This is a genomic window from Micromonospora sp. NBC_01392 (assembly GCF_045040125.1).
GTDB lineage: Bacteria > Actinomycetota > Actinomycetes > Mycobacteriales > Micromonosporaceae > Micromonospora.
Map to the genome: position 1 here is coordinate 5,866,879 of NZ_CP109549.1, position 56,226 is coordinate 5,923,104.

General features: G+C 73.6%; 54 protein-coding genes (2 of these 54 cut by a window edge). 13 read left to right on the top strand and 41 right to left on the bottom strand.

What is annotated here, in order from left to right; translation table 11 throughout:
• Both OG767_RS25360 and OG767_RS25365 read right to left on the bottom strand, forming a co-directional pair.
• A protein-coding gene (locus OG767_RS25360; RefSeq protein ID WP_405090814.1) for a serine hydrolase domain-containing protein crosses the window boundary here: on the bottom strand, positions 1 to 176 show its 5' portion. 1,201 nt of this gene lie to the left of the window's left edge; only the first 176 of its 1,377 coding nucleotides appear in the window; the start codon lies at positions 174 to 176; its stop codon lies beyond the left edge, outside the window.
• Positions 177 to 179: 3 nt separating this feature from the next.
• A complete protein-coding gene (locus OG767_RS25365) occupies positions 180 to 524 on the bottom strand; it encodes a histidine triad nucleotide-binding protein (RefSeq protein ID WP_405090815.1) in 345 nt (114 codons plus the stop codon).
• 37 nt (positions 525 to 561) lie between these two features.
• Here OG767_RS25365 and OG767_RS25370 point away from each other — a divergent pair, with 37 nt between their 5' ends.
• Positions 562 to 1,323: an SDR family NAD(P)-dependent oxidoreductase gene (locus OG767_RS25370; RefSeq protein WP_405090816.1), complete on the top strand. Its 762-nt coding sequence runs from the start codon at positions 562 to 564 to the stop codon at positions 1,321 to 1,323.
• A 144-nt stretch (positions 1,324 to 1,467) separates the two neighbouring features.
• On the opposite strand, the gene OG767_RS25375 is transcribed toward OG767_RS25370, so the two are convergent.
• The 3 genes from OG767_RS25375 to hrcA all read right to left on the bottom strand — a co-directional run bounded on the left by OG767_RS25375 (position 1,468) and on the right by hrcA (position 4,443).
• On the bottom strand, positions 1,468 to 2,202 hold the full coding sequence (locus OG767_RS25375) for a 16S rRNA (uracil(1498)-N(3))-methyltransferase (protein ID WP_405090817.1): 735 nt from the start codon (positions 2,200 to 2,202) through the stop codon (positions 1,468 to 1,470).
• A 1-nt stretch (position 2,203) separates the two neighbouring features.
• On the bottom strand, positions 2,204 to 3,346 hold the full coding sequence (gene dnaJ, locus OG767_RS25380; protein WP_405094307.1) for a molecular chaperone DnaJ: 1,143 nt from the start codon (positions 3,344 to 3,346) through the stop codon (positions 2,204 to 2,206).
• A 71-nt stretch (positions 3,347 to 3,417) separates the two neighbouring features.
• On the bottom strand, positions 3,418 to 4,443 hold the full coding sequence (gene hrcA / locus OG767_RS25385) for a heat-inducible transcriptional repressor HrcA (protein WP_107155704.1): 1,026 nt from the start codon (positions 4,441 to 4,443) through the stop codon (positions 3,418 to 3,420).
• Between the two features lie 208 nt (positions 4,444 to 4,651).
• Between hrcA and OG767_RS25390 the strand changes: the two genes are divergently transcribed.
• On the top strand, positions 4,652 to 5,329 hold the full coding sequence (locus OG767_RS25390) for a DUF4870 domain-containing protein (protein WP_405090818.1): 678 nt from the start codon (positions 4,652 to 4,654) through the stop codon (positions 5,327 to 5,329).
• Positions 5,330 to 5,371: 42 nt separating this feature from the next.
• Here OG767_RS25390 and hemW read toward each other — a convergent pair whose 3' ends face one another.
• Positions 5,372 to 6,595 (bottom strand): radical SAM family heme chaperone HemW, encoded by a 1,224-nt coding sequence (gene hemW / locus OG767_RS25395; RefSeq protein WP_405090819.1) that lies wholly within the window; start codon positions 6,593 to 6,595, stop codon positions 5,372 to 5,374.
• 19 nt (positions 6,596 to 6,614) lie between these two features.
• On the opposite strand from hemW, the gene OG767_RS25400 reads away from it, so the two are divergent.
• Positions 6,615 to 7,400 (top strand): enoyl-CoA hydratase-related protein, encoded by a 786-nt coding sequence (locus tag OG767_RS25400; RefSeq protein ID WP_405090820.1) that lies wholly within the window; start codon positions 6,615 to 6,617, stop codon positions 7,398 to 7,400.
• Positions 7,401 to 7,553: 153 nt separating this feature from the next.
• Positions 7,554 to 8,414, top strand: a complete 861-nt coding sequence (locus OG767_RS25405; protein ID WP_405090821.1) for a hypothetical protein — start codon at positions 7,554 to 7,556, stop codon at positions 8,412 to 8,414.
• Positions 8,415 to 8,507: 93 nt separating this feature from the next.
• Here OG767_RS25405 and OG767_RS25410 read toward each other — a convergent pair whose 3' ends face one another.
• From OG767_RS25410 to OG767_RS25440, 7 genes are all read right to left on the bottom strand, one after another.
• Positions 8,508 to 9,338: a carbohydrate ABC transporter permease gene (locus OG767_RS25410; protein WP_357300924.1), complete on the bottom strand. Its 831-nt coding sequence runs from the start codon at positions 9,336 to 9,338 to the stop codon at positions 8,508 to 8,510.
• Positions 9,335 to 10,324, bottom strand: coding sequence for a carbohydrate ABC transporter permease (locus OG767_RS25415; RefSeq protein ID WP_281937219.1), 990 nt, complete (start codon positions 10,322 to 10,324; stop codon positions 9,335 to 9,337). The genes OG767_RS25410 and OG767_RS25415 overlap by 4 nt, the downstream gene beginning before the upstream one ends.
• On the bottom strand, positions 10,321 to 11,613 hold the full coding sequence (locus OG767_RS25420) for a sugar ABC transporter substrate-binding protein (RefSeq protein WP_405090822.1): 1,293 nt from the start codon (positions 11,611 to 11,613) through the stop codon (positions 10,321 to 10,323). Before OG767_RS25420 ends, OG767_RS25415 begins: the two co-directional genes overlap by 4 nt.
• A gap of 219 nt (positions 11,614 to 11,832) precedes the next feature.
• Positions 11,833 to 12,117: a GlsB/YeaQ/YmgE family stress response membrane protein gene (locus OG767_RS25425; protein ID WP_405090823.1), complete on the bottom strand. Its 285-nt coding sequence runs from the start codon at positions 12,115 to 12,117 to the stop codon at positions 11,833 to 11,835.
• A gap of 259 nt (positions 12,118 to 12,376) precedes the next feature.
• The gene (locus tag OG767_RS25430) at positions 12,377 to 12,661 is read right to left on the bottom strand and encodes a GlsB/YeaQ/YmgE family stress response membrane protein (RefSeq protein ID WP_405090824.1); all 285 of its coding nucleotides are present in this window, start codon (positions 12,659 to 12,661) and stop codon (positions 12,377 to 12,379) included.
• 237 nt (positions 12,662 to 12,898) lie between these two features.
• Complete coding sequence (gene lepA / locus OG767_RS25435) at positions 12,899 to 14,776, bottom strand: translation elongation factor 4 (protein ID WP_405090825.1); 1,878 nt, start codon at positions 14,774 to 14,776, stop codon at positions 12,899 to 12,901.
• A 128-nt stretch (positions 14,777 to 14,904) separates the two neighbouring features.
• Positions 14,905 to 15,441: a DUF4240 domain-containing protein gene (locus tag OG767_RS25440; protein WP_405090826.1), complete on the bottom strand. Its 537-nt coding sequence runs from the start codon at positions 15,439 to 15,441 to the stop codon at positions 14,905 to 14,907.
• A 74-nt stretch (positions 15,442 to 15,515) separates the two neighbouring features.
• Here OG767_RS25440 and OG767_RS25445 point away from each other — a divergent pair, with 74 nt between their 5' ends.
• Positions 15,516 to 16,559, top strand: a complete 1,044-nt coding sequence (locus OG767_RS25445) for a phosphotransferase family protein (protein ID WP_405090827.1) — start codon at positions 15,516 to 15,518, stop codon at positions 16,557 to 16,559.
• A 129-nt stretch (positions 16,560 to 16,688) separates the two neighbouring features.
• On the top strand, positions 16,689 to 16,955 hold the full coding sequence (gene rpsT, locus OG767_RS25450) for a 30S ribosomal protein S20 (RefSeq protein WP_405090828.1): 267 nt from the start codon (positions 16,689 to 16,691) through the stop codon (positions 16,953 to 16,955).
• Between the two features lie 298 nt (positions 16,956 to 17,253).
• Here rpsT and OG767_RS25455 read toward each other — a convergent pair whose 3' ends face one another.
• The 11 genes from OG767_RS25455 to pepN all read right to left on the bottom strand — a co-directional run bounded on the left by OG767_RS25455 (position 17,254) and on the right by pepN (position 29,439).
• Entirely contained in the window at positions 17,254 to 17,754 is a 501-nt protein-coding gene (locus OG767_RS25455) for a hypothetical protein (protein ID WP_405090829.1), read from the bottom strand.
• A complete protein-coding gene (gene holA, locus OG767_RS25460) occupies positions 17,751 to 18,731 on the bottom strand; it encodes a DNA polymerase III subunit delta (RefSeq protein ID WP_405090830.1) in 981 nt (326 codons plus the stop codon). Before holA ends, OG767_RS25455 begins: the two co-directional genes overlap by 4 nt.
• Positions 18,732 to 19,154: 423 nt before the next feature.
• Positions 19,155 to 19,532, bottom strand: coding sequence for a hypothetical protein (locus OG767_RS25465; RefSeq protein ID WP_405090831.1), 378 nt, complete (start codon positions 19,530 to 19,532; stop codon positions 19,155 to 19,157).
• Positions 19,533 to 19,744: 212 nt separating this feature from the next.
• Positions 19,745 to 22,120 carry a ComEC/Rec2 family competence protein gene (locus OG767_RS25470; RefSeq protein WP_405090832.1) on the bottom strand — a complete coding sequence of 792 codons (2,376 nt, stop codon included), beginning with the start codon at positions 22,118 to 22,120 and terminating at the stop codon, positions 19,745 to 19,747.
• The gene (locus OG767_RS25475; RefSeq protein ID WP_405090833.1) at positions 22,117 to 23,061 is read right to left on the bottom strand and encodes a helix-hairpin-helix domain-containing protein; all 945 of its coding nucleotides are present in this window, start codon (positions 23,059 to 23,061) and stop codon (positions 22,117 to 22,119) included. The genes OG767_RS25470 and OG767_RS25475 overlap by 4 nt, the downstream gene beginning before the upstream one ends.
• 293 nt (positions 23,062 to 23,354) lie before the next feature.
• The gene (locus OG767_RS25480; RefSeq protein WP_405090834.1) at positions 23,355 to 24,131 is read right to left on the bottom strand and encodes an SDR family NAD(P)-dependent oxidoreductase; all 777 of its coding nucleotides are present in this window, start codon (positions 24,129 to 24,131) and stop codon (positions 23,355 to 23,357) included.
• A gap of 59 nt (positions 24,132 to 24,190) precedes the next feature.
• Positions 24,191 to 25,042, bottom strand: coding sequence for a DegV family protein (locus OG767_RS25485; protein WP_405090835.1), 852 nt, complete (start codon positions 25,040 to 25,042; stop codon positions 24,191 to 24,193).
• A 48-nt stretch (positions 25,043 to 25,090) separates the two neighbouring features.
• Complete coding sequence (locus tag OG767_RS25490) at positions 25,091 to 25,720, bottom strand: histidine phosphatase family protein (protein ID WP_405090836.1); 630 nt, start codon at positions 25,718 to 25,720, stop codon at positions 25,091 to 25,093.
• Positions 25,717 to 26,088, bottom strand: coding sequence for a ribosome silencing factor (gene rsfS / locus OG767_RS25495; protein WP_107155880.1), 372 nt, complete (start codon positions 26,086 to 26,088; stop codon positions 25,717 to 25,719). The genes OG767_RS25490 and rsfS overlap by 4 nt, the downstream gene beginning before the upstream one ends.
• 146 nt (positions 26,089 to 26,234) lie before the next feature.
• Positions 26,235 to 26,831, bottom strand: a complete 597-nt coding sequence (nadD, locus tag OG767_RS25500) for a nicotinate-nucleotide adenylyltransferase (protein ID WP_107155686.1) — start codon at positions 26,829 to 26,831, stop codon at positions 26,235 to 26,237.
• A gap of 91 nt (positions 26,832 to 26,922) precedes the next feature.
• Complete coding sequence (pepN, locus tag OG767_RS25505) at positions 26,923 to 29,439, bottom strand: aminopeptidase N (RefSeq protein WP_405090837.1); 2,517 nt, start codon at positions 29,437 to 29,439, stop codon at positions 26,923 to 26,925.
• A 66-nt stretch (positions 29,440 to 29,505) separates the two neighbouring features.
• Here pepN and OG767_RS25510 point away from each other — a divergent pair, with 66 nt between their 5' ends.
• Positions 29,506 to 29,724: a DUF397 domain-containing protein gene (locus tag OG767_RS25510; RefSeq protein ID WP_013287999.1), complete on the top strand. Its 219-nt coding sequence runs from the start codon at positions 29,506 to 29,508 to the stop codon at positions 29,722 to 29,724.
• Positions 29,725 to 29,734: 10 nt separating this feature from the next.
• On the opposite strand, the gene OG767_RS25515 is transcribed toward OG767_RS25510, so the two are convergent.
• Positions 29,735 to 30,124, bottom strand: a complete 390-nt coding sequence (locus OG767_RS25515; protein WP_405090838.1) for a hypothetical protein — start codon at positions 30,122 to 30,124, stop codon at positions 29,735 to 29,737.
• Between the two features lie 271 nt (positions 30,125 to 30,395).
• On the opposite strand from OG767_RS25515, the gene OG767_RS25520 reads away from it, so the two are divergent.
• Positions 30,396 to 31,643: a cytochrome P450 gene (locus OG767_RS25520; protein ID WP_405090839.1), complete on the top strand. Its 1,248-nt coding sequence runs from the start codon at positions 30,396 to 30,398 to the stop codon at positions 31,641 to 31,643.
• 105 nt (positions 31,644 to 31,748) lie between these two features.
• Complete coding sequence (locus tag OG767_RS25525; RefSeq protein ID WP_405090840.1) at positions 31,749 to 32,825, top strand: glycosyltransferase; 1,077 nt, start codon at positions 31,749 to 31,751, stop codon at positions 32,823 to 32,825.
• Positions 32,826 to 32,866: 41 nt separating this feature from the next.
• Here the strand turns inward: OG767_RS25525 and OG767_RS25530 are convergent, their stop codons facing one another.
• Genes OG767_RS25530 through OG767_RS25540 form a run of 3 tightly spaced genes read right to left on the bottom strand, consistent with a single transcriptional unit; the run spans position 32,867 to position 34,771 of the window.
• The gene (locus OG767_RS25530) at positions 32,867 to 33,505 is read right to left on the bottom strand and encodes a DUF3618 domain-containing protein (protein ID WP_405090841.1); all 639 of its coding nucleotides are present in this window, start codon (positions 33,503 to 33,505) and stop codon (positions 32,867 to 32,869) included.
• A complete protein-coding gene (locus tag OG767_RS25535) occupies positions 33,502 to 33,954 on the bottom strand; it encodes a phage holin family protein (protein ID WP_405090842.1) in 453 nt (150 codons plus the stop codon). The genes OG767_RS25530 and OG767_RS25535 overlap by 4 nt, the downstream gene beginning before the upstream one ends.
• A 31-nt stretch (positions 33,955 to 33,985) precedes the next feature.
• Positions 33,986 to 34,771, bottom strand: a complete 786-nt coding sequence (locus OG767_RS25540; protein WP_405090843.1) for a hypothetical protein — start codon at positions 34,769 to 34,771, stop codon at positions 33,986 to 33,988.
• A gap of 196 nt (positions 34,772 to 34,967) precedes the next feature.
• On the opposite strand from OG767_RS25540, the gene OG767_RS25545 reads away from it, so the two are divergent.
• Positions 34,968 to 35,444: a DUF4383 domain-containing protein gene (locus OG767_RS25545; protein WP_405090844.1), complete on the top strand. Its 477-nt coding sequence runs from the start codon at positions 34,968 to 34,970 to the stop codon at positions 35,442 to 35,444.
• A gap of 262 nt (positions 35,445 to 35,706) precedes the next feature.
• Here OG767_RS25545 and OG767_RS25550 read toward each other — a convergent pair whose 3' ends face one another.
• From OG767_RS25550 to OG767_RS25600, 11 genes are all read right to left on the bottom strand, one after another.
• Complete coding sequence (locus OG767_RS25550; RefSeq protein WP_405090845.1) at positions 35,707 to 36,156, bottom strand: GNAT family N-acetyltransferase; 450 nt, start codon at positions 36,154 to 36,156, stop codon at positions 35,707 to 35,709.
• Positions 36,157 to 36,226: 70 nt separating this feature from the next.
• Entirely contained in the window at positions 36,227 to 37,678 is a 1,452-nt protein-coding gene (gene obgE, locus OG767_RS25555) for a GTPase ObgE (RefSeq protein ID WP_405090846.1), read from the bottom strand.
• Positions 37,679 to 37,770: 92 nt separating this feature from the next.
• Complete coding sequence (gene rpmA / locus OG767_RS25560; protein ID WP_405090847.1) at positions 37,771 to 38,022, bottom strand: 50S ribosomal protein L27; 252 nt, start codon at positions 38,020 to 38,022, stop codon at positions 37,771 to 37,773.
• A gap of 10 nt (positions 38,023 to 38,032) precedes the next feature.
• Positions 38,033 to 38,350 (bottom strand): 50S ribosomal protein L21, encoded by a 318-nt coding sequence (rplU, locus tag OG767_RS25565; protein ID WP_091072401.1) that lies wholly within the window; start codon positions 38,348 to 38,350, stop codon positions 38,033 to 38,035.
• Positions 38,351 to 38,537: 187 nt separating this feature from the next.
• Positions 38,538 to 39,008, bottom strand: a complete 471-nt coding sequence (locus OG767_RS25570) for a hypothetical protein (protein ID WP_405090848.1) — start codon at positions 39,006 to 39,008, stop codon at positions 38,538 to 38,540.
• A 121-nt stretch (positions 39,009 to 39,129) separates the two neighbouring features.
• A complete protein-coding gene (locus tag OG767_RS25575; protein ID WP_405090849.1) occupies positions 39,130 to 42,384 on the bottom strand; it encodes an Rne/Rng family ribonuclease in 3,255 nt (1,084 codons plus the stop codon).
• A 130-nt stretch (positions 42,385 to 42,514) separates the two neighbouring features.
• Positions 42,515 to 43,330 carry a TIGR03936 family radical SAM-associated protein gene (locus OG767_RS25580; RefSeq protein ID WP_405090850.1) on the bottom strand — a complete coding sequence of 272 codons (816 nt, stop codon included), beginning with the start codon at positions 43,328 to 43,330 and terminating at the stop codon, positions 42,515 to 42,517.
• 62 nt (positions 43,331 to 43,392) lie between these two features.
• Positions 43,393 to 44,634, bottom strand: a complete 1,242-nt coding sequence (gene mycP, locus OG767_RS25585) for a type VII secretion-associated serine protease mycosin (RefSeq protein WP_405090851.1) — start codon at positions 44,632 to 44,634, stop codon at positions 43,393 to 43,395.
• A 10-nt stretch (positions 44,635 to 44,644) separates the two neighbouring features.
• On the bottom strand, positions 44,645 to 46,069 hold the full coding sequence (locus tag OG767_RS25590; RefSeq protein ID WP_405090852.1) for a hypothetical protein: 1,425 nt from the start codon (positions 46,067 to 46,069) through the stop codon (positions 44,645 to 44,647).
• 13 nt (positions 46,070 to 46,082) lie between these two features.
• Positions 46,083 to 46,520: a hypothetical protein gene (locus OG767_RS25595; protein WP_405090853.1), complete on the bottom strand. Its 438-nt coding sequence runs from the start codon at positions 46,518 to 46,520 to the stop codon at positions 46,083 to 46,085.
• Positions 46,521 to 46,687: 167 nt separating this feature from the next.
• Complete coding sequence (locus OG767_RS25600; protein ID WP_281937273.1) at positions 46,688 to 48,673, bottom strand: TIGR03960 family B12-binding radical SAM protein; 1,986 nt, start codon at positions 48,671 to 48,673, stop codon at positions 46,688 to 46,690.
• 212 nt (positions 48,674 to 48,885) lie between these two features.
• On the opposite strand from OG767_RS25600, the gene OG767_RS25605 reads away from it, so the two are divergent.
• Entirely contained in the window at positions 48,886 to 50,904 is a 2,019-nt protein-coding gene (locus OG767_RS25605; protein WP_405090854.1) for a hypothetical protein, read from the top strand.
• A gap of 12 nt (positions 50,905 to 50,916) precedes the next feature.
• Here OG767_RS25605 and OG767_RS25610 read toward each other — a convergent pair whose 3' ends face one another.
• On the bottom strand, positions 50,917 to 51,609 hold the full coding sequence (locus OG767_RS25610) for a 1-acyl-sn-glycerol-3-phosphate acyltransferase (protein WP_107155667.1): 693 nt from the start codon (positions 51,607 to 51,609) through the stop codon (positions 50,917 to 50,919).
• Positions 51,610 to 51,767: 158 nt separating this feature from the next.
• Complete coding sequence (gene ileS / locus OG767_RS25615; protein ID WP_405090855.1) at positions 51,768 to 54,914, bottom strand: isoleucine--tRNA ligase; 3,147 nt, start codon at positions 54,912 to 54,914, stop codon at positions 51,768 to 51,770.
• Positions 54,915 to 55,335: 421 nt separating this feature from the next.
• On the opposite strand from ileS, the gene OG767_RS25620 reads away from it, so the two are divergent.
• Both OG767_RS25620 and sigJ read left to right on the top strand, forming a co-directional pair.
• On the top strand, positions 55,336 to 55,779 hold the full coding sequence (locus OG767_RS25620; RefSeq protein WP_396775870.1) for a carboxymuconolactone decarboxylase family protein: 444 nt from the start codon (positions 55,336 to 55,338) through the stop codon (positions 55,777 to 55,779).
• Positions 55,776 to 56,226, top strand: partial view of an RNA polymerase sigma factor SigJ gene (gene sigJ, locus OG767_RS25625; RefSeq protein WP_405090856.1) — the 5' portion only. The gene runs 434 nt beyond the window's last position; the window shows 451 of its 885 coding nt (coding positions 1-451); the start codon lies at positions 55,776 to 55,778; its stop codon lies off the right edge, out of view. The genes OG767_RS25620 and sigJ overlap by 4 nt, the downstream gene beginning before the upstream one ends.

The following is a 56,226-nucleotide window of genomic DNA, read 5'->3' on the forward strand; positions in this document are numbered from 1 at the left end:
GAGCCGATCCGGAAGACGCTCTCCGGATCGAGCGCGGTGTCGTTGCCGGTGCCGCCGACCGCGCAGGCCCAGAGCGGCCGGTCGGCCCGGTGCAGCGCCGCCGACAGCGCCGGGACCCGCCCGTTCGCCTGGGCCCGCCGGGCCATCCGGTCGAGCCGGTCGGAGATCGAGGTCATGCCTCAGCGGCAGAGCATCGGGCCGAGTGGCGCGCCACCCAGCAGGTGGGCGTGCACGTGGAAGACCTCCTGGCCGCCGTACGGGCCGGTGTTGAACATGAGGCGGAACCCGTCCACGGTCAGGCCCTCCTCCTCGGCCACCAGGGCGGCGGTGTGGAGCAGCTCACCGGCCAACGTGGGGTCGCCCTGGGCGAGGGTGGCCACGTCCGCGTAGTGCTCCTTCGGGATCACCAGCACGTGGGTGGGGGCCTTCGGGTCGATGTCCCGGAAGGCGAGGGTGGTGGCGGTCTCACGGACGATGGTGGCGGGGATCTCCCCGGCGACGATCCGGCAGAACAGACAGTCCATCGCAGCAGTGTAGGGAACGTACGGCAGGATGGCCGACATGGCGGGACGGGCGGTGCTGGTGACGGGGGCCTCGCGGGGCATCGGGCGGGCGGTGGCGCGGGCGTTCGCGGCCGGCGGCGACCGGGTGGCGGTCCACCATCGGGACTCGGCCGGGCTGGCCGAGGCGTTGCGCGCCGAACTGCCCGGCGACGGCCACGTGGTGGTCCGCGCCGACCTGGCGGACCCGGACGCCGTACGGGCCATGGTGGACGAGGCGGCCCGGCTGCTCGGCGGCCTCGACGTGCTGGTCAACAACGCCGGCGTGTTCGGGCCGGCCGATCCGCCGCACCCGGTCTTCGACACCAGCTACGAGCAGTGGCGGGCGCGCTGGCGCGAGGTGCTGGACACCAACCTGCTCGGCGCCGCCAACGCCGCCTGGTGCGCCGCCCAGCACATGCGGGAGCGGGGCGGTCGGATCGTGAACGTCTCCTCCCGGGGCGCGTTCCGGGGCGAACCGGCCAATCCGGCGTACGGGGCCAGCAAGGCGGGGATGAACGCGATGGCCCAGTCGCTCGCGGTGGCGCTGGCGCCGTACGGCATCGGGGTGGCCTGCGTGGCCCCGGGCTTCGTCGAGACCGACATGACCAACGAGCACCTCAAGAGCGAGCGCGGCGAGGCCGTGCGGGCGCAGTCCCCGTTCCACCGGGTGGCCCGCCCCGAGGAGATCGCCGCCGCCGTCCACTGGCTGGCCAGCCCGGAGGCGGAGTGGGCGTCCGGCACCATCGTCGACCTGAACGGCGCCTCCTACCTCCGCACCTGACGCCCCCCACCCCACCCCCACCCCCCCCACCCCCACCGGGGTGCAGTTTCACGGAAAGAGTGCCTATCCCGCCGCGAATAGCCCCTCTTTCCGTGAAACTGCGCGGCACGAGGGGTGGGGGGTGGGGTGGGGGGAGGGTGGGGGTTACCAGCGGGGGAGGCGGGTGGAGAGGACGGCGAGGGCGGCTACGCCGGCGGTGGAGGTGCGCAGGACGGAGGGGCCCAGGCGGACCGGGCGGGCACCGGCCTCGCGGAACGCGGCCAGCTCCGGCTCGGCGATGCCGCCCTCGGGGCCGACCACCAGGACGATCTCGCCGGTCGACGGCAGCGCGACAGTGGTCAGCCGCTCGTCGGCCTCCTCGTGCAGCACGAAGGCGGCGTCGGCGCCGGCGATCCGGCGGGCCACCGTGGCGGTGGACTCGTCCGGGGCGCCGGCCACCACCGGCAGCCACGGGCGGCGGGCCTGCTTGGCGGCCTCCCGGGCGGTGGCCGCCCACTTCTCCCGGGCCCGGACGCCCCGGTCGCCGCGCCACTGGGCGACCGAGCGGGACGCCGCCCAGGGCACGATCTCGTCCACCCCGACCTCGGTCATCGCCTGCACGGCCAGCTCACCCCGCTCGCCCTTGGCGATCCCCTGCACCACCACCAGCCGGGGGACGCACGCATCGGCGTACCCCCGGGAGGTGATCCGCGCGTCGAGCGTGCCCCGGCCGACGGCGGTGACGACGGCGGCGGCCGTGCCGCCCCGGCCGTCGGCGAGCAGCAGCTCCTCGCCGACGCGCAGCCGCTGCACGGTGGCCGCGTGGTGGCCCTCCGGGCCGTCCAGCGTCACCGTGTCGCCGGTGGGCAGCGCCTCGACCAGGAACAGCGGCGCCGACACGTCAGGGGTGCCCGTTGAAGGCGTCGCGCATCCGGGAGAAGAAGCCGCCCTGCTTGGTCAGCTCGGCGACCTCCTCGCCGCGGGTCTTGGCGAAGTCGCGCAGCATCCGCTCCTGGTCGGCGTCGAGCTTGGTCGGGGTCCGCACGTCCAGGTGGACGTAGAGGTCACCCCGGCCGGTGCCGCGCAGGTGCGGCACGCCGCGGGCCCGCAGCCGCAGCGTGCTGCCCGGCTGGGTGCCGGCCTTCACGTCGACGGTCTCCTCGCTGTCCAGCGTCTTGATGGTCAGCCGGGTGCCGAGCGCGGCGGCGGTCATCGGCACCGTGACCCGGCAGTGCAGGTCGTCACCCTTGCGGGAGTAGACGTCGTGGGTCCGCTCGTGGATCTCGACGTAGAGGTCGCCGGCGGTGCCGCCACCCGGGCCGACCTCGCCCTGCTGGGCCAGCCGGATCCGCATGCCGTCCTCGACGCCGGCCGGGATCTTGACGGTCAGCGAGCGGCGGGTCCGCACCCGCCCGTCACCGGCGCAGGTCGGGCAGGGGTGCGGGATCGTGGTGCCGTAGCCCTGGCAGACGGTGCACGGCCGGGCGGAGACCACCTGACCGAGGAACGTCCGCTGCACCGACTGCACCTCGCCGCGGCCGCCGCACGCCTCGCAGGTGGCCAGGTGGGTGCCGGCGGCGGTGCCGGCGCCGGAGCAGGTGGTGCAGAGCACCGCGGTGTCGACAGTGATCGGCGCCTCGACGCCGAACGCGGTCTCGTTGAGGTCCAGCTCCAGCCGCAGGATCGCGTCGGCGCCCGGCCGGGTACGCGGCCGGGGACCCCGGCTGCCGCCCGCCGCGCCGCCGAAGAACGCGTCCATGATGTCCTGGAAGCCGACGAACGGGCCGGCGCCGCCCGGGCCACCCGCGCCCGCGCCCCCGCCGCCCGGGGCGAGCGGGTCGCCACCCAGGTCGACGATCTGCCGTTTCCGGTCGTCCGAGAGGACCTCGTACGCGGCGTTGATGTCCTTGAACTTCTCCTGTGCCTCCGGGTCCGGATTGACGTCCGGGTGGTACTGCCGCGCCAACTTCCGGTAGGCACGCTTGATGTCATCGTCGGAGGCGTCCCGGCTCACGCCGAGAATGCCGTAGTAGTCCCTGGCCACTGCGTTCGGTGTCCTCATGTTCGTCTCGCGTCGCCGGTCGCCGGCCGTTCCCGGCCGTCGGCCCTGACTGGTCAGTTCTGGGCCAGCAGTTCGCCCACGTAGCGTGCCACGGCCCTCACCATGGCGATATTGCCGGGGTAGTCCATCCGGGTGGGCCCGAGCACACCGAGCCCACCGACGATCGTGGCACCCGGGCCGTAACCGGTGCTGACCACCGACGCGGCCCGGAGATTGTCGATCTCGTTCTCGTCGCCGATGAGCACCCGGGTGGTGTTGCTCGGCTCGGTCTCGCCGATCAGCTTGAGCAGCACGACCTCCTCTTCGAGCGCCTCGAGGATGGGGCGCAGCGAGCCCTGGAAGTCGAGCAGGCCGCCCCGGGTGAGGTTGGCGGTGCCGGCCAGGGCGATCCGTTCCTCGTGCCGCTCGACGAGCGTCTCCAGCAGCACGGTGGAGAGCGTGGTCATGGCCGGGCGCAGGTGCGGCGCGGACTCCTCGACAAGCGCCTGCACCAACGGGGGCGTCTCGGCGAGCTGGCTGCCGACCAGCTTCTCGTTGACCAGCCGGCGCAGGTCGGTCACGTGTTCGGCGGGGACCGGGGCGGGCAGCTCGACCAGCCGCTGCTCGACCCGCCCGGTGTCGGCGATCATGACGACCATCAGCCGGGTGGTGGAGATCGGCACCAGCTCCAGGTGGCGCACCTTGGAGCGGGCCAGGCTCGGGTACTGCACCACGGCCACCTGCCGGGTGAGCTGGGCCAGCAGCCGGACCGTGCGGTGCACCACGTCGTCGAGGTCGACGGCGCCGACCAGGAAGCGCTCGATCGCCCGACGCTCGGCCGGGCTGAGCGGCTTGACCCGGGAGAGCCGGTCGACGAAGAGGCGGTAGCCGCGGTCGGTGGGCACCCGGCCGGCGCTGGTGTGCGGCTGCCGGATGTAGCCCTCCTCCTCCAGCACCGCCATGTCGTTGCGCACGGTCGCCGGTGAGACGCCGAGCTGGTGCCGCTCGACCAGGGCCTTGCTGCCCACCGGCTCCTGCGTGGCCACGTAGTCCTCGACGATGGCGCGCAGCACGGCGAGCTTGCGGTCGTCGAGACCCATCTCCCCACCTCCTGACGCACCTCGGCCGGGCGACGCGCGGCATCCGCCGGGCGACTGGCACTCGACTGTAGCGAGTGCCAGTCTACGTCGGCACCCCCGTCGGCGCGATGATCAGCGCCGCACCCCGGGTGCGGTCCGTCGTGTCCGGGCGGCGCGTCGGGCCGAACAGCCCTGGTGCCGCTTGCCCCCGGGACCTACCGTGACGTCCATGACTGAACCTCCTCGCCCTCCCGGAGCGGGGGACCCCGGCCCCCAGCCCGACCCGTTCCCGCCGTCGGCGCCGTACGGCTCCTCGCCGGCCGACGAGCCCCCCACCGCACCACTGTCCGGGGCGCCGGGTGGGGGCGGCTATCCCCCGCCCGGCGGTTATCCGCCCCCGGGCGGCCAGCCTCCGCCGGGTGGCTATCCCCCGCCGGGTGGCTATCCCCCACCCGGTGGTGACACGCCGGGCTACGGCGCGCCCGGCGGTGGCGCCCCGGGCTACGGCGCGCCGGGCGGCGGCTACCCCGCCGGCGGCTCCTACGGCCCGCCGGCCGGCTACGCCAACAACGACGACAAGACCTGGGCCCTGGTGGCGCACTTCGGCGGCGCGGCCGGGATGCTGATCGGCGGCGGCGTGCTGGGCTGGATCGCGCCGCTGGTGGCGCTGCTGGCCCGGGGCAACCAGTCCCCGACCGTGCGGGCGCACGCGGTCGCCGCGCTGAACTTCCAGCTCATCTGGTCGATCATCGCGCTGGTCGGCTGGATCCTCACCTGCATCCTGATCGGCCTGGTGGTCGGCTTCGGCGCCATGATCGTCGGCATCATCTTCGGCATCCTGGGCGGCGTGAAGGCCAACGAGGGGCAGCTCTACCGCTACCCGATGTCGGCCAGCCTGATCAAGTGACAGTCGCCGGCCGGTCCCGCGCGGCGGGGCCGGCCGGACCGGTCAGGGCAGCAGGTCGCGGACCACGCCGTCGGCCAGCAGGCGACCGCGCAGCGTGAGCACGGCACGACCGTCCGCGTACGCGTCGGCGTCCAGCAGCCCGCCGGTCCGGGCCCGCTCGGCACCGGCCCGGCCGGCTTCGTCCAGCACGTCCAGCGGCAGCCCGGACGCCAGCCGCAACCGCAGCATCACGTCCTCCATGTGCTGTTCGTCAGCGGTGAGCCGTTCCCGGGCCAGCGCCGGCGAGGCGCCGTCGGCCAGCCGCTCCGCGTACCCGGCCGGGTGCTTGACGTTCCACCAGCGCACGCCGCCGACGTGGCTGTGCGCCCCCGGGCCCAGGCCCCACCAGTCGGCGCCGGTCCAGTAGAGCAGGTTGTGCCGGCACCGGGCCGCCTCGGAGCGGGCCCAGTTGGACACCTCGTACCAGGAGAAACCGGCCGCGTGCAGCGCCGCCTCCGCGGCCAGGTAGCGGTCCGCCGCCACGTCGTCGGAGGGGTACGGCAGCTCGCCCCGGCGCATCCGCGCGGCCAGCCGGGTGCCGTCCTCCACGATCAGGGCGTACGCGCTGACGTGGTCCACGCCGGCGTCGACCACCTGGGCCAGCGAGTCGGCGAAGTCGTCCGCGGTCTCCCCCGGCGTGCCGTAGATCAGGTCCAGGTTGACGTGGTCGAACCCGGCGTCGCGGGCCTCGGCGACGGCGGCGGTGGCCCGGCCCGCGCTGTGCCGCCGGTCGAGCACGGCGAGCACGCCCGGCGCGGCGGACTGCATGCCCAGCGAGATCCGGGTGTAGCCGGCCGCCCGCAGCGTCTTCAGCGACTCCGGGGTGACCGACTCGGGGTTGGCCTCGGTGGTCACCTCGACGTCGGCGGCCAGCCCCCAGGTGCGGTCGATGGCGTCCAGGATCCGGGCCAGGTCGTCGGCGGGCAGCAGGGTGGGTGTGCCGCCGCCGACGAAGACGGTGTCCACCCGGGGCGGCGGGGCGTCGCCGAGCACCCGGCCGGCGAGCGCCAGCTCGGCCAGCACGCTGTCGGCGTACGTCTCCCGGCTCACCCCGCCGCCCAGCTCCGCGGCGGTGTACGTGTTGAAGTCGCAGTAACCGCACCGGCTGGCGCAGAACGGGACGTGCACGTACACGCCGAAGCCGCGGGCGCCGACGGCGCGGCGGGCGGTGGCGGGCAGCGACCCGTCGCGCGGGACGGGTTCGCCTTCTGGAAGGACGCCGGGCATGGCCACTAGTGTGCCCGGCATGACCTCTCCGGACGCTCTCGTACGGGTCGCCACGGCCCGTGGGGTGACCACCCTCACCCTGGACAGCCCGCACAACCGCAACGCGCTCTCCACGCCGCTGATGACCGAGCTGCTGGCCGGGCTGGCCGCGGCGGTCGCCGACGACACGGTCCGGGCGATCGTGCTGGACCACACCGGCCCGGTCTTCTGCTCCGGCGCCGACCTGAAGGAGACCGCCGCCGCGTACGCCAGCGGGACCGTGCCGGCCGGCATGCTCGGCGACGTGCTGGTCGCCGTGCGGGAGTGCCCGAAGCCGGTGCTGGCGAAGGTGGCCGGGCCGGCCCGGGCCGGCGGGCTGGGCCTGATCGCCGCCGCCGACCTGGTGGTCTGCGCCGAGGAGGCGACGTTCGCGTTCACCGAGGTACGGATCGGCGTGATCCCGGCGGTGATCTCGGCGACCGTGCTGCCCCGGCTGAGCCCGCGGGCCGCCGCCGAGCTGTACCTGACCGGGGAGACGTTCGACGGCCGGCGGGCCGCCGAGATCGGCCTGGTCACCGCCGCCGTGCCGGCGGACGGGCTGGACGCCGCCGTGGAGCGCTACCGCGCGGCGCTGGTGAAGGGCGCGCCGAAGGCCCTCGCCGGGGCGAAGGAGCTGCTGCGCCGGCCGGCCGCCGCCGACCTGCGGGCGGAGATCGCCGCGTTGGCGACGCTCTCCACCGGGTACTTCCTCTCCGACGAGGGGCGGGAGGGGGTGCTCGCGTTCCGCGAGAAGCGTCCGGCGGCGTGGGTGCCCGCCGGCGAATAGAAGGCGGGGCCCCCGGTTGACGCCTCCGGTATAGGCGGGGCCCCGCTTGACAGCGACCCGTCACGGGGCGGTGACGCGGCGGCGAGCAGGCCGGTCGGCCGAGCCGGAAAGCGGGACGGGCGACGTACGCTGGTCGGACTGTCAGGACAGGGGGTGCGGGTGCGGACGCGACCGGCGATCGTGGCATCTGGTGTGGTGGTGTGCGTGCTGGCCCTGCTCGCGATCTGGTTCGTGACCAAGCAGTTCGGTCACCACCTGCGGCTGCCGCTGGCCAGCCGGACCTGCACCGTGCAGGCCGACGGTGAGGTGGTGCTGGGCGCCGACCAGATGGCCAACGCGGCCACCATCGCCGCCATCGGCGTGCAGCGCCAGATGCCCGAGCGCGCGGTGGTGGTGGCGCTGGCGACCGCCTACCAGGAGTCGCACCTGCGCAACATCGCGCACGGCGACCGGGACTCGCTCGGCCTGTTCCAGCAGCGCCCGAGCCAGGGCTGGGGCACGCCGGAGGAGATCCAGGACCCGCGCTACGCGGCCCGGAAGTTCTACGCCGCGCTGAAGAAGGTCAAGGGCTGGGAACGGATGCGGGTCACCGAGGCCGCCCAGCGGGTGCAGCGGTCGGCCTACCCCGAGGCGTACCAGAAGTGGGCGGACGAGTCGGAGGTCCTCACCCGCGCGCTGCTCGGCCAGGCGACCGGCGCGGTGGCCTGCACGGTCGGTTCGACTCCGACGCTGCGGGGCCCGGCCGCCGCCAGCGCGGTGCTGGAGGGTCTGACGCTGGACTGGGGCCTGCCCCGACTGACCGCGGCGACGACGCTGACCGGGCTGACCGTGCCGGCCGGTGACGACCGGGACGGCTGGCGCTACGCGCACTGGCTGGTCTCGCACGCCGACGACAACGGCGTGAAGCGGGTCCGCTTCGGCAGCCTGGAGTGGACCGCCGAGCAGGGCACCTGGGGCCGGGTGAAGGGCGACCCGGCGACGCAGGTGCTGGCCGAGGTCTTCGCCGACACCTGAGCTGGCACCTGAACCGACACCTGAGCTGGCACCTGAGCCGTCGATGGGCCGCCGGCTTCCCGCCGACGGCCCGTCATCGAGGTCGACCGGGGATCAGCCCTTCACCGCGCCGGCGACCAGCCCGGAGACCATCCGGCGCTGGACCAGCAGGAAGAAGATGATCACCGGCAGCGTGAACAGCGTGGACGCGGCCATCACCGAGCCCCACGCGGTGTCGTCCCGGCCGAAGAAGAACGTCATCGCCACCGGCAGCGTGTACCGCTGCTGGTCGTTGATGAACGTCAACGCGAAGATCAGCTCGTTCCAGGCGGTGATGAAGGAGAAGATGCTGGTCGCCACCAGGCCGGGCGCGACCAGCGGGAACAGCACCTTGCGGAACGTCTGCGCCCGGCTGGCCCCGTCGATCGCGGCGGCCTCCTCCAGTTCCTTCGGCACCGCCGCGACGAAGCCGCGCAGCATCCAGACCGCGAACGGCAGCGAGAAGCCGAGGTAGGTGAGGATCAGGCTGGGCAGCGTGTTGTAGAGGCCGAGCCGCTGGATCATCAGGAACAGCGGGATGACAAGCGCCTCCAGCGGGATCATCTGCACCACCAGGAGCAGGATCAGGAAGCTGGTGCGCAGTTTGAACCGGAACCGGGCCACCGCGGTGGCGGCGAGCAGCGCGACCAGCCCGCTCAGCAGCACGGTGGCCACCGCGACCAGCACGCTGTTGAGGAAGAAGTCGAGGAACGTCACGCCGGGGATCAGGTTGCCGGTGAGGATCTCCCGGTAGTGCTCCAGGGTGGGCTCCGCCGGCACCGGGCGCGGCGTGGCCGAGAAGATCTCCCGGTTGGGCTTCAGCGACGTCGCGATCATCCAGTAGACGGGAAACGCGGCGAAGAGCGCGACCAGCAGGCCGGCGCCGTTGAGCGCGATCTTCTTCACGACTCGTCCTCCTGCTTGAGCACCATGCGGACGTACAGGGCGGTCACCGCGAGCAGGATCACGGTGAGGATGACGGCGATCGCCGAGCCGAGGCCGTACTTCGGCGGCGGCGAGAACGCCTCCGCGTACGAGTAGATCGACAGCATGAACGTCGACCGGTCCTGGGTGCCGCCGGCCAGCACGAACTGCTGGGTGAAGACCTTGAAGTCCCAGATCGTGGAGAGCACCACCAGGATGCCGAAGACCGGCCGGAGCATCGGGAACGTGACCGACCAGAAGACGCGCCACGGCCCGGCGCCGTCGACGCGGGCCGCCTCCTGCAACTCGGTGGGCACGCTCTTGAGCCCGGCCAGCACGCTCACCGCGATGAACGGGAACGAGTGCCAGACCACCACCAGCGTCAGGATGCCGAAGAACAGCAGCGGGTCGTTGAACCAGCCGTAGCCGGTCCAGTCGCTACGCCCGAACAGCGTCGTGGAGAGGCCGTCGGGCAGCTTGTTGAACAGCCAGGTGACCAGGCCGCTCGTGTCGTCGAAGATCCACTTCCAGACGATGGTGCCGGTCAGCGCCGGGGTGGCCCAGGCGAGCATCACGCAGCTCGCCACGAACGTGGCCATCTTCTTGCCGAGCCGGTTGAGCAGCAGCCCGACCAGCGTGCCGAGCACCATGGTGAGCGCCACGTTGGCGACCGCGAAGAGCACGGTGTTGCGCAGCACGGTCCGGAAGAACGGGTCGCCGAGGATCTGCGCGTAGTTGGCCAGGCCGACCCAGGGCCACTCGCGGTCCCCCCGGAGCTGCCGGACGCTGTCCAGCTTGTAGAAGGACATCATCACGACCTGGCCGAGCGGCCAGAGCAGCAGCACGGCGATGATCGCCAGGCAGGGCAGGAGCAACAGGTACGGGAGGCGGTCCACCTTTCGGCGGCGCCGCCGCGCGGGGTTCTCCCGCGCGGCGGCCTCGCCGGTGGCCTTGGTCAGCGTTGTCACTTGGCGTTGAGAATGCTTTCCATCTCGGTGGCCGCGTCGGCGGTTGCCTTCTCGACCGTCTTCTGGCCCTTGATGACCGAGCTGTTCATCGCCTGGGTCACCGTCTTGGTGCGGCTGACCTCGACCCACTTCGGGGTGAGCGGGGTCAGCTTGGTGTTCTGGATGGCGGTCGCGAACGCGGCCATCACCTTGTCGTTGGCGTAGTTCCCGCCGCTGACCAGGTCCTGGTAGACCGGGAAGAAGCCAAGGCTGCTGGCGAACTCCTGGTCCTTCTGCTTGCTCAGCAGCACGGTCATGTAGTCCCAGGCCAACGCCTGCCGCTCGCTGTCCTTCCAGACCGCGATGTCGGAACCGCCGGCGAACGCCGGGGCGGCCTTGCCGTCCGGGCCGGGGATCGGGAACGTGCCCCAGACCTTCTCGATGTCGGGGTTGTCCTTCTTCATCGCGCCGCCCTGCCAGCTACCGGCGAACGCCATGGCGGCCTTGCCGGTGGCGAACTGGGTCCGGGCGTCGACCTCGTTCCAGCCGGCGGCGGCCGGCGGGGCGACCTTGTGCACGGTCACCAGGTCGGTCCAGAACTTGACCGCCTTCTGCGCCTCGGGCGTGTTGTAGCCGGACTTCCAGGTGTCGCCGTCCTTGGTGGCGATCTCGCCGCCGGCACCCCAGAGGAAGGAGTAGAACGGCAGCTCGGAGTTGCCGGGCAGGGCGATGCCGTAGGTGCCGGGCTTCTTGGCCTGGACGGCCTTGGCGGCGGCGACCATCTCGTCCCAGTTCGTCGGCGGCTTCACACCCGCCTCGGCGAACCAGTCGGTGCGGTAGTAGACGGCGCGCACGCCGGCGTACCACGGCACGCCGTACTGCTTGCCGTCGAGCTGGGCGTTCTTCACCAGGTCGGGCAGGATGTCCTTGCCCTCGGACCAGCCGTTGAACTTGTCCGTCACGTCGGCCAGGGCCTCCTGCGCGGCCCAGCCCTGGGTCTCGGTGTTGCCCAGCTCGGTGACGTCCGGGCCCTCCCCGCCGGCGAGCGCGGCCTGGAACTTCTTCGGCGCCTCGAGCCAGGGAATGTACTGCACCACGACGTCGGTCTCGGGGTGCTTCTTCTTGAACTCCGCCTCGACCGTGTCGAGGAACGTGGTCTGGGCGTCGCCGCCCTCGCCCATCATCCAGACCGTCAGCTTGCTGTTGTCGGCGGCCTTGTCATCGTCGCCGGAGCCACCGCAACCGGTCAGCACCAGCGCGGCCGACGCCACGATGGCGGTGACCGGAGCCAGCCGCTTCCACCTGTTCACGCCATATCTCCCTCAGGGCCGTTTGGCACTAACCTTCTCCGCCGCACCTTAGTAGGAAAATTTCCTTTACAACAGGGGGTGGGCCCGGCGGGCGACCGAGGCGACCGTATCGCAGCCGAACGCCCGGCCGGCAGGGGTGCCGTCCGGGCAGGTCAGAGCGGGAGTACGCGGACGGGCGCCCGGCCAGTGGCCGGGCGCCCGTCGAGCGTCGTGGTGGGGTCAGTAGCGCGAGACGCCACGCCGACGGCCGACACCGGCCACCAGGGCGACGCCGATGGCGGCGAAGAGCACCTGCAGCAGCAGCTCGCGCCAGTCGATGCCGGCGGTGTTGGCGAAGCCGGAGGCCCGGGCGACGATCGTGCCCAGCAGCGCGGCACCGACGCCGATCAGCATGTGCAGCCACATCGGCATGTTCTGCCGGCCCGGCACGACCAGGCGGCCCAGCGCGCCGACGATCAGACCAACGACCAGCGCCGTGATGATGCCCCAAACGGTGAGCTCCATGGTCGCCCTCCTCCTTCAGATCGAGTCACACGATGTCGTGTGGTTTCTGTCGTGACCGGTAAGTTCCCGACCGGCGAAAAATCCAAACCGACTCCGGTGACGAATCGTTCATCCCTACCGTGAGCTGGGTTTTCCCGCCTAAAGCCCGGCCAGGGCTGCCGTCGTCCCTGCCGTCGGCGAACCGACCGGCTTCAATGCGGAACGGCGAAGGGCGCCCGGCCGGTCGGCCGGGCGCCCGTCGAGGCGCGTTGGTACGCGGTCAGTGGTGGGTGACGCCCCGCCGACGACCAACCCCGGCCACCAGGGCCACGGCGATGGCGGCGAAGAGCACCTGCAGCAGCAGCTCGCGCCAGTCGATGCCGGCGGTGTTGGCGAAGCCGGAGGCCCGGGCGACGATCGTGCCCAGCAGCGCGGCGCCCACACCGATCAGCATGTGCAGCCACATCGGCATGTTCTGCCGGCCCGGCACGACCAGCCGGCCCAGCGCGCCGACGATCAGGCCGACGATCAGCGCGGTGATGATGCCCCAGACGGTGAACTCCACGGTCGGTCCTCCTATAAGCGGTTTCGCACGTTCTGTGCGGTTGCTGTCGTGACCGCTAAGTTCCCGACCGACCAGAAACCGAAACCGGCCGAATCCCCGTCTCGCCGGCTCCCGGCGGCTCGAAGACCCGAAACCCGCAGGTGGGAGCGGTTCCGGCGAGCTGAAAATTTCCTGAGTACGCGAACCGGCCGGCACCCTCGACGGAGGGTGCCGGCCGGTTTCGTGGGGTCGCCGGGGCTACTTCTTGCCGGCGGGCTTGCCGTCGCCGGAGTCGGACGAGAGCGCCGCGATGAAGGCCTCCTGGGGAACCTCCACCCGGCCCACCATCTTCATCCGCTTCTTGCCCTCCTTCTGCTTCTCCAGCAGCTTGCGCTTCCGGCTGATGTCACCGCCGTAGCACTTGGCGAGCACGTCCTTGCGGATCGCGCGGATCGTCTCCCGGGCGATCACCCGGCTGCCGATGGCCGCCTGGATCGGCACCTCGAACTGCTGACGGGGGATCAGCGACCGCAGCTTCGCCGCGATCGTGGTGCCGTAGTTGTACGCCTTGTCCTTGTGCACGATGGCGCTGAACGCGTCCACCGGCTCACCGTGCAGCAGGATGTCCACCTTCACCAGGTCGGACGCCTGCTCGCCGGAGGTCTCGTAGTCGAGCGAGGCGTACCCCTTGGTGCGGCTCTTGAGCTGGTCGAAGAAGTCGTAGATGATCTCGGCCAGCGGCAGCGTGTAGCGCAGCTCCACCCGGTCGGCGGAGAGGTAGTCCATGCCGAGCAGGTTGCCCCGGCGGCCCTGGCACAGCTCCATCACCGCGCCGACGTAGTCGTTCGGCGTCAGCACGGTGGCCCGCACGGTCGGCTCGTACACCTCGGCGATCTTGCCGGTCGGGTACTCGCTCGGGTTGGTCACCACGATCTCCTGGGCGTCCTCCGTGATGGCCCGGTAGACCACGTTCGGCGCGGTGGAGATCAGGTCGAGGTTGAACTCCCGCTCCAGCCGCTCCCGGATGATCTCCAGGTGCAGCAGGCCGAGGAAGCCGCAGCGGAAGCCGAACCCCAGCGCGCCGGACGTCTCCGGCTCGTAGACCAGCGCCGCGTCGTTGAGCTTGAGCTTGTCCAGCGCCTCGCGCAGGTTCGGGTAGTCCGAGCCGTCGATCGGGTAGAGACCCGAGTAGACCATCGGCTTCGGGTCCTTGTAGCCGCCGAGCGCCTCCCGGGCCGGGTTGCCGTTGATGGTGACCGTGTCACCGACCCGCGACTGACGGACGTCCTTCACGCCGGTGATCAGGTAGCCCACCTCGCCGACGCCGAGCGCGTCGGCCTTCACCATCTCCGGCGAGATGACACCGATCTCCAGCAGCTCGTGCACCGCGCCGGTGGACATCATCTTGATCCGGTCCCGGGCCGAGATGCGGCCGTCGATCACCCGGACGTACGTGACCACGCCGCGGTAGACGTCGTACACCGAGTCGAAGATCATCGCGCGGGCCGGACTGTCGGCCTCCCCCACCGGCGGCACGAACTGCCGGACGATCTCGTCGAGCAGGTACGGCACGCCCTCACCGGTCTTACCGGAGACCCGGATGCAGTCCGCCGGGTCACCGCCGATCAGGTGCGCCAGCTCCTCGGCGTACTTCTCCGGCTGGGCGGCCGGCAGGTCGATCTTGTTGAGCACCGGGATGATGCGCAGGTCGTTCTCGAGCGCCAGGTAGAGGTTCGCGAGGGTCTGCGCCTCGATGCCCTGCGCGGCGTCGACAAGCAGGACCGCGCCCTCGCAGGCGGCCAGCGAGCGGGACACCTCGTAGGTGAAGTCGACGTGGCCGGGGGTGTCGATCATGTTGAGCACGGCGGTCTCGCCGGTCCGGTCACCCTCCCGGATCGTCCACGGCATCCGGACGGCCTGGCTCTTGATGGTGATGCCACGCTCGCGCTCGATGTCCATCCGGTCCAGGTACTGCGCGCGCATCTGCCGGGGGTCGACCACGCCGGTGAGCTGCAGCATCCGGTCGGCCAGGGTCGACTTCCCGTGGTCGATGTGGGCGATGATGCAGAAGTTCCGGATGCGCGCCGGGTCGGTGGCACCAGGAGCGTTCGCGCCGGGATCGAGCTTCGGTGGCACAGCGGTCCGTTCTGGTCGGCTGACGTGAGCGGGCCGGCGCGCCGCCGGCCCCCTCTATGCTCCCACGTCGTCCGGCGCGCGCCCGGGCTCCCCCGGCACTGCCCGGCCACCCGCCGCCCGGTGGGGCGTCACTCCGCCGGCGGCTCGACGAAGAGCGCGGCGAGCCGGGGCAGCCGGCGGCGGGCCTCCTCCTCGTCGTCGAAGTCCCAGAAGTCGTTCAGGTCCGGCACCTTCACCGGGTCCCGGTCGGCCGGCAACTCGGACGCGGTGGCCTGCCGGTACGCCTCCCAGGGCACCGACAGCATCCGCTCGCACTCGAACTCCTCGCCGCTGAGCGCGGCAGAGCGGACCCGGGGCAGCTCGGCCAGCGAATCCGGCTCGGTCACCGCCCGCGCGAAGACGGCCCGGCCCTGCGTCATCAGCCAGCCCCGGAAGTATTCGAAGCCGTCGTCCGAGGCGCCCCCGTTGATCAGGTACGCCGCGCCCCACAGGTCGACCCGGTAGGAGGCGGCGAGCACCCGCCGCTGATGGTGGGCGTACCCGACGATCTCCTCCGGATCGCGCTCGGCGAGCAGCGCGACCGCCCGCACGGCGACCGCGTCGGCCTCTCCCCCGGCGTTGGCCCGGGCCTGGTCGATCAACTGCCAGAAGTCCTCGGTCCTCATGGTCGGCAGTCTGGCAGAGCCCACCGACGCGCCGTCCGCACCCGGCGGTGGTGGCGGTGCGGCAGCATGGAGCGGTGCGTGCGATCTCGCTACCACCCGTTCCGTACGGGGAGACGGCCGAACGACCCGGCTGGGCCGACCTGCCGGACGGGCTGCGCGACGCGCTGACGGCCCGGCTCGGCGGCCCACCGGCCGAGGTCCGGGTGGCCGGCGGCGGCTTCACGCGCGGCTTCGCCGCCGTGCTGACCGGCCCGACCGGCGACCGGGTGTTCGTCAAGGCGGCCGCGCTGGCCGGGCAGCGGCACCTGGTCGACTGGTACGCCCACGAGGCCGCGATCCTGGCCCGGCTCCCCGCCGGCCTGCCGGTGCCCCGGCCGCGCTGGGCGTTGACCGAGTCCGGCTGGTACGCGCTCGCGCTCGACGCGATCGACGGGCACACCCCCCGGCTGCCCTGGGACCCGGCCGAGCTGGCGGCGGCCCTCGCCACGTACGCCGACGTGGCCGCCGCGCTCGCCGAACCGCCCGGGGACCTCGTCGCGCTCGGGCTGCCGCGCCTGGCCGACCTGGCCCGGGACGACATCCTGTGGTGGGGCGAGGTGGCCGCCGGCCGCGAACCGCTGCCCGCGGCGGCGGCGGGCGTCCCGCTGGCGGAGCTGGTCGCGCTGGAGTCCCGCCTCCCCGGGTATGCCGACGCCGCTCCCGGGCTGGCCCACGGTGACCTGCGGGTGGACAACCTCCTGATCGACGCCGACGGTCGCGCCTGGCTCTGCGACTGGACCTGGCTCTGCCACGGGCCCGCCTGGTTCGACCTGGCCGGCCTGCTGCTCACCGGGTACGCCAGCGGCCTCGACGCGGACACCGCCTTCGCCCGCCACCCGGCGACCGCCGGGGCGCCCGCAGACGCGCTCGATGTGAGCCTCGCCGCACTAGCCGGCTACTTCCTCACCGGCGCCGCCGCCGACCCGTCCACCGCCTCCCCCCACCTACGCTCCCACCACCAGTGGAGCGGCACCCAGGCCCTCTGCTGGCTGACCGCCCGCCGCGGCTGGCCCCGGGGTAAGGAGGGGCCCCTTCTTAACGTTTCCGGTAGAGAAGGGGCCCCTTCTCACCCCTGCTGACCGGTGCGTTCGGGAGGCGTTTTGGCTCGTCCGGGAACGACCTGGTAGCCTGACCATTCGCGCGGCGATGACGCATGCTCGTCGCGTACGCAAGCTGACCAACCCGAGCTATCAAGACGAGGCTGTCGCGTGGCGAACATCAAGTCCCAGATCAAGCGCAACCGGCAGAACGAGAAGCGCCGGCTGCGTAACAAGTCGGTCAAGTCGTCGCTGAAGACCGCCATCCGCAAGTTCCACGAGGCTGCCGAGGCGGGCGACACCGAGAAGGCCTCCGTGCTCATGCAGGAGGCCACCCGGAAGCTGGACAAGGCCGCCAGCAAGGGTGTCATTCACGCCAACCAGGCGGCGAACCGGAAGTCGGCGATCGCCAAGCGCGTCGCCTCGTTCTCGGCCTGACAAGACCGTAGACCTGACCGGAAGCCCCGGGGCCACCGCCCCGGGGCTTCCGGCTGTCCGCGTTTCTCCGCCGGGGGCGGGATCGGGCGCGCGCACGCGGTCCGGCTGGCTTGGGCTGCATGGGCCGCGGCCCGGGCGGGCGCGGCTGGCTGGCGCGGCGCGACCGACTGGCGCGGCGCGACCGACTGGCGCGGCGCGGCGCGGCTGGCTGGCTGGCTGGCTGGCTGAACCGCATCGGTCGCGGCTGACTGGCTGGCGCTGCTGACTGACTGGCGCGGCTGGGCGGAGCGGGCGGCGGTCAGCGGAAGGGATCGGGCCAGGTGATCTCGGAGGCGGTCCGCCGGCCCCGCTCCTCAGGCCGGTCGAGCGGCGGCGCCGAACGCCCCGCCCGGTGGTAGGGAGCCGCCGATTGGGTGGCACTCCCGTCGCCGGCCAGACTCAGGCCACCGGGCACCGCCCGGACCGTGGCCGGCACCCGGGCTCGCCCGACGACCGGCTCCATCTGCCGGCGGAAGCGGTCCCGCTCCTGGTCGGGCACCTGGGCCGCGGTGCGGATCACGATCTCGGCCACCACGTCGTTGAGCTTGACCATGACCGCCACGGCGGTCGGCAGCACCAGCACCGCCCACCAGCTCACCAACTCGGCGAGCGAGAGCAGCACGGCCAGCGCCACCGCGCCCTCGAAGAAGAGGAAGCAGAGCACCCCGCCCGGGTTGACGAAGCGCAGGCCGAGCACCCGGGCGTAGAGGGGCCGGTAACGGTCCTCGTCCGTCGGCACGGTCGACCACGCTCGGGTCACCGGGCGCCGCCCTGCCGGGCGGCGGCCACCGAGAAGACGGCCCGCTCCAACGCGTACGCCCGGTCGTCGGCGCCGCCCTTGACGGCCGCGTTGCACTCGGCGGCGGCCCGCATCGCCGCGACCAGGCCCTCCGGCGTCCAGCCCCGACCCTGGCGTTGCGCCCGCTCGATCTTCCACGCCGGCATGCCCAGGCTACTGGCGAGCTGATAGGCGCTGCCCCGCCCGGCCGAGGCGACCCGGGCCACGGTCCGCACGCCGTCGGCGAGCGCGTCCGCGATGGGTACCGGATCGACCCCGACGTGCAGCGCCCAGCGCAGCGCCTCCAGGGCACCGGGAACGTCACCGACCATCGTCGCGTCGGCCACGGTGAAGCCGGTCACCTCGACCCGGCCCCGGTAGTAGCGGGCGACCGTCTCGGCGTCGATCCGACCGTCGGTGTCGGCGACGAGTTGCGAGCAGGCGGCGGCCAGCTCACGCAGGTCGTTGCCGACGGCCGCGATCAGCGCCTCGGCCGCGTCCTCGGCACACTTCCCGCCATGGCGGCGGATCTCGTCCCGGACGAAGGCGACCCGCTCACGGTGCCCCTTGAGCTTGCCCGCCGGCACCACGGTCGCGCCCGCCGACCGCAGGCCGTCGGCGAACGCCTTCCCCTTGGCGCCGCCCAGGTGCAGCACCACGAGCTGCACGTCCGGGTCGGGATTCTTCGCGTACGCCAGCAGCGCGGCGGACAGGTCCTTGCGGGTGTCCTGGCCGGAGCGGAGCACCAGCACCCGGCGACCGCCGAACAGGGACGGGCTCAGCATCTCGTCGATCTCACCGACCGCCAGCGAGCCGGCCTGGTATTCCCGCACGTCCACGTCGGGGTCCACCGCGCGGGCCCGGGCGACCGCGTCGGAGACCGCGCGCGTGGCGAGCAGCTCCTCGTCGCCGAGGACGAGCAGAATGGGAGGCAGGCTGGCGGGGGTCACGTCGCACATACTCGCACGCCCTCGGGGCGGATCGTGCCTGCTCATCGCGGACTGTGACGGCCCAGCCCGCACTCAACGCAAATCCAGACATTTGCCTTGATTCCTGATCTATAACGCAGAATCTCGGCGCCTTCGGCGCGACCGCCCCGGCTCGGAGCCGCGCACCACCACCCGGCAGACCGGCGCCGGCCCGGACGGCCTTGCAGCGGCGGCACCCCGGCGGGGGATGAGTACCGCTCGGCCCTGTCGCGTCCAGCAGCACCGCACGCTCGACCGGATCGACCAGCGCGCGCACCGACCGGGAAGCCTCCCGGACCCTCAGCGACCAGGAGACCTCCGGTCCGGTCGTGGGCGTCGACACCGCACGCCTCGCCGGAGGTCTCGCCTGGTCTCAGGCCGGCACGCCGTCGACGAGGCCCATGGTCGCCACGACTAGCCGATGCAGATGGCGACGGCCCTGATGGTCTGGACCGTCGTGCCCCGGTTGCTGCCGCGCACCGCCCAGCCGTTGCCGGAGGCGAAGGAGTCGGTGATGAAGATGTCGAAGGCGGATGTCTGGCCGCCACCGCCGGTCACGATCGTGCCGGCCGGGCAGGTGACGGTGGCGACCCCGTTGGCCCCCGGCGACACCGACACCGAGGTGCCGGTCCGCTGGGACAAAGGAGCCATCGCCACCCCCGACTTGGCGGCCGTGGTCGAGCCGGGGTCGGCGGCGGCAGTCAGCGGTACGGCCAGCAGGAGGCCGCCGGCCAGTGCCGCCCCCGCGCTGGCGAGGATCAGCTTCTTGTTCTTCATGGCTGGAATTCCCATCGCTTGTCGAGACATGGTCACCCGTACGGTGGCCCCAGGGTGGCCTACTCTGGGAGATCTAATCCATAGATAACTACCTAAATTCCCAGATAAGACAAATCTATCGGTATTCATCAGGTTCGACTCACGGCGATATCCTCTGACCAGGGCATCTGCCCCGCCTGGCCGTCTTGGCCGCCTGGCCGTCAGCATGGGTGCGGGCTCGCAGAGCCTCAGCGCGACCGCCCCGGCCCGGTGCCACGCGCCACCACCGCCAGACCGGCTCCGACCCTCACGACGGCCACGTCCCCGTCGGTGTCGGTACGCATCACCCGCGCGCCGCCCCCGCTCAACCGCCCCAGCAGACCGGCGTTGGGATGCCCGTAGTCGTTGTCGACACCGACGCAGACCAGCGCGACCGCCGGGCGCACCGTGGCGAGGAAGTCCGGATCCTGGTAGGCGGACCCGTGATGCGCCACCTTCAGCACCTCCGCCCGGAACGCGCCGGCCGGCACCGTCTCCAGCAATGCCCGCTGCTCCTCGGTCTCGGCGTCCCCGGCCAGCAGGATCCGCACACCGGCCACCGTGGCGGTCAGCACCAGGGAATTGTTGTTCGGGTCGGAGCGGCTGCCGCGCAGTGGGTACGGCGGCCCGACCGCGACCAGCTCCACCGCGCCGGCCCGCCAGCGCCAACCCGCCGACGCCGGGGCGAGCGACGCACCACCCCGACGGGCCGCCTCGCGCACATGGGCGACCCCGTAGGGCGGCTCGGACCAGGGCGGGCCCACCACCGCGCCGACCCGGCGGCCCCGGAACACCCCGGCCACCCCGCCCACGTGGTCGGCGTGGAAGTGGCTGACCACCAGCAACGACACCTCGCGTACCCGGAGGCGGCGCAGGCAGGCGTCCACGCCGGACGGCTCCGGGCCGGCGTCGACCACCACGACCCGGCCGGGGGTGACCGGCAGCACCACGGCGTCGCCCTGGCCCACCGCGCACGCCACCACCACCCAGTCGCGCGGCGGCCACCCGGAGGCGAGCAACCGGATCGGCACCGCGCCCAGCACCACGGCGACCGCCACGACCGCGACCAGCCGTCGGGCCCGACGGCGCCGGGTGGCGAGCAGCAGCGCCACGCTCACGGCGGTCAGCAGCAGGCCGCCGGTCACCCCGCCCGGCCAGGGCAGGTTCCCGGCCGGCAGCCCGGCCCCGTGGGTCGCCACCGCCACCAGCCAACGCGCCGGCCAGCTCGCCAGCCAGGCGAGGAACTCCGCGCCGGCCGGCCACACCGGCGACAGCACCGCGGCGAGCACACCCAGCACCGTGGCCGGCGCGACGGCGGGCACCACCAGCAGGTTCGCCGGCACCGCCACCAGGCTGACGGTCGCGGACAGCGCGGCGATCACCGGGCCGCAGGCGAGCTGCGCCGCAGCCGGCACCGCCAGTGCCTCCGCCAACCCCGGCGGTACGCCCCGACGACGCAGCGCGTCCCGCCAGCCCGGCGCGAGCAGCAGCAGCCCGCCGGTGGCACAGACCGACAGCGCGAAGCCCGGGTCACCGGCCAGATCCGGGTCCAGCAGCACCAGGCCGGCGACCGCCGCGGCCAGGGCGGGCAGCGCGGCCCGGGGCCGGCCGGCGGCCAGCGCGGCGAGCCCGATCGCACCCATCGCCGCGGCCCGCACCACGCTCGGCGAGGGTCGCACCAGGATGACGAAGCCGACAAGCGCCAGGCCGCAGAGCGCCACGGCGGTACGCGGACCGGCGCGCGCCCAGCGGGCCAGCAGCAGCACCGCTCCCACCACGATGGCCACGTTGGACCCGGAAACCGCGTTGAGGTGCGTCATCCCGGTGGCCCGGAAGTCCTCCTCCACCTCGGGCAGCAGCCGGCTGGTGTCGCCCACCACCAGGCCGGGCAGCAGCCCACCCGGGGCGTCCGGCAACGGCTCGCAGGCCCGCTGCAACCCGGCCCGCAGCGCGCCGGCCGCCCGCTGCGGCCACGACGCGGCGCGGTGCCGGGTGGGCGGCCCGGTGGCCGAGAGCACCGCCGCGGTCAGGTCGCCGCCGCGCGGCGCGGCGAGCCGTCCCCGGGTGGTGACGCGCTGCCCCGGCAGCAGCCCCCGCCAGCCGGGATCGGTGGCCAGCACCAGACCGCGCACCGGGCCGGTGACCTGACCGCCGTCGGCGCCGGTGAGGCGTACCAGATCGACCCGGACCAGCAGGGTGGCCGCGCGGCCGGGCGCGCCGCGCACCGGGCGGGGGTCGTCCCGGACCACCAGGTCGGCGGTGACCAGGGCGCGTTCGGCGACGAGCGCGCGGACCGGGGCGGCGTCGCGGACCGCGACCCGCGCCCCGGTGGCCGCCGCCCCGCAGAGCGCCCCGAGCAGGACGGTGACGGCGATCCAGCCGTACCGGCGGGCCGGGCCGACGGGGTGACCCAGCAGGCCACCGAGGTGCAGGCCCGCGACGAGCGCGAGCGTGGCGGCGACGGCGGCCAGCCCGGCGGTCCACCGGACGGAGAGGTGCAGCCCGGCCAGCGCGGCGAGCCAGGCCGCCACCGCGAAACCGGCCAGTCGCAGGTCCGGCCCGGCCTCCCCACCGTCGGTGCTCACACCGTCACCAGTTCCTTGAGCTGCTCGTAGCGGGCGTCCCCGATGCCGTCGACCTGACGCAGGTCGGCCACGGACCGGAACCCGCCGTGCTGGTCCCGGTGGTCGAGGATCCGCTGGGCGAGCACCGGGCCGACGCCGGGCAGCGCGTCGAGCTGGGCCAGCGTGGCGGTGTTCAGGTTGACCGGCCCGGCCGCCGGACCACCGGGCGCACCGCCGCCGGCCGCCGGACCGGGTGCGGGCTGCCCGGGCGGGGCGGTGACGCCGACCAGGATCAGCTCACCGTCGGTGACCTTCCGGGCGGGGTTGAGCAGCGCCACGTCGATCCCGGGCAGTGCTCCCCCGGCTGCCGTCAGGGCGTCGGCCAGCCGGGCGCCGGCCGGGAGCCGGACCAGCCCGGGGCGGCGGACCTTGCCGGCCACCGTGACGACCACCTGGCCGGACGGACCCGCCGGGTCGGCCGCTTCGGTCGCCGCGCCGGCCGGCGCCCGCGTCGCCACCCCGGCCGGCGTCTCGCCGACCGACTCGACCGGCCGGACCGGTTCGGCGCTCGGCCGGGATCGCCACGCCCAGACGGCGGCCACCAGGACGACGATCGCGGCCACCACGGCCAGGACGCGGACGCCTCGCCGGCCCGGATCGAACGCGCCCGGTCCGGGCAGCCGGGACGTCAGCCCGGGCCCGGCCTCCGGGTCCGGGCTGTCCTCGTGGGGCCCGTCCGCATCGTCCGTCGTCGGTGTCCCCGACAGGGGCGCCGGGTGTCCGCGTCGCGCTCCGGGGCGGTCCGGCTCGGCGAACGGGTACGCCGGTGGCGGCTCGGGCACCGCCGCTCGGACGGCCGGCGGAGCGCTGCCGGCGGGAGCCGGAACGGCAGCCCTGCCCGCCGCCGGCGTGAACAGCCGGGCGAGCCTCCGCCGTACCGTCGTCTCCTCGTCGTCTGACACGGCCGGGACGCTAGCGGCGACGCCGGGCGGAGAGCTGTCCCGCGTACCCTCGCCTGTGGACAGCAGGGCGGTTGTGGACAACCACCTGATCATGCGGGGGATGTGCTGGCGATGACTGGCCTTCTCGCGTACCGCGACGCGAAGCAGCCGCGGCGGGCCCGCGTGGAGGCGTCGCGGTGGGTGGAACGTCATGGTTGCCAAAACGGGCGGGAGACACCCGTGGCGTTCCAGCCACGGGTGTCTCCGGCGCGCGCCGTCACTCACGGCCAGCACGGGCCGGAGGAGCGCGCCGGTCAGCGTGCCTCCGGGTCCAGCCCGAGCGCGGCCCGACCGCCGTCGACCGGCAGCGTCACACCGTTGACGAACGAGGCCGCCTCCGACAGCAGGAACGCGACCACGTCGGCCACCTCCCCGGTACGCCCCATCCGGCCCACCGGGTGCAGCCGGGCCAGCTCCGACTCGACGTGCTCCACCCCGGCCCGGTCCAGCCCGGCCAGGTAGGCGGCGTGCCGTTCGGTGTGGATCGAGCCGAGCGCGACCGCGTTGCTGCGGATGCCGTGCCGGCCGTAGTCGACCGCGAGCGCCCGGGTCAGCCCCTCCACGGCGGCCTTCGCGGTGGCGTACGGCAGGGCGCCCGGCACCGCCCGGCGGGCCTGGTGGGAGGAGACGTTGACGATCGCGCCACCGCTCCCGGCGGCCAGGAACCGGCGTACGGCGGTGCCGGCCCCCACCACGGCGGGGCGCAGATTGGCCGCGATCAGGTCGAACACCTCGGTCGCGGGCACCCGGTGCAGGTCGCCGTCGCGGAAGACCGCGGCGTTGTTCACCCAGCCGGCCAGCGGCGCGGACGCCTCGGCGCGGTCCGCGGCCCGGCCGGTGACCGCCTCGTCGGCGGCGTCCCCGGTGACGGCGTGCAGCCGGTCGGCGGCCGGATGCCCGGCCAGCCAGTCGAGCGCGCTGTCGTCCCGTTCGACCACGACCACCGCGCCACCGTCGGCGGCCAACCGTTCGACGACGGCCCGACCGACCCCCCGACCGCCTCCGGTGACGACGTACGACCGCGCGTTCATCCGGCCAACCTAGCGCGGGCGACCGCGGCGTGCCCGGTGACCGCCCGCCACCGGGACCGTCACGGGCGACGGTGGACGACCACGCAGGCCAGCCCGGGACCGGCGTGCGCGGCGACCACCGCACCGGCCTCGGTGACGTACGTGTCGTGCAGCCGGTCCCCCAGCCGCTCGGTCAGCGCCGTCAGCAACGCCTCGGCGCGCTGCGGGGCGGCGAGGTGGTGCACCCCGAGGTCGACGTCGTTGTCGCCGGCCGCTTCGACGGCCAGGTCGACCAGGCGCGCCACGCCCCGGCTGGCGGTGCGGACCTTGTCCCGCACCACGATCGCGCCGTCCGGCATGTGCATGATCGGCTTGACCGAGAGCGCGGTGCCGAGCAGCGCCTCGGCCGCGTTGATCCGGCCGCCCCGACGCATGAACTCCAGCGTGTCGACGTAGAAGAAGATGGTGGTCCGGTCGATCGCGTCCAGCGCCGCCGCGCGTACCCCGGTCAGGTCGGCGCCCCCGGCGGCGGCCGAGGCGGCGGCGAGCGCCGGGAAGCCGAGGCCCATGCCGGTGGAGCGGCTGTCCACCACCGCGACCCGGTCGTCGCCGACCTCGGCGGCGGCGAGCCGGGCGGCGTCGACGGTGCCGGACAGCCCGGCGGAGAGGTGCACGGAGACCACGCCGTCCGCGCCGTCGGCGAGCAACGCGCGGTAGACCTGCGTGAACTGTTCCGGCGCGGGCCGGGAGGTGCTCACCGAGACGCGTCGGGCACCCAGCGCGCGGGTGGCGTCCGCCGGGAAGGTCTCGATGCCCTCCAGCCCTTCGGCGCCGTTGAGCACGACGGTCAGCGGGACGACGGTGAGCCGGTGCGCGCGGACCAGCTCGGGGGGCAGGTAGGCGGTGGAGTCGGTGACGACCGCTACGGGCATGACCGGCACGCTAGCCGATGTCGCGGTGCCGCGCCGGGGCCGACCGGCTCAGACCGCGTCGGTGAGCGCCGGCTGGGTGATCAGCCCGACATTGTGCGCGCGCAGGTGCCAGCCGCGGACGTCGTCGTGGCGCAGCTCGGTCCAGTGGCAGTTGGCCAGCGAGCCGACGCTGCGCAGCACCACGTGGTCCCAGCCGAGCAGGTGGCCGATGCCCTGCCGGGCCCCGCCGCCGTGGGTGGTGACCACCACGGTGCCGCCGGTGGCCAGGTCGGCCGCGTCGCGGAACGCGGCGCCGAGCCGCCCGCCCAGGTCGTCGAGGCTCTCGATGCCGGCGCCGGGGTCGGGGTCGCCGGCCCGCCAGCGGGCGAACTCGTCGGGGAACCGCTCGGCGGCCTCGGTCAGGGCCAGGCCCTGCCACTGCCCGAAGTGCCGCTCGCGCAGCCGTGGGTCGGAACGGACCGGCAGCCCGGTCGACGCGGCCAGCGCGGCGGCGGTGTCGGCGGCGCGGCGCAGGTCGCTGGCGACGATGGCGTCCGGGCGCAGCGCGGCCAACACCGACGCGGCGGCGCGGGCCTGCTCCCGGCCGAGGTCGTTGAGCGGCACGTCGGTCTGCCCCTGGACGCGGCTCTGCGCGTTCCAGTCGGTGTTGCCGTGCCGCCAGATGATCAGGCGGGTCATTCGGCGGTGGCGGTGCCGGCGGCCGAGTCGGCCAGGTCGCGGTCCACGAACGGGATCTGCGGGCAGTCCTTCCAGAGCCGGTCGAGCGCGTAGAACTCGCGCTCCTCGGTGTGCTGGACGTGCACCACGATGTCGACGTAGTCGAGCAGCACCCAGCGACCGCCCCGCTCACCCTCGCGGCGGACCGGCTTGGCCTTCTCCGGCAGCTCCAGCAGGCGCTCCTCGATGGCGTCGACGATGGCGAGGACCTGCCGCTCGTTCGGAGCGGAGGCCACCAGGAACGCGTCGGTGATCGCGAGCTGGTCGCCCACGTCGATGATGACGATGTCCTGTGCCTTCTTGTCGGCCGCGGCCTGGGCAGCGGCCATCGCCAGCTCGTGGGCGCGTTCCGGAATGGTGGTCACCGTTCTCCTTCGATCAACCGTGCGACCCGTCAAGCCTCTCACACCGGGCGGCGTGACGACTTGTCAGTTCTGGCCGGTTATCGGCACGAAAAGGGAGATAACGGGCGAGATCAACGCTGGTAGAGGCGCCGTTTGGCGATGTACTGCACCACACCGTCCGGTACCAGGTACCAGACCGGCTCGCCCCGGCCGACCCGGGCGCGGCAGTCGGTGGAGGAGATGGCCATGGCGGGCACCTGCACCAGGCTGACCGAGTCGGCCGGAAGATGCTTGTCGGTCAACTCGAAGCCGGGGCGGGTCACCCCGATGAAGTGAGCCAGCTCCAGGACGTCGTCCAGGTCCTTCCAGGAGAGGATGCGCTCCAGCGCGTCCGCGCCGGTGATGAAGAAGAGCTGCGCCTTCGGGCCGTACTCGGCGTGCAGGTCGCGCAGCGTGTCGACGGTGTAGGTGGGCCCGCCACGGTCGATGTCGACGCGGCTCACCTGGAAGCGGGGGTTGGAGGCGGTCGCGATCACGGTCATCAGGTAGCGGTCCTCGGCCGGGCTGACCGGTTCGTCCGCCTTCTGCCACGGTTGCCCGGTCGGCACGAAGACCACCTCGTCCAGCCCGAAGCGGTCGGCCACCTCGCTCGCCGCCACCAGGTGACCGTGGTGGATCGGGTCGAACGTGCCACCCATGATGCCGATCCGCCGGATGTCTTCCTCCACCCCGCGATCCTAGGCCGCGCCCCGGTGTCGGTCGGCCGGGGTCGCCGGCTCGCGCCGGGCGGGCGGTCGGCCGCCCGGCGCGAGGCGTCGGTCAGGCGCCCACGGCGGCCACCGCCGTCCGGGCCACCAGCGCGCGGCGCAGGTCGTCGTCCAGGTCGACGACCCGCCGGCGCAGCCCCGGCGTCAGGTCGTCGCGGGCCAGCAACGCCGCGGCCAGTTCCCGGGTGGACTGCGTCACGGCGTAGCGCGGGAACGCCACGGCCGCCACCCGGTCGGCCACCCACGCGGTACGCAGACGCGCGGTCGCCGGCATCTCGGCGAAGTAACGCTCGACGTAGCCGGCGGTCAGCTCCGCCTGCTCCGGCTGCCAGAACCCCTCGGCGGTGGCCTCCACCAACCGGTTCGACAGCTCGGTGTTGCTGACGATGATCTCCCAGGCCGCCCGCTTGGCGTCGGCGTCCGGCAGGGCCGCCCGGCAATCGGCCGCCCGCTCGGCGCCGGTGGCGCTGCGGTCGCCGGCCGACTCGGCGGCGATCTCCGCCTCGCCGGCGCCACCCAGCACCACCAGCCGGTGCAGCAGCGCCCAGCGCAGGTCGGCATCGACCGCCAGCCCCTCCGGCACGCCCGCGCCGGCCAGCCAGCCGCGGAGCAGGTCGGCATCAGTGGTGGCGCCGATCAGGCCCCGCACGGCGGCGAGCTGGAGCGAACCGCCGGCGGGAGCGCCGGCCAGCAGCGCCCGGCACGCCTCGGCGATCCGCAGCAGCGCCGCGTCCCGGGCCAGCGGCTCCAGGTAGCGGTCGACGAGGTTGCGGCTGAGCGCGAGCACGTCCTCCGCGATGATCACCTCGGTCTCGGCCGGCAGCGCGGCGGTGATCAGGGCGACCAGCTCGGCGACCGGCCGCTCGCCGTCGGTGGCGGCGTCCAGCGCCTCACCCCAGAGCAGCGCCCGGGCCAGCGGATCGTCGAGCCCGGGGAGCAGCACCGGCACCGCGTCGGCGGAGGCCGCGTCGAGCCGGAGCTTGGCGAACGTGAGGTCGCCCGCGTTGGGCAGCAGCAGGCCGGTGGCGGGCTGACCGGTCAGCTCGGGCAGCGGCGTCCGGCCGCCGTCGGCGTCCGGGTCGAGGTCGACCTCGAACCGGCGCGTCGGGCCCTCGGCGGTGTGGTGGGCCACGCCGATGCGGTGCGGTCGCAGCACCGGATGGGTCGTCGGCGCGGTCTGCGTCACCGCCACCTCGCTCCACCGGCCGTCGGCGTCCACCGCGGTCTCCATCCGCAGCGTGTTGACCTGCGCCCGGCGCAGCCACCGCTCGGCCCAGCCGCTGAGGTCCCGGCCGGCGGCCGAGGCGAGGCTGTCGAGCAGGTCGGCGAGGGTGGCGTTGCCGAACCGGTGCGCGGCGAAGTGCGCGTTCAGACCGGCGAGGAACACGTCGTCACCGAGCCAGGCGACGAGCTGGCGCAGCACGCCGGCGCCCTTGGCGTACGAGATGCCGTCGAAGTTGAGCAGACCCGCCGCGGCGTCGGCGACCTCCTCGGGCGCCACCGGGTGGGTGGAGGGGCGCTGGTCGGCGGCGTATCCCCACGCCTTGCGACGCATCGCGAAGGTGGTCCAGGCCTGGTCGAAGCGGGTGGCCTCGGCGGTGACCCGGGTGCCGAGGTACTCCGCGAACGACTCGTTCAGCCACAGGTCGTCCCACCAGCGCATGGTGACCAGGTCGCCGAACCACATGTGCGCCATCTCGTGGGCGATCACGGTGGCCCGGTACTCACGCTGGCTGTCGGTGACCGCGGACCGGAAGACGTAGTCGTCGCGCAGCGTCACCAGGCCCGGGTTCTCCATCGCGCCGGCGTTGAACTCGGGCACGAACGCCTGGTCGTACTTGCCGAACGGGTAGCGCTCGGCGAAGAGCTGGTGGAAGCGGTCGAGGCACTGCCGGGTGACGGTGAGGATCTCGTCCGCGTCGGCGTCGAGGTGCGCCGCGAGCGAACGCCGGCAGTAGAACCCGAGCGGGATGCCGTCGTGCTCGGCGCGCAGCACGTGCCAGGGCCCGGCGACAAGCGAGACGAGGTAGGTGGCCAGCGGCGCGGTCGGGGCGAACTCCCACCGCCCCGGCGCCGGCCGGTCGGCGAGCTGCCCGTTCGCGGCCACCGTCCACTCCGGCGGCGCGGTGACCGCCAGCGTCACCGGCGCCTTCAGGTCGGGCTGGTCGAAGGCGGCGAAGATGCGCGGCCCGTCGTCCAGGAAGGACATCGCGTAGAGGTACGTCTCGCCGTCGGCCGGGTCGACGAAGCGGTGCAGCCCCTCGCCGGTGTTGGAGTAGGCCATCTCGGCCTCGACAGTGATCTCGTTAGCCTCGGCCAGCCCGGTGAGCGGCAGTCGCCCGTCGGTCAGCAGGGCCGGATCGAGGTCGCGGTCGTTGAGGCGGACCCGCAGGAGTCGGCGGGGCTTGACGTCGACGAACGTCTCGGCGCCGGGGATGGCCCGGAACCGGATGGTGGTGGTGGAGCGGAACCGCTCGGCGTCGCCGGTCACGTCGAGGTCCACCTGATAGGACTCGACGGTGATCGACGCGCCACGCGCGGTCGCCTCTGCACGGGTCAGGCTCGGCATCCGCTTATCCTGCCCGATGAGGTCCGCACGGGCCTTCCCGTGACGCGTGGCGATGGAGGGAAAACGATGGGTCAACACCCCAAGGGCGATTTCGACCTTTCTCGGGCGGTTTGGCAACGAGCGGAGGGCGACACGTCCGAGGGCGCGGTCGAGGTGGCTTTCGTCGACGATCTGATCGGGATGCGCAACTCGGCCGAGCCGGACGGCCCGGTCCTGGTCTTCACCCAGGCCGAATGGGACGCGTTCGTGGCGGGCGCCCAGGACGGCGAGTTCGACCTGGACTGAGCCGCCCGGGTCAGTCACCGTCGCCCCAGCCGAGGCCGCCCGGCCCGGGCGCATGGTGGAAGCCGGGATGGCCGGCCACGTCGGCGCACCGCTCGCCGTCGGGCCCGGCCGCCCCGCAGAACAGCCGCTCGGCCCGGTGCCAGGCGTCGGCCGGGGACAGCGCCGCCGCGCCGAGCGCCAGCTCCGGGCGGAGCAGGTCGAGCGCTTCCGCGTACGCGACGGCCAGCTCCCGCGCGACGGCGGGGTCGGCGGCCACGAAGCCGAGGTGCACGGTGAAGAACCCCGGCGGGCGGGCCCCGGCCCGCCGGGGCCCGCTGGTCAGTGGCTCCGCCCGGCCGCCGCCCCGCAGCCCGGCCGTCCCGTCGCGGTGATACCGCCGCGCCGCCCGGTTGTCGCGCATCCGTGCCTCCCCCGTCGCCGGTGACCGCCCGCCGGACGCCGGGCCCGGCGAGGGCCGGACCGGTCGCCGCCAGTCCGGGTACGAGCCAACCAGCTTTTCCGCGCCCCGGGAGGGGCCAGCGCCCGGGTGTACGGTCCGCCCTCCCCGGGCGGGCGGATCTGCGGAAACGGAGGATTCGGCCGCGCCGGCCCGGGTAGGTAGCGCCGACCGCGCAGGGTCCAGGCAGCGCAGATCGCACAGGGATCGCCGAGCCGGGTCAGGAGCAACCGAGATGAGCACCATGCCGAGTGACCGGAGCCCGGACAGCACGCTTGCCTACTTCCGGGAGGGCTACCGCTTCGTCGGCGCCCGCTGCGACCGGCTTGGCTCCGACGTCGTGCAGACCCGGCTGATGCTGGAGCCGACCATCTGCCTGCGCGGCCGGGAGGCCGCCGAGCTGTTCTACGACGAGGAGCGGTTCGTCCGGCGCGGCGCCACGCCGATGCGCGGCCAGCGCACGCTGACCGGGGTGGGTGGCGTCCAGGGCCTCGACGGGGCGGCGCACCGCGCCCGCAAGGCGATGTTCATGTCGATGATGACGCCGGCCGCGGTCCGGCGGCTCGGGCAACTCGTCGACGACGAGTGGCGGGCCCGGATCCCGGTCTGGGCGGAACACGGGCCGGTGGTGCTCTACGACGAGACGGGCCGGCTGCTGACCCGCGCGGTCTGGGCCTGGGCCGGGGTGCCGCTGGCCGAGGCCGACGTGCGCCGCCGCACCGCCCAGATGCACGCCATGATCGAGGGACCGGCGGTGCTGGGCCCGAAGCACTGGCGCGGCCTGCTCGGCCGCCGCCGGGCCGAACGCTGGGCCGGCGCGCTGGTCGAGCGGGTCCGCGCGGGCGCGCTGCCGGCACCCGAGGGCAGCGCGCTGCGGATCGTCGCCGAGCACCGGGACGAACGCGGCCAGCCGCTGCCCCGCCGGATCGCCGCGGTGGAGCTGCTCAACGTGCTGCGCCCCACGGTCGCGGTGGACCGGTACGTGGTCTTCGCCGCGCTGGCGCTGCACGACCACCCGCACTGGCGCGACCGGGTACGCGGCGACGACGACGCGACCGAGCAGTTCGTGCAGGAGGTCCGCCGCTACTACCCGTTCTTCCCGCTGGCCGCCGCGCGGGTGCGCCGCTCGTTCGAGTGGCGGGGGTACGCGTTCCCGCAGGGCCGCCGGGTGCTGCTCGACCTGTACGGCACCAACCACCACCCGGAGCTGTGGCCGGAGCCGGAGCGGTTCCGCCCGGAGCGGTTCGCCGGTTGGCGGGACGACCCGTTCGGTCTGGTCCCGCAGGGCGGCGGCGACCACGACACGGGTCACCGCTGCGCCGGTGAGTGGATCACGATCGAGTTGATGAAGCGGGCGGTGGCCAACCTGACCGGCGCGATGAGCTACCGCGTCCCGCCGCAGGACCTGGCGCTCGACCTCACCCGGATGCCGACGCTGCCGCCCAGTGGGCTGGTCATCGACGGGGTGCGGCCGGCCGGCTGAGCGGGTCGCCGCGCCCCGTCGACGGTCAGGCGCGGGAGCACCGAAGCGGTTTCAGGGGCCGCGCTGCGGGCACTCGCGGGACCCGACCCGACCGCGGAGGGCGACGTGACCCGAGCGACCGTTCCACCGCTGCCGCACCCCGGCCGGTCCGTCGCGGCGTCCGCGCCGGACCGGCTCCCGATGGCGTACGTCCTGCCGCTGCGCGCCGCCGACGACCACGGTCTCGACGAGCTGACCGGCTACCTGCGCGAGCTGCGCCGCTGGGTGGACGTGGTGGTGGTCGACGGCTCACCACGGGAGCTGTTCGCCCGGCACGCGGACGCCTGGCAAGGGCTGGTCCGGCACGTCCCGCCGGATCCCGCGCTGCGCGGGCGCAACGGCAAGGCGCTCGGGGTGCTCACCGGCGTCGCGCTGGCCCGGCACGAGCACGTGGTGATCGCCGACGACGACGTCCGGTACGACCTGTCGGCGTTGCGCGCGGTGCACGACCTGCTCGACCGGGCGGACCTGGTCCGGCCGCAGAACCACTTCGCCCCGCTGCCCTGGCACGCCTGGTGGGACACCGGACGGACGCTGCTCGCCCGGGTCTTCGGCGGGGACTGGCCGGGCACGCTGGCGCTGCGTCGGAGCACCTTCCTGGCGATGGGCGGCTACGACCCGGACGTGCTCTTCGAGAACCTGGAGCTGGTGCGGACCGTCCGCGCGTACGGCGGCAGCACGGTCACCCCGGCCTGGCTGTACGTGCGGCGGCTGCCGCCCACCGCCGGGCACTTCCTCGGGCAGCGGGTGCGCCAGGCGTACGACGAGACGGCCCGGCCGGCGTGGCTGCTGGCCGCGCTGGCGGTGCTGCCGGCCACGGCGGTCGCGCTCGCCGCCCGCCGCCCGGGGCTGCTGGTGCGGGCCGGGCTGGTCACGGTCGCGGTGGCGGAGCTGGGCCGGCGACGGGCCGGCGGGGCCCGGGTCTTCCCGGCGCACACCACGCTCGCGGCGCCCGCCTGGGTGCTGGAGCGCGGCGTGTGCGCCTGGCTGGCGGTGGGCCGGCGACTGCGCGGCGGGCTGCCGTACGCGGGCAGCCGCCTACGCACAGCGGCCCACAGCACCCGGTCCCTGCGGCAGCTCTCCCCGCACCGCCCAGACGAGCTGACCCGCTGGGTGGAGAGCGAAGGCGGGGGCCCTTGTTAACGCCTGAGCGATAGCAGGGGCCCCCGCTTAACAGATCGCGGTCAGGAGCGCGCCTGGTGGGCGCTCTCCCGCACGTCCTGGGCGGCGCTGCGGCCGTCGTCCTTGACCGCGTGCACGGCCTCCTGCGCGGTCGAGCGCACCGACTCGGCGGCGTGCTGGGCCGGCTCGCGCAGCTCGTCCCTCAGCTCGCCGGCGACCTCGCCCAGCTTCTCCTTGACCGCGCCGCTGTGCTCGGTCGCCTTCTCCTTGACCTGCGCGGCGAGCGCCTGCTCGCGGCGGGTGGCCGGGATCAGCGAGGAGACCAGCATGCCGACGCCGAAGGCGATCACGCCGGCGGCGATCGGGTTGCCCTGGGACTTCTGCCGCACGACCTGCGGCGCCCGGTGCGCGGCGTCGCCCACCGTGGAGGCGGCGGAGTGCGCCTTGTCACTCACCGTGGAAGCGGCCGAGGAGGCGTGGTCGCCCACCGAGTGGGCGGCGTGGCCGGTGCTGTGGCCGAGGTCGGAAGCGGTTCCCATCACCTTGTCCTTCACGTTCGTCAGCGCGCTGCGGACGCGCTGCTTGCGGTCGTCGACGATGCGGCTCGGGCTGACCTTGTACGCCAGGGCGTCCACGTCCGAGCTGAGGTTGTTGCGGGTGGCTTCGATCTCCCGGCGGATCTGGTCGGGATCGGTGCTCATCGGGTGACTCCCTCCGGGTGCGGCTTGAGTGCGTCCGGGATGCGCTGGACGCTGTCGTTGGTCTGCTTCAGGCCACGGATCTGCTCGGCGTTCTTCTTGGCCTTCGAGTAGAGGACCGCCGCGATCGCGGCCCACACCACCGCCACGATGAGCGCGGCCAGGCCGGAGTCCATGACGTTGTCGAGGAACTGCCACACCGCGACGGAGACGAAGAGCGCCACCATGTAGCCGCCGAAACCGGCGCCGCCGTAGAGGCCGGCGGCCTTGCCCGCCTTCTTGCCCTCCTGGCGGATCTCGGCCTTGGCCAGCTCGACCTCCTGCCGCATCAGCGTGGAGAGGTCGCCGGTGACCTGGCTCATCAACTGCCCGATCGAGCTGCCCCGCACCTCGTCGGCGTGGGGCGGGGCGCCCGCCGGCTGGTAGCCGGGGTCCTGCGTCGGCACGGTCATGCCGTGGTCTCCCTTCTGCCGGTCCGGCCGCTCACGGGCGCGGAGCGCCGGTCGACGGCACGCCCGGCAGCGGGTCGGTCTGGCTCGGCGGCGGCAGCGGCTGGCCGGTGCCGCCGGCCGGGTCGGCCCAGGTGTTCGGGGCGCCGCCGCCCGGGTAGGTCGCGCCCGGCGCGGAGTAGCCCGGGTCCGGCTCGGCGTAGGTGCCCGGCGTCGGGTCGAGGTAGCCACCGGCCGGCGCCTGGGTGGGCACCGTCGGCGTGGTCGGGATGACCGCGGTCCGGTCCGGGTCGTAGGCCGGCCGGACGCCGCTGTCGTTGTTGCCCACCGCGGCGATGTTCCGGGTCAGCCGGCCGGCGACCACGCCCAGCAGGGCGGCGCCGACCAGGAACGTGCCCGGGTTACGGCGGGCGTAGCTCTTCACCTCGTTGAGCAGGTCGCCCGGCTCGCGCTGCTCCAGCCAGCCGGCCACGCCGTGCACGCGCTCGGCCGCCTGGTGGGCCAGCTCGGTGACCGGCCCGGAGCCGCCACCCTGCTGCGCCATCGACCGCATCTCGTCGGCCAGCGACCGCAGGCCGCTGGCGGCCCGCTGCTGCTGATGACCGGCCTGCGCGGTGACCTGGTTGCGGGTCTCGCCGTAGAGGTCGCGGGCCTGCCGCTTGGCCTCGCCCACCACCTCCCGACCCTGCTCCTTGGCGGTCTGGGCGACCGCGCCGCCCGCGCTTGCGGCGTCGGAGCCGACCTGACGGGCCTGATCGCGTACGCCGCCGCCGTTCGTCGACTCGTACGTGGCGGACGTGGGGGAAAGATTCTGAGTCATGGTGTCCCTTCCGCTCGTGCGTTCCCAGCGGGTTGTGTTCGGGGGGATCACGCGAATACTTTCCGCGTGACAATTTCCCTACCCCTGGGCTCCGGGTCCATGCCTGATTCGTCATTTCTCTGTGTGGGCGACCCGTCCCGATCACAGAATGGGGAGTCCGGCCCGACCGGGTGGGGCGCCACGGGGGGTGACAGCGATGGCACGCGACGTACGGGAAGCTCCGCCGGCCCGGCCGGCCGTGCAGAAGGTCGCGCTCGCGGTCGCGGCCGTCTTCGTGCTGATCGGTGTGCTCGGCTTCGTCCCCGGCGTCACCACCCACTACGGCGAACTGGCGTTCGCCGGGCACCACTCGGGGGCGAAGCTGCTCGGGGTGTTCCAGGTGTCGGTGCTGCACAACCTGGTGCACCTGCTGTTCGGGCTGGTCGGGCTGCTGGCCGCGCGGCGGCTGGCCGGCGCGCGGGTGTTCCTGGCCGGCGGCGGCGCGCTCTACCTGGTCCTCTGGCTGTACGGCTTCGCCATCGACCGGGAGAGCGCGGCGAACTTCGTACCGGTCAACGACGCCGACAACTGGCTGCACCTGTTCCTCGGCTTCGGCATGCTCGCCGCGGGCCTGCTGCTGAACAACGAGGTGGGCGCCGGCGGCCGGCCGGACATCCCGATCGACCGACCCTGAGCAGGGACGACACGCCGGCCTGCATTTGCCCCGGAGTGGCCGGGGCAGGAGCCGCGGTACGGACGGTGAACGGGGCGGGACGAGGAGGTCCGGCTATGTCACGGTTCTTGCGGGGCCACGCGCTCTCGGTCGCCATGCTCGGCGCGTTCCACGCCAGCCCCGAGTCCAAGCCGGTGACCGCCCCGCACGCGCAGACGAGCGCCTGAGCGGTGTGTGAGAAGGGGCCCCTTCTCGACGCCAGGCGTTAAGAAGGGGCCCCTCCTTACGCCGCCACGGGGAGGTGTTTGGCGAAGCAGACGCTGTGGGGGTTGTCGACGTACTCGCCGTAGACCGGGATCGGCTGGTAGCCGCTGGAGCGGTAGAGCGCGATCGCGGCCGGCAGGTAGGTGCCGGTCTCCAGGCACACCGTCCGGTGCCCCTGCCGGAAAGCCAGTTCCTCCAGCGCGAGCAGCAACTGCCGGGCGATGCCGCGCCCCCGGTACGCCGGCCGGACGTACATCCGCTTCAGCTCGCCGGTGTCGGCGTCGAGCGCCTGGAGACCGCCGCAGCCGACCGCCCGGCCGCCGACCACGGCCGCCAGGTAACGGATGTCGGAGTGGGTGACGGTGACCTGCCCGTCCAGCCCGCCGTCGGCGTCCCGCAGCTCACGCTGCTGGGCCACGACGAGCGCGGCGACCTCCGGATCGGTGGCGGGCCGGCATTCGATCAGCATCCCGTCACGGTAGGTCGACCGGATTTCGCGAAGGTTTCCGGCCGAGGTCCCCGACACGGACACGACCGGACTAGTCGTCGTCCGGTTCCGCCGTCGGACCCGCCTCGATCTCGTCCTCCGGGCGCTGCCGGCGGGCCTTGCGGGCCTCCAGCCGGTCCGCAGCGGAGGGACGTGTCGACTTGTCCTCCAACCGCACGTCGGTGCCCCGGTTGCCGGGCGTGAAGTCGACGCCCGCGTAGAGCGTCGGCTGCCAGTCGAACTCGCGCTCGCCGATCCGCACCAGGTCGCCGGCCCGCGCGCCGGCCTTGGCCAACTTCTCCTCGACGCCCAGCCGGGCCAGCCGGTCGGCCAGGAAGCCCACCGCCTCGTCGTTGTCGAAGTTCGTCTGCTTCACCCAGCGTTCCGGCCGGCTGCCCCGGACGGTGTAGGAGCCGTCCGCCTCGGCCTCGATGGTGAAACCGGCGTCGTCGACCGCCTTCGGGCGGAGCACGACCCGGGTCGGCTCCACGTCCGGAACGGCGCGGCGGCCCTCGTCGACCACCTGGGCCATCGCGTACGTCAGCTCGCGCAGGCCCTCGCGGGTGGCGCTGGAGACGTCGAAGACGCGGAAGCCACGGGCCTCCAGGTCGGGCCGGACGATGTCGGCGAGGTCCTTCCCGTCCGGCACGTCGACCTTGTTCAGCGCGACCAGCCGGGGCCGGTCGGCCAGCCCGCCGTACTGGGCCAGCTCCGACTCGATGGCGTCGATGTCGGCGAGCGGGTCGCGGCCCGGCTCCAGCGTCGCGGTGTCGACCACGTGCACCAGCACGGCACACCGCTCGACGTGGCGGAGGAACTCCAGGCCCAGCCCCTTGCCGGTGGCGGCGCCCGGGATCAGGCCCGGCACGTCCGCGACGGTGAAGGTGTGGTTGTCCACCCGGACCACGCCCAGGTTGGGCACCAGCGTGGTGAACGGGTAGTCGGCGATCTTCGGCTTCGCGGCCGAGATCACCGAGATCAGCGAGGACTTCCCGGCGGACGGGAAGCCGACCAGACCGACGTCGGCGACGCTCTTCAGCTCCAGCACCACGTCGAGCTTGTCGCCGGGCTCACCCAGCTCGGCGAAGCCCGGCGCCTTGCGGCGGGCGTTGGCCAGCGAGGCGTTGCCCCGACCGCCCCGGCCACCGCGGGCCGCCTCGAAGGTGGTGCCCACCCCGACCAGGTCGGCCAGCACCTCGCCGTCCAGGGTCTGCACCACGGTGCCGTTCGGCACCTTGATCACCAGGTCGCGGCCGTTGGCGCCGTCCCGGTTCGAGCCGGCCCCGCCCTTGCCGTTGTCGGCCTTCAGGTGCGGCCGGAAGTGGAAGTCGAGCAGCGTGGTGACCTGCGGGTCGACCACCAGCGACACGCTGCCGCCATGGCCGCCGTTGCCGCCGTCCGGGCCACCGAAGGGCTTGAACTTCTCCCGGTGGATCGAGACACAGCCGTGCCCGCCGTCGCCGGCCTGCATGTGCAGGACGACCCGGTCAACGAACGTCGTCACGACGCCAATCCTTCCAGCGGGGTCCGCCCCGCACGTGGAAAGCCGAAGCGGGCCGGGACCCGAGGTCCGCGGCCCGCTTCGGCTTCGAACTACTACTGAGGCACGATGCTGACGGTCTTGCGACCGCGCTTGGTGCCGAACTGCACCGAACCGGCGGACAGCGCGAACAGCGTGTCGTCGCCGCCACGGCCGACCAGGTCACCGGGGTGGAACTTGGTGCCACGCTGACGGATGAGGATCTCACCCGCGCTGACGACCTGACCACCGAAGCGCTTCACGCCGAGCCGCTGGGCCGCGGAGTCGCGACCGTTACGCGAGCTGGACGCACCCTTTTTGTGAGCCATTTCCGACGACCTACTTCCCGCTGTTGGAGATGCCGGTCACCTTGATCTGGGTCAGCGGCTGCCGGTGACCCTGACGCTTGTGGTAGCCGGTCTTGTTCTTGAACTTGTGGATCCGGATCTTCGGGCCCTTGGTGTGCGCGGCGATCTCGCCGGACACCGCGACCTTGGCGAGCTTCGCCGCGTCGGTCACCAGGTCGTCACCGTCGACGAGGAGCACCGCGGTGAGCTTCACCGCGTCACCGGGGGCACCGGTGAGCTTCTCGACCTCGATCACGTCGCCCTCGGCGACCTTGTACTGCTTGCCGCCGGTCTTGACGATCGCGTACATCGGAGGCGCACTCCCTGTCGTTGAGGCTGCTGGCGTCTTTTCCCACCGTTGCCGGCGGGTCGTTCCCACGGCGTCTCGCCGGGAGCCGTGACACCGGCGGCGCGGGCGCGCGGGAACTAGGCACACCAAAGTGCGCCGCAGGCAAGAGTACGCCATACCCGGTCCGCCGCCCAAACCGGGCTGCCGGTCACGCCGGGCAGAGCTGGTCGAGCCGCTGCTGGAGCCGGTCGAACGCGGTCTCGTCGATCTTCCGCACGTCGGTGCCGAGCCCGCCCACCTCGGTGGCCAGGTCCGCCAGCAGCGTCCGCAGGCCCGGGTCGGTGGCCCGCCCGGACTGCTCCCGCAGCACGTCCCGCCAGCCCGCGAGCGCGGCCTCCGCGTCCCGCCGGGCGGCCTTCTCCGTCCCCCGGTCCCCGGTGCCGCCCGCCCGCAGCATCTCCGCCAGCTTCTGCACGTACGTCTGGACGGCCACGGACCCGGCCTGCTTCGCGCGGGCGCAGACGCCCGCGTCGCCGGTGACGGTCGGGGCGGGCGTGGGCGACGTGGCCGCCGGGGCCGGTGAGGCGAAGCCCACCGAGAACGGGTCGGTCCGTTCGGCGCAGCCCGACCCGGCCAGCAGCAGTCCGGTCAACGCGGTGACCGCGAACACCCGGCGCATGTCTCCTCCCTCCGGGGCGCGGCCGGCCCGACCGGGGGTCGACGGGCAACGGCAGGGCCCCTGCTCCCGGCACTCTGTTGCCGGACCAGGGGCCCTGTCAAACGCCACGCAGGTCAGCGGCTCACGGCCGGGTACGCCGCCGGGCGCCGCCACGGCGGGACCGCCGCCGCGACGAGCCGCCGTCGGCGCCCTCGTCGTCGCTGTCGCCGTCGCCGATCGCGTCCGGGTCGTCAGCGGCAGCGAGTCGGGCCGAGTCGCCCTCCTGGCTGTCCGCGACCGCCGGGGCGGCCGGCGTCTCGGTCTCGAACCGGGACAGGTCGTAGCCCTGGGTGTCGTAGTAGTCGTCGGCGGACTCGGCCACCTCGACGACGGTCCGCTCCGGCGCGGCGGCGACCGGCGACTCCGCCGCGGCCTCCACGGCGGGCTTCTCCGCCGCGGCCTTGCGACCCCGGCGACGGCCCTTCTCCTCGGCCGGCACGACCGCCGAGGCGACCGCCTTGACCTTCTCCCCCGCGCCACCGGCACGCGGCTTCTCCGGCACCGGCTCGGTGTGGATCACCACGCCCCGGCCCTTGCAGCACTCGCAGGTCTCGCTGAACGCCTCCAGCAGGCCCGCGCCGATCCGCTTGCGGGTCATCTGCACCAGGCCCAGCGAGGTGATCTCGGTGACCTGGTGCTTGGTGCGGTCCCGGCCCAGGCACTCGGTGAGCCGGCGCAGCACCAGCTCCCGGTTCGACTCCAGCACCATGTCGATGAAGTCGATCACCACGATGCCGCCGAGGTCGCGCAGCCGCAACTGGCGCACGATCTCCTCGGCCGCCTCCAGGTTGTTGCGGGTGACCGTCTCCTCCAGGTTGCCGCCGGAGCCGGTGTACTTGCCGGTGTTGACGTCGACGACGGTCATCGCCTCGGTCCGGTCGATCACCAGCGACCCGCCGGAGGGCAGGAAGACCTTCCGGTCCAACCCCTTGAGGATCTGCTCGTCGATCCGGTACTCGGCGAACACGTCGGTGACGCCGGCGTGCCGACGCAGCCGCGCCACCAGGTCCGGCGAGACGTGCGACAGGTACGACTCGACCACGTCGTACGCCGACTCGCCCTCGATGACCAGCTCGCGGAAGTCCTCGTTGAAGAGGTCCCGGACCACCCGGATGACCAGGTCCGGCTCCTCGTAGAGCAGCACCGGGGCACCGCCGGAGGCGGCCTTGGCCTGGATGTCGTCCCACTGCGCCTGGAGCCGCTTGACGTCCCGGGCCAGCTCGTCCTCGCTGGCGCCCTCCGCCGCGGTCCGGACGATCACCCCGGCGCCGTCCGGCACCAACTTCTTGAGGATGTCCCGCAGCCGCTTGCGCTCGGTGTCCGGCAGCTTGCGGCTGATCCCGGAGGCGTTGCCGTTGGGCACGTAGACCAGGTGCCGGCCGGAGAGCGCGACGTGGCTGGTGAGCCGCGCGCCCTTGTGCCCGATCGGGTCCTTGGTGACCTGCACCAGCACCGGGTCGCCGGAGCGCAGCGCCTGCTCGATCGAGCGGGCCCGGCCCTCCAGGCCGGTGGCGTCCCAGTTGACCTCGCCGGCGTACAGGACGGCGTTGCGCCCGCGGCCGATGTCGACGAAGGCCGCCTCCATGCTCGGCAGGACGTTCTGCACCTTGCCGAGGTAGACGTTGCCGGCCATGGTGCCGGACGAGTTGCGGGTCACGTAGTGCTCGACCAGCACGCCGTCCTCGAGCACCGCGATCTGGGTGCGGTCGCCACGCTGGCGCACCACCATCGTCCGGTCGACCGCCTCGCGGCGGGCCAGGAACTCCGACTCGCTCAGGATCGGCGGCCGGGTACGCCGCTGCTCGCGGCCGTCCCGGCGGCGCTGCCGCTTGGCCTCCAGCCGGGTCGACCCGGAGACGCCCTGCACCTCGTCGACCGCCTTGCGCGGCTCACGGATCTTGACGACGGTGGGCACGCCGTCCTCGGTGGTGGTCTCCGCCTCACCCGCGCCCCGGCGACGACGCCGACGGCGACGACGGGTCATCCCGTCGCCCTCGGCCTCCTCGTCGCTCTCCTCGGCCTCCGCCTCGGCCGGCTCCGCCGTACCGGTCTCGTCCTCGTCGGCCTCGTCGGCGCCGCCCTTGCCCCGGCCACGGCCCCGGCGACCACGACGGCGGCGGCGGCGACCCTCGGCGGTGTCGTCGTCGTCCTCGGCGTCGGCGGACTCGTCCGCCTCGGCGGCCGGCTCCTCCTCCTCGACGGCCTCGGGCTCGACCTCGGCCGCCACCGGCTCGGCCTCCCGCCGGCCGCGACGGCGACGGCGGCCGGTCTCGACCGGCTCCTCCGCCGCCTCCTCGACGGCCGGGTAGGTGACCCGGACCGCCGGGGCCTCCTCGGGCTGCGGGGGCATGAACAGGACGGTGGGCGCGGAGAGCGCCGCGCGACGCCGGCGGCCGGTGGCCGGCCGCTCCTCGGCCGCCGGCTCGTCCGCCACACCCGGCACCGCGGCGCCGGTCGACACCACGCCGGTGGCGTCCGCCGGCCCGCCGGCCCGGGCCAGGTCAACCTCGTCGGTACGCCGGGACGCGCGCCGCCCGCCGGCACGCGATCGCGCACCACCCTCGCCTGCGGCCCCCCGGGTACGGGACCGGGTGACGCCCTCGCCCGGGGTGGGCTCGTCCACGGCGTCCTCGCCGACCGCGTCCTCGTCGAGCACGTCCTCGTCGAGCACGTCCTCGTCAAGCGGGGCCCGACCCTCGGCGATCTCGCCCGCGCCGCCCGGGACCGAGACCGGTCCGTCGACCACGGCACCACCCGACGGCCCGGCAGCCCCGGTGGCCGGCTCGACCGACGGGCCGGTGACCTCGGCGGACGCCTCGACCGGCGCGGTCGACGGCCCGGCGGGCGTCTCGATCGACGCGGCCGGCTCGACCGGCCGGCCGGCGGCCTCGGCGGGCGCCTCGGTCGGCGACTCGGCGGCCGGCATCGGCTCGGCGGCGGGCGGGGTGGCCTTGCGGCGGCGGGTCCGGGTGACCTTGACCGGCGGCACCACCTCGTCCGAGGTGGCCTGCACCTCGGCGGCGGCCACCGGCTCCTCGACCGCCTTCGCCGGGGTCGCCTTCCGGCGCCGGCGGGTGGTCTTCGGCGCGGCCTCCAACTCACCGGCCACCGGCGCGAACACCTCGGCCTGCGGCGACTCGCCGCTGCCGGTGGCCGCGGCGGACGCCTCGACCGGCGCGTCGGTCTGCTCCGGCTGGTTGAGCGGCGCGACCTTGCGGCGGCTGGCCCGCTTGCGGGGCGGCGGCTTCACCTCGGCGACGCCGTCGGTGCTGGTGACGGTCGGGTCGGCCGGCTCGGCGCCGGTCCGTTCGCCGCCCTCGGGCTCGTTCTCGAGCATGGACGTTCTCCAGTTCTGGCTGCCCCGGGCGCGGTTGAGCGCTGCCACGCAGGGTTGCCGCAAAGGTGTTTCCGCCGGGCGCGCAGGTGCGCGACCGCCGAAGTCTGCCTGCCAGAGCGCTGACCGTCGGTCAGTGCCCTCCGATGGCTGCCCCGTCGCGATCCGCGTCCAACGGATCGACGATCTCGCCCTGCGCGGTCAGCGTGCCCTGCGCCAGCCGGATCACCTTCGGGGTGACCGGCGGCTCCAGGTCCGCCACCACGCGGAGGCCGGAAAGGACGTCATCGGGTCGCACGGACGGGGTGACCTGCCGCACGACCAGTTCGAGTATCGCACACGGTACGGTCGCCGCTCCGGAAGGCGTCTCAGCCGGCACCAGCGCATCGATGGCGATCACGGCGGCGCGGGCGTCGAACGTACGCCGGCCCTGCTTGGTCATCCGCTCGACCTGGATCTCCTCGGCGGCGGTGAAGGCCGCCACGGCGGCCCGGAGCACGTCCGGATCGACCTCGGGCAGCTCGATCCGCCAGTGCGACGCCTCGATCCGGTCGGCCAGGCTGCCACCGGACGCCTCGACCGCGTCGAGCACGTCGAGCCCGGGCGAGAGCGCGGCGTCCAGAGCGGCACGGAGGCGCTCCGGGTCGACCGGCTCACGGAGGCCGATCTCCAGGTACTCCGCCTCGCTGGCCACGCCGGTCGGCGCCGCGGAGGCGTACGAGATCTTGGGGTGCGGGGTGAAGCCCTGGGAGAACGCGATCGGCACGCCGGCGCGGCGCAACGCGCGTTCGAAGGCCCGGGCGAAGTCCCGGTGCGAGGTGAACCGCAGCGGTCCACGCTTGGCGTACCGGATGCGGACCCGCTGGACGACGGGCGCCTGGCCGCCCTCGGGTTGAGGCTTTCTGGCGATCGTGAACTCCTCGGCTGTGCCTGCGCGTGTCCGTCCCATCCTGGCGCAGCCCGCACCGCCCCCCACACCCGCCCCCACCACCCCCTCTACGGTGGGGTGGGTCAGGGGCGGCGGTCGCCGGCCGGGGTGGGGCCGTCCAGCCGGTCGAGCGCCTCGTCCGGGAGCTGCGCCACCCGGGCCAGCTCACGTCGGTGCCGGCGCCGGTTCCAGATCAGGAACACCACGAGCGCCAGCAGCACCACCAGGGCCACCGCGATGCCGATGCCGACCACCAGCACCTGCTGGTCGGTGGGGCCGCCGCGGTCGCCGTACTCCGTCACGTCGAAGTCGTCGTCCTCGGCCGCCTGCGGCGCAGCCGCGCTCGGCGAGGCCGGGTCGAGCAGCGGGTTCGCCGAGACCGACGGCACGTCCGCGGTGAGCGCCGCCACCGGGTCGATCCGGCCGAAGCCGAACTGCGGGTCCCGGCCCGACGGGCCGGCGTCCCGGGCGGTGCGGATGATCCGGTTGATCACGTCGGACGCGGAGAGCTGCGGGTACTTCGCACGGATCAACGCCGCGACGCCGGAGACGATGGCGCTGGAGTCGGAGGTGCCGTCACCCCAGCCGTAGCCGTGGTCGCGGCCGGCGTTGTAGATCCCGTCCGCCGGTGCGGCGATGACCGCCTCCGGGCCCTGGGCGGAGCCGGACCAGAAGCCGCCGCCCCGGGTGGTGCCGGTCACCGCGATCACGCCGGGGATCCGGGCCGGCGAGGCGATGTCCACGTCGCCCGCCTTGCGGTTGCCGCCGGCGGCGACCACGACGACGTCGCGCGCCAGCGCGTACCGGATCGCCTCCTCCTCGTCCGGGTCGGGCGCGCCGGCCCGGCCGAAGGAGAGGTTGAGCACCGTCGCGCCACCGTCGACCGCCATCCGGATGCCCAGGGCGGACGCGCCGTCGGGCACGGTTCCGGGGCCGGGCTCCTGCTTGATGGGCAGGATCCGGGCGTCCGGCGCGATGCCGTCCACGCCGTCGCCGACGTTCGCCGCCGAGATGATGCCGGCCATGTGCGTGCCGTGACCGTCCGGGTCCTCCCGGCCGTCGCCCCGGGCGCCGTAGCTGCGGTCGCCGGGCAGCACGCGACCGCGCAGCGCCGGATGGGTGGCGTCGACACCGGTGTCCACCACGCCGACCACCACCCCGCGCCCGGTGGAGATCCGATGCGCCCGGTCGATGCGCAGCTCGTCCAGGTACCACTGCTCGGCCCGGCGCGGCGCGGCGACCACCGGTTGGGCCGCGCCCAGCACCGTCAGGCCGGCCAGCAGGCCGGCCGCCACCGGCCGGAGCGCGGCGACGTGCGCCCTCATCCGTCCGTCCTCATCGCAGGATGCCCGGGGACGCGCTGTCACCGGCACCCCACGGATCGTCGTCCTCAGTCAACCACGACGAGTGCTCGGCACCGCCGCCGCCGTGCCCGGCGCCGCCGTGCCCGCCCATCATCCCGCCGCCCATCATGCCCCCGCCGGCACCCGCGCCGGTCGCGTTGCGGAGCGCGCTGGCGGCGCTGGTCAGCGGCGGGACCTTGCCGTTGCCGCCGCCGACCAGGCCGGGCAGCGCACCCACGCCCGGTCCGCCGGCCGCGCCGAGACCCCCACCACCGGGACCACCACCGGCGCCCAGCCCGGCGCCACCGCCGCCGAACCCGCCACCACCACCGACGGTGCCCAGTCCGCCGCCGCCGAACGCGCTACCCGGACCGCCGGTCGTGATCGTCCCCGGCCCGCCCGCGCCGGCCAGGCCGGTGCCGTAGTCGTGGTCCCCCGAGCCCGGGTAGCCGCCACCGGTGACCGGCGGGACGTACGACCCGCCGCCGGTCTGGCCGCCGCCGAGATCGACGCCGCCCGTGGTGGGCGGCGGTGAGAACGAACCGCCACCGTACGAGCCACCGCCGCCACCACCGATGCCGGCGCTGCCCAGCGAGGGCACCTTGCCGCCCCCGCCACCACCGCCGCCGGGCAGCCCGGCGTCGGGCACACCGGACGGCGGGACGCGGTTGTCGGGCGTGTAGCCGTCACGCGCGTCATTGGCCGAGGGCTGGGGCACGACCAGCTTCGGGCGTTCGGTCTCCACCGCAGCCGGCAGCGGCGACATCGCCCTGTTGGCCGCCTCCTGGTTGTCCCGGTACCAGTTGTCCAGGTGCGACTTGGTGTCCCACCAGCCGCCACGCTTCTGGTCGTCGGCGTTGCCGTCGACCCTCATCGTCGCCTCGAGGTCGTCGGCCTTGTCGCGGAACGCGCCGTCGGCGTAGAGCGACTGGTTCTGCTGGTAGTCGCTGCGCAGCGAGGCGAGGAAGCCGGACTGGCTCTCGCCGTCGCGGGCGTCGTCGAGCTCGGTGCCGCCGGGCAGGCTCCACTCGTTCCAGCCGAAGTCGTCCATCAGCGGGATCGGGATGCTGGCCACCGCCTTGCGGATGTCGCCCTCGATCCGTGACAGCGCGCCGCTGACGTCACTGGCGTGGGTGATCAGTTCCTCGATGTCCTTGCCGATGCCGCCCAGGTGCTCGCGGTACGCGTCACCGCCGCTGCCCGTCCAGCCGGCCAGCAGCCCGGGGAGACCGCCGCTGTGCGGGCGTTCCTGACCGGACGCGATCGGGCCGACGAACGAGCGCCCGACAAGCGCGTCGCGCAGGTGGCCGAGCCCGGCGGAGAGGTTGCTCCAGCCGACGCCGACCGACCCGACCGTCTCCGGATCCGCGGCGAGCGTCACCTCCCGGACGCAGCGCTCCCAGGTGCCTCCAGCCATGATCGCCTCTCCCTCAGGCCGGGTACGGGTAGGTGGGCTGCTGCCCCGCCTCGGGCGGTGGCGCCGCGGACTCCAGCAGCCGCTCGATCTGCTTGCCGTTGGCGGCGTTGCGGGCCTCGGCGTCGCGGAACGCCTTCGCGATGTCCTCGGTGCCCTTCTTCAGCCCGGCCAGCTTGCTGGAGATGGCCTTGAGATGGGCCTCCATGTTGGCCGTCGACCGGGTCAGCGCCGCCCACTGCATCCGCGCGTCCTCGTACGCGCCGAACGGCGTGCCGTTGGGCACCGCCTGGGCGTTGCTGCTGTCGCCCTTCATCCGCTCCTTGATGCGTTCCATCTCGTAGCCGATGGTGTCGTCGACGTACTGCTTGAGGCGCTCGACGTAGTCGGCGGCGGCGTCCAGGTCCTCGACGCTGACGTGCAGGTCGCCGGTGTCCGGCGGCGTGATGCCCATGCTGCTGTCCTCCCCCGCTACCGGCCCGGCCGGTCCAATACGGACGCAGCGTATCGAGGAAGCACCAGCCGGGGCAGCCCCGCCCCGGCCGCCCGACGGTCGACACGTGACACGACGGAGCGCGGGCCCCCGAGGGGTTCCCGCGCTCCGTCACGCGTCGGTGCGGCTCAGCCCTGGGCCGCCGCGGGCAACCGCATCCCGCCGACCGGCGTCAGCGGCAGCAGCTTGCGCCCGGTCGGGCCGATCTGGATCTCGGTGTCCATGGACGGGCACACGCCGCAGTCGAAGCAGGGCGTCCAGCGGCAGTCGTCCTGCTCGTACTCGGACAGCGAGTCCTGCCAGTCCTGCCAGAGCCAGTCCTTGTCCAGACCGGAGTCGAGGTGGTCCCAGGGCAGGACCTCCAACTCCTCGCGCTCCCGGGTGGTGTACCAGTCGAGGTCCACCCCGAACGCCGGCAACGTCTCGGCCGCCGCGTCCACCCAGCGCTGGTACGAGAAGTGCTCGCTCCAGCCGTCGAACCGGCCGCCGTTCTCCCAGACCTTGCGGATCACCGCGCCGACCCGGCGGTCGCCCCGGGACAGCAGGCCCTCGATCAGCGACGGCTCGCCGTCGTGGTAGCGGAAGCCGATCGCCCGGCCCAGCGAACGGTCACTGTTGATCGCCTGCTTGAGCAGCTTGAGCCGGCCGTCGATGACCTCGGGCGTGGACATCGAGGCCCACTGGAACGGGGTGTGCGGCTTCGGCACGAACCCGCCGATGGAGACCGTGCAGCGGATGTCCTTGGACCCGGTGGCCGCACGGCCGGCCCGGATCACCTCGTGCGCCATGTCGGCGATCTCCAGGACGTCCTCGTCCGTCTCGGTGGGCAGGCCGCACATGAAGTAGAGCTTCACCTGCCGCCAGCCGTTGGTGTACGCGGTGACCACGGTGCGGATCAGGTCTTCCTTCGACACCATCTTGTTGATCACCTTGCGGATCCGCTCCGACCCGCCCTCCGGGGCGAAGGTCAGGCCGGTCCGCCGCCCGTTGCGGGACAACTCCTGGGCGAGGTCGATGTTGAACGCGTCCACCCGCGTCGACGGCAGCGACAGCGAGACGTTGGTGCCGGCGTACTGCTCGGCCAGGCCGGAGCACATGTCACCGATCTCGGAGTGGTCGGCCGACGACAGCGACAGCAGGCCCACCTCGTGGAAGCCGGAGAACTCCAGCCCCTGCTGCACCATCTGGCCGACCGTGGTGATCGAGCGCTCCCGCACCGGGCGGGTGATCATGCCGGCCTGGCAGAACCGGCAGCCCCGCGTGCAGCCCCGGAAGATCTCCACCGCGTACCGCTCGTGGACCGTCTCGGCGAGCGGGACCAGCGGCTTCTTCGGGTACGGCCACGCGTCCAGATCCATCGTGGTGCGCTTGTGCACCCGGAACGGCACGTCCGGACGGTTCGGCACGACCCGCTGGATCCGGCCGTCGGGCAGGTAGTCGACGTCGTAGAAGCGCGGCACGTAGACGCTCTCGGTGCGGGCCAGCCGCAGCAGCAGCTCGTCCCGGCCGCCCGGGGAGCCCTCGGCCTTCCACTCCCGGACGATGGCGGTGATCTCCAGCACCGCCTCCTCGCCGTCGCCGAGCACCGCGGCGTCGACGAAGTCGGCGATCGGCTCCGGGTTGAACGCGGCGTGCCCACCGGCCACGATCACCGGGTCGGCGTCGGTGCGGTCGGCGGCGAGCAGCGGAATGCCGGCCAGGTCGATCGCGGTGAGCAGGTTGGTGTAGCCCAGCTCGGTGGAGAACGAGACGCCGAACACGTCGAAGTCACGTACCGCGCGGTGCGCGTCGACGGTGAACTGCGGGACGCCGTGGGCGCGCATCAGCGCCTCCAGGTCCGGCCAGACCGCGTACGTACGCTCGGCGAGCACGTCGGGCAGCTCGTTGAGCACCTCGTAGAGGATCTGCACGCCCTGGTTGGGCAGGCCCACCTCGTAGGCGTCCGGGTACATCAGCGCCCAGCGGACGGTCGCCGCGTCCCAGTCCTTGACCACCGCGCCCAACTCGCCCCCGACGTACTGGATGGGCTTGGTCACCTGGGGCAGCAGCGGCTCCAGCCGGGGCCACACGGAATTGGCCGCGACCGGGCGCGGCGTCGTCGACGGGGCACTCATGATGCCCAAGGATACGCGGTCCCCCACCCCGTCCTCCCCCACCGGCACGGTTCCCCCCGGCCCTCCCCCGTTGATCAAGGAATTGGCGCGCGAATCCGGGCCCCGGCCGACGCGAACTCCTTGATCATCGGGCTGGCGGGCGGAGGCGGGGATTCGTCGGGGGTGGCGGGGCGGTACTAACCTCGCAACGGGCGCGAGAGGAGATTGCCGCGATGTCGCAGCCGCAGCCGGAGGCGGGCCGGCTGGCCGACGGGGCCGATGGGCCAGCCGTCACCGAGCCGCCGACCGCCGTACCGACGCCGGCCGACGCCGAGGCCACCACCCCGCCGTCCCCACCCGACGCGCCGTCTCCACCCGACGCGCCGTCCCCACCCGACGCGCCGTCTCCACCCGACGCGCCGTCTCCACCCGACGCGCCGGAGACCGGGGTGCCGCGGGTGGCGGCGCCCGACGAGGCTCCCGCCGCCAGGGCCGGGGAGCCGGTCACCGCGGGGGCCACCCCGCAGGTCCCCGACCCTTCGAACGCCTCGACGCCGTCGGAGGCACCGAACGCCTCGGCAACCTCGGCCGACGATGACGCCGCCGGGACCAGCACCGTCGGAACCGACGCTGTCGGAACCGACACTGTCGGGACCGAACCCGTCGGGACTAGCGCCGTCGGGACCAGCGCCGTCGGGACCAGCGCCGTCGGGACCAGCGCCGTCGGGACCAGCGCCGTCGGGACCAGCGCCGTCGGGACCAGCGCCGTCGGGACCAGCGCCGTCGGGACCGAGGCAGAGCGCGACGCGCCGCCGACGCCCGGCACCGACGCGGAGCACCAGGCACCGCCAACCTCCGGCACCGGCACCGACGCGGAGCACCAGGCACCGCCAGCCACCGGCACCGGCACCGACGCCACCCCGGCCGTACCCGTCGTACCGGTCGGCCGGGCCCGCGGCTCCGCTGCTGTGCCCGGCCGCGCCACCCCACCGCCACCGGAACCGGCACCCACCCGGGTCGAGGACGGCCCGCACCCCACCCGGGTCGAGAACGCGCCGGACGCCGCCCGCATGGAGACCGGCCCGAACGCCACCCGCATCGAGAACGGCCCGAACGCCACCCGCATCGAGAACGGGCCACCGCCGACCCGCGTCGAGCCGCCCGCGCCGCGGTGGAGCGGCTCCGCCGCGGTTCCGCCCCCGCCGCCGCGCCGGCGCGGCTGGGGCGAGTCGGCCGAGCCCACCCCGGTACCGCCGGTCAGCTCCCCCGAGCACGCCACCCCGGTCGATCCGTGGGCGGGCGTGGACACCACCGGCTGGGACCTCCACTCGGCCGATCTGCCGGCGCTACCGGCGCCACCGGCGACCATGCCGTACACCGCGCCCTGGCCGGCGCACCCGGCGCCGCACCCCGCCCCGCCGCCGGGGGCGCGGCCGGTATCACCGCCGGCGCCCGCCCCGCCGTACCCGGGGCCGCCGGCCGCCCGGCCGGTCTCGCCACCCGCGCACACGCCGCCGTACCCGGCGTCACCCGCCGCCCGCCCGGTGTCACCGCCGGCACACACTCCGCCACCGGCCCCGGTGGTCGTCCCCCGGGCGCCGAAGCAGGCCCGACCGCCGAAGCAGCGCCGGGGCGGGACTCCGCCGCCGGTCGCGCCGCCGCCCGGGTGGCAGGCGCCCAAGGGGTACGCGCCGCGACGCCGGCGGCGCCGCTGGCCCTGGGTGCTGCTGCTCTCCGTGGCCTGCTGCTGCGGCGTCCCGCTGTGGTGGGTCCAGCCGCTGTCCAGCCAGTATCCGGCCAGCGCCAGCCTCCCGGACCAGCTCGACTCGATGCAGTTGCGTCAGGACGAGCGCAGCCGGGCCGCCGCCGAGGAGTTGAAGAGCCAGGTACGCCAGGCGGACCTGCTCGCCGAGGACACGTTCGCCGGCATCTACGCCACCGACGACGGCAAGCGGGTGACCCTCTTCGGCAGCACCGGCTTCCGGTTGACCCCGGAGTCCGACGCCGAGGCCGAGCTGAAGCGCCTGGCCGGCGACTACGCCCTGCAAGCCTCGGTCAGCGTGGACACCGGTGTGCGGGGCCGGTACGAGCGCTGCGCGGTCGGCCGGACGGACGACGACGCGGTGGTGGTGTGCACCTCGGTCGACTACGGCAGTCTGACCACGGGCGTGTTCACCCGACTGTCGGTGGACGACAGCGGCCGGCTGCTGAACGAGCTGCGGGAGCAGGTGGTGGTCCCGAAGAAGTCCTGACCCGGGGCCGGGTCAGGCGGGCGACTCGCCCGGCGTCTGCTCGGCGCGCTTCGGCGCGTAGCGCGGGACGTACTCCTGGCCGGTGAGCTTCTGGATCTCGGTCATCAGCTCGTCGGTCATGGTCCGCAGCGACGTCCGGTCGTCGGGCCGGCCGGTGAAGTCCAGCGGCTTGCCGAACTTGATGGTGATCTTGGCGCGACCGGGGCGGGGCACCCGCGTCCCGATCGGCTGGGCCTTGTCGGTGCCGGTGACGCCGACCGGGATGATCGGCACGCCGGCGGCCACCGCCAGCCGGGCCGCGCCGGTGCGCCCGCGGTAGAGGCGCCCGTCCGGCGAGCGGGTGCCCTCCGGATAGACCGCGACCAGGTCACCGGCCTGGAGCACCGGGATGGCCGCGTCGAACGCGGACAGCGCCGCCCGACCGCCGGCCCGCTCGACCGGGATCGCGCCCAGCCCGGTGAGCACGAACTTGGAGAAGCCGCCCTTCACCCCGGTGCCGTTGAAGTACTCCGACTTGGCCCAGAAAGCCAGGTGGCGGGGCACCACGGTGCCGAGCAGCAGCTCGTCCGCGACGGAGAGGTGGTTGCCCGCGAAGATCGCACCGCCGGTCGCCGGGATGTGCTCCAACCCCTCCACGTGGGGACGGAAGGCCAACCGGAGCGTGGGCGCCACGGTGAGCTTGCCGATGGTGTAGAGCAGGGGCACGGGTCCTCCGGCGGTCGTACGCGGAACAGGCGCTGTCACGGTAGCCGACGCCGCCACCCCCGGCCGAGCGGGTGGCGGGCAGTCCACCCGCCGGTGCGTCGGGTGAGACGGGGCCCCTTCTCTACCGAAGGCGTTAACAAGGGGCCCCGCCTTACACCTCACACGCGGCGGACGCTGACCACCACGCGCTCGCCGTCGCCGACCTCGCCGGCGAAGCCGTCGAGGCCCTCGACGAAGTCGATGCTCTCCGCCAGCACCTCCCGCGCCACGAAGTCCGTGTACGCGGCGACCGCCGCGCGCACCTCCTCGGACGCCGACACCGCCACCGTGATCCGGTCCGAGATGTCCAGGTCGGCGTCCCGGCGGGCCTGCTGCACCACCCGGACCACGTCCCGGGCCAGCCCTTCGGCGGCCAGTTCCGGCGTGACCTCGGTGTCCAGCACGACCACGCCCTCCCCGCCGGGCAGCGGCGCGGAGTGCTCGGCGTCGGCGGCGACCAGGCGCAGCTCGTACTCGCCCTCGGCCAGGGTGACCCCGGCGGCGACCGGGGCGCCGTCGACGAGTTCCCACTCCCCCGACTTGACCGCCTTGATCACCTGCTGGACCGCCTTGCCGACGCGCGGGCCGAGCGCCCGCGGCACCACGGTCAGCACCTGCTGGCAGTAGGCCGCCACCTCGCCGGTGAGCACGACCTCCTTCACGTTGACCTCGTCGGCGACCAGCTCGGCGAACGGCCGGAGCTGGTCGGCGACCGGCGAGGCCACGGTCAGCGTCGCCAGCGGCAGCCGGACCCGCAGGCCCTTCGCCTTGCGCAGCGACAACGCCGCCGAGGCGACCGCCCGGACGTTGTCCATCGCGGAGACCAGCTCGTGGTCGGCCGGGAACTCGTCGGCCGACGGCCAGTCGGTCAGGTGCACCGACCGCTCGCCGGTCAGCCCGCGCCAGATCTCCTCGGCGGTCAGCGGCGCCAGCGGCGCCACCACCCGGCAGAGCGTCTCCAGCACGGTCGAGAGCGTGTCGAACGCGTCCGCGTCGCCGGCCCAGAACCGGTCCCGCGAGCGACGCACGTACCAGTTGGTCAGCGCGTCCAGGTAGGACCGGACGGTGGCGCAGGCGCCGGAGATGTCGTACGCGTCCATCTGCGCGCCGACGGTCGCCACCAGCTCGTTCGTCTTCGCCAGCACGTACCGGTCGAGCACGTTCGTCGAGTCGGTGCGCCGACGCGCCTGGTAGCCGTCCGCGTTGGCGTAGAGCGTGAAGAAGTACCACACGTTCCACAGCGGCAGCAGCACCTGACGCACCGCGTCCCGGATGCCCGACTCGGTGACCGCCATGTCCCCGCCGCGCAGCACCGGCGACGACATCAGCATCCACCGCATCGCGTCCGACCCGTACGCGTCGAAGACGTGGTAGACGTCCGGGTAGTTGCGCAGGCTCTTGGACATCTTGCGCCCGTCGGAGCCGAGCAGGATGCCGTGGCTGAGGCAGTTGCGGAACGCCGGCCTGTCGAACAGCGCGGTGGCCAGCACGTGCATGGTGTAGAACCAGCCGCGGGTCTGCCCGATGTACTCGACGATGAAGTCGCCCGGGTAGTGGTGCTCGAACCAGTCCCGGTTCTCGAACGGGTAGTGCACCTGGGCGAACGGCATCGAGCCGGACTCGAACCAGCAGTCCAGCACCTCCGGCACCCGGCGCATCATCGACCTGCCCGTCGGGTCGTCCGGGTTGGGGCGGACCAGGTCGTCCACCGCCGGCCGGTGCAGGTCGGTCAGGCGTACGCCGAAGTCACGCTCGATGTCGTCGAGCGACCCGTACACGTCGACGCGCGGATAGGTCGGGTCGTCGGAGCGCCACACCGGGATCGGCGAGCCCCAGAACCGGTTCCGGCTGATCGACCAGTCCCGGGCGTTGGCCAGCCACTTGCCGAACGAGCCGTCCTTGATGTGCCCCGGCGTCCAGTTGATCTGCTGGTTCAGCTCGACCATCCGGTCCCGGAACTGCGTCACCGCGACGAACCACGACGACACCGCCTTGTAGACGAGCGGCGTGTCGCAGCGCCAGCAGTGCGGGTACGAGTGGGTGTAGACGTCCTGCCGTAACACCACCCCCCGCTCCTTCAGCTCCCGGATCACCGGCTTGTTCACGTCGAAGACCTGCTCGCCCTGGTACGGCGGGACCAGCGCGGTGAACCGGGTGTGGTCGTCCACGGTGACCACGGTCGGGATGCCGGCCGCGTTGCAGGTGTTCTGGTCGTCCTCGCCGAACGCGGGCGCCAGGTGGACGATCCCGGTGCCGTCCTCGGTGGTCACGAACTCCGCGCCGAGCACCTGGTAGGCGTTCGGCCCGGCCGGCTCGACCAGGAAGTCGTAGAGCGGCGTGTAGCGACGACCGACCAGGTCCCGGCCGTGCACGGTGCCGACCTGCTGGTACCCCTCCAGCTCCTTGGCGTACGCGCCGAGCCGGGCCGCGCCGACGACGTACCGCTCGCCGTCGCGGTCCAGCACCGCGTACTCGATGTCGGGGCCGACGGCGAGCGCCAGGTTCGACGGCAGCGTCCACGGCGTGGTGGTCCAGACGCCCAGCCTGACCGGCCCGCGCAGCGGCTCCGGCGCGTTCTCGTCGGCGGTCAGCTCGAACCACACGGTCAGCGTCGGGTCGTGCCGGTCCCGGTAGACGTCGTCCATCCGGGTCTCGGTGTTCGACAGCGGGGTCTCGCACCGCCAGCAGTACGCCAGCACCCGGAAGCCCTCGTAGACCAGGCCCTTGTCGTGCAGCGTCTTGAAGGCCCACATGACGCTTTCCATGTAGTCCAGGTCGAGCGTCTTGTAGTCGTTGGCGAAGTCGACCCAGCGGGCCTGCCGGGTGACGTAGCGCTCCCAGTCCTGGGTGAACTCCAGCACGCTGGCCCGGCAGGCGTCGTTGAACCGCGCCACGCCGAGGTCGAGGATCTCCGCCTTGCTGGTGATGCCGAGCTGCTTCTCCGCCACCACCTCGGCCGGCAGGCCGTGGCAGTCCCAGCCGAACCGGCGCTCGACGTGCCGCCCGCGCATGGTCTGGTAGCGCGGCACCACGTCCTTGACGTAACCGGTGAAGAGGTGGCCGTAGTGCGGCAGGCCGTTGGCGAACGGCGGGCCGTCGTAGAAGACGTACTCGTTCTTGCCGTCCGTGCCGGCCGGGCGGGCCTCCACGGAGGCCTCGAAGGTCTTGTCGGCGGTCCAGTGCTCCAGCACCCGACGCTCGACCGCGGGCAGGTCCGGGCTCGCCGGGACACCGGCGCCGGTCGGGTCGTGCAACGGATAGGCCATCGGGGGTCGCTCTCCTCGCGCAGCTCACTCGTCGGTGGGTCTGCGAGGACGAACCTTTCCGGGTACGCCTGGAACGACGCCCCCGGGTGGTCCGCGGTACCACCCCGCTTGGCGGTCGAGGTGCGACCGCCCGCTCGTTGATCGGCTGTGACGGGCCGTCCCGTCCGGTTCTACTGAGCCGGTTGCCCGACCGTTCTTCCGGAGGCTCGCCGGTGATGGCCGGGTCGACGCCTGTACGCCCCAGCCTACCCTCCCCGCCCACCCCGCCGCCTCCGAGTAAGGAGGGGCCCCCTGTTAACGCATACGGATTGGAGGGGGCCCCTCCTAACACCTCGCATGACCGGCGTCACACCGTCGGGCGTCACACCGGCCGGGGTCGGATCCGTCGTGTGGGCGTAGCGACGACACGAGGGAGAAGACGATGAGCCGGATCAACCTGGCGACGGTGGCGCCGGAGGCGTACCGGGCGGTGCTCGGGCTGGAGACCTACATCCGGGGCAACCTGGACCACACCGTGCTGGAGCTGGTGAAGGTGCGGGCGTCGATGCTCAACGGCTGCGCGTTCTGCGTGGACATGCACACCCGGGACGCGCTGGGCGCCGGGGAGGACAGCCGGCGGCTGTTCGCGGTGGCGGCCTGGCGGGAGGCGCCGTCGTTCTTCGACGAGCGGGAGCGGACCGCGCTGGCGCTGACCGACGCGGTCACCCGGCTCGGCGAGCACGGCGTGCCGGACGACGTGTGGGACGCCGCCGCGAAGGTCTGGTCGGAGAAGGAGCTGGCGGACCTCGTCGTCGCGATCGCCACAATCAACGTGTGGAACCGAATCGTGATCAGCAGTCGGACCCAGCCACCGCGCGAGGTGTGACCGCCACGCCAGCGGCGGAGTCGGCCGGTGCGCTCACCGCGCACCGGCCGATGCTGCTCGGGCTGGCCTACCGGCTGCTGGGCAGCCTGCACGACGCCGAGGACGTGCTCCAGGAGGCGTACCTGCGCTGGCTCGGCGCGGACCGGGAAACGGTCACCGAACCGCGCCGTTACCTGTCCCGGGTGGTGACCCGGCTGGCGCTGGACCGGCTGCGCGCCCGGCAGGCCGCCCGGGAGACGTACGTCGGCCCGTGGCTGCCCGAGCCGGTGCCAACCGACCCGTCGCCGTTCGGGCCGCTGGAGACCGTCGAGCTGCGGGAGACGGTCTCCACCGCCCTGCTGCACCTGCTGGAACAGCTCACCCCGCCGGAGCGGGCGGTCTACGTGCTGCACACCGCGTTCGCGCTGCCGTACGCGGAGATCGGCGACATCCTGGACCGGTCGGCGG

Bases quoted from the DNA above. Each gene is read 5' to 3' on its own strand.
- OG767_RS25580 (WP_405090850.1), bottom strand. From the start codon at position 43,330: ATGGGACGGACACGCGCAGGCACAGCCGAGGAGTTCACGATCGCCAGA.
- OG767_RS25595 (WP_405090853.1), bottom strand. From the start codon at position 46,520: ATGGGCATCACGCCGCCGGACACCGGCGACCTGCACGTCAGCGTCGAG.
- OG767_RS25370 (WP_405090816.1), top strand. From the start codon at position 562: ATGGCGGGACGGGCGGTGCTGGTGACGGGGGCCTCGCGGGGCATCGGG.
- hemW (WP_405090819.1), bottom strand. From the start codon at position 6,595: ATGCCCGGCGTCCTTCCAGAAGGCGAACCCGTCCCGCGCGACGGGTCG.
- OG767_RS25480 (WP_405090834.1), bottom strand. From the start codon at position 24,131: ATGAACGCGCGGTCGTACGTCGTCACCGGAGGCGGTCGGGGGGTCGGT.
- OG767_RS25600 (WP_281937273.1), bottom strand. From the start codon at position 48,673: ATGAGTGCCCCGTCGACGACGCCGCGCCCGGTCGCGGCCAATTCCGTG.
- OG767_RS25540 (WP_405090843.1), bottom strand. From the start codon at position 34,771: ATGACTCAGAATCTTTCCCCCACGTCCGCCACGTACGAGTCGACGAAC.
- rpmA (WP_405090847.1), bottom strand. From the start codon at position 38,022: ATGGCTCACAAAAAGGGTGCGTCCAGCTCGCGTAACGGTCGCGACTCC.
- OG767_RS25515 (WP_405090838.1), bottom strand. From the start codon at position 30,124: ATGCGCGACAACCGGGCGGCGCGGCGGTATCACCGCGACGGGACGGCC.
- OG767_RS25485 (WP_405090835.1), bottom strand. From the start codon at position 25,042: ATGCCCGTAGCGGTCGTCACCGACTCCACCGCCTACCTGCCCCCCGAG.
- OG767_RS25400 (WP_405090820.1), top strand. From the start codon at position 6,615: ATGACCTCTCCGGACGCTCTCGTACGGGTCGCCACGGCCCGTGGGGTG.
- OG767_RS25550 (WP_405090845.1), bottom strand. From the start codon at position 36,156: ATGCTGATCGAATGCCGGCCCGCCACCGATCCGGAGGTCGCCGCGCTC.
- OG767_RS25365 (WP_405090815.1), bottom strand. From the start codon at position 524: ATGGACTGTCTGTTCTGCCGGATCGTCGCCGGGGAGATCCCCGCCACC.
- OG767_RS25390 (WP_405090818.1), top strand. From the start codon at position 4,652: ATGACTGAACCTCCTCGCCCTCCCGGAGCGGGGGACCCCGGCCCCCAG.
- hrcA (WP_107155704.1), bottom strand. From the start codon at position 4,443: ATGGGTCTCGACGACCGCAAGCTCGCCGTGCTGCGCGCCATCGTCGAG.
- OG767_RS25510 (WP_013287999.1), top strand. From the start codon at position 29,506: ATGGGTCAACACCCCAAGGGCGATTTCGACCTTTCTCGGGCGGTTTGG.
- pepN (WP_405090837.1), bottom strand. From the start codon at position 29,439: ATGCCGAGCCTGACCCGTGCAGAGGCGACCGCGCGTGGCGCGTCGATC.
- holA (WP_405090830.1), bottom strand. From the start codon at position 18,731: ATGTGCGACGTGACCCCCGCCAGCCTGCCTCCCATTCTGCTCGTCCTC.
- OG767_RS25570 (WP_405090848.1), bottom strand. From the start codon at position 39,008: ATGCGCCGGGTGTTCGCGGTCACCGCGTTGACCGGACTGCTGCTGGCC.
- OG767_RS25425 (WP_405090823.1), bottom strand. From the start codon at position 12,117: ATGGAGCTCACCGTTTGGGGCATCATCACGGCGCTGGTCGTTGGTCTG.
- OG767_RS25545 (WP_405090844.1), top strand. From the start codon at position 34,968: ATGGCACGCGACGTACGGGAAGCTCCGCCGGCCCGGCCGGCCGTGCAG.
- mycP (WP_405090851.1), bottom strand. From the start codon at position 44,634: ATGAGGGCGCACGTCGCCGCGCTCCGGCCGGTGGCGGCCGGCCTGCTG.
- OG767_RS25465 (WP_405090831.1), bottom strand. From the start codon at position 19,532: ATGGGAATTCCAGCCATGAAGAACAAGAAGCTGATCCTCGCCAGCGCG.
- OG767_RS25605 (WP_405090854.1), top strand. From the start codon at position 48,886: ATGTCGCAGCCGCAGCCGGAGGCGGGCCGGCTGGCCGACGGGGCCGAT.
- OG767_RS25490 (WP_405090836.1), bottom strand. From the start codon at position 25,720: ATGACCCGCCTGATCATCTGGCGGCACGGCAACACCGACTGGAACGCG.
- OG767_RS25590 (WP_405090852.1), bottom strand. From the start codon at position 46,069: ATGGCTGGAGGCACCTGGGAGCGCTGCGTCCGGGAGGTGACGCTCGCC.
- OG767_RS25575 (WP_405090849.1), bottom strand. From the start codon at position 42,384: ATGCTCGAGAACGAGCCCGAGGGCGGCGAACGGACCGGCGCCGAGCCG.
- ileS (WP_405090855.1), bottom strand. From the start codon at position 54,914: ATGGCCTATCCGTTGCACGACCCGACCGGCGCCGGTGTCCCGGCGAGC.
- OG767_RS25530 (WP_405090841.1), bottom strand. From the start codon at position 33,505: ATGAGCACCGATCCCGACCAGATCCGCCGGGAGATCGAAGCCACCCGC.
- OG767_RS25620 (WP_396775870.1), top strand. From the start codon at position 55,336: ATGAGCCGGATCAACCTGGCGACGGTGGCGCCGGAGGCGTACCGGGCG.
- OG767_RS25535 (WP_405090842.1), bottom strand. From the start codon at position 33,954: ATGACCGTGCCGACGCAGGACCCCGGCTACCAGCCGGCGGGCGCCCCG.
- OG767_RS25440 (WP_405090826.1), bottom strand. From the start codon at position 15,441: ATGAGGACCGAGGACTTCTGGCAGTTGATCGACCAGGCCCGGGCCAAC.
- rsfS (WP_107155880.1), bottom strand. From the start codon at position 26,088: ATGGCCGCTGCCCAGGCCGCGGCCGACAAGAAGGCACAGGACATCGTC.
- OG767_RS25520 (WP_405090839.1), top strand. From the start codon at position 30,396: ATGAGCACCATGCCGAGTGACCGGAGCCCGGACAGCACGCTTGCCTAC.
- rplU (WP_091072401.1), bottom strand. From the start codon at position 38,350: ATGTACGCGATCGTCAAGACCGGCGGCAAGCAGTACAAGGTCGCCGAG.